The 57,010-nt window shown below is 57.3% G+C and carries 54 protein-coding genes and 4 pseudogenes (1 of these 58 cut by a window edge); 25 read left to right on the forward strand and 33 right to left on the reverse strand.

Translation table 11 applies throughout. The features are described 5' to 3' along the window. The 3 genes from C7450_RS31760 to C7450_RS31770 all read left to right on the forward strand — a co-directional run. The coding region (locus tag C7450_RS31760) for a Tn3 family transposase (protein WP_110378431.1) at window positions 1-1,634 on the forward strand (1,634 nt) is incomplete at its 5' end. A gap of 68 nt (window positions 1,635-1,702) precedes the next feature. After that, on the forward strand, window positions 1,703-2,317 hold the full coding sequence (locus C7450_RS31765; RefSeq protein WP_170147547.1) for a tyrosine-type recombinase/integrase: 615 nt from the start codon (window positions 1,703-1,705) through the stop codon (window positions 2,315-2,317). Continuing rightward, a complete protein-coding gene (locus C7450_RS31770) occupies window positions 2,317-3,756 on the forward strand; it encodes a DUF6880 family protein (RefSeq protein WP_110378433.1) in 1,440 nt (479 codons plus the stop codon). Before C7450_RS31765 ends, C7450_RS31770 begins: the two co-directional genes overlap by 1 nt. A 56-nt stretch (window positions 3,757-3,812) precedes the next feature. Here the strand turns inward: C7450_RS31770 and C7450_RS31775 are convergent, their stop codons facing one another. After that, window positions 3,813-5,246, reverse strand: coding sequence for an FAD-dependent monooxygenase (locus tag C7450_RS31775; RefSeq protein WP_110378487.1), 1,434 nt, complete (start codon window positions 5,244-5,246; stop codon window positions 3,813-3,815). A 73-nt stretch (window positions 5,247-5,319) separates the two neighbouring features. Here C7450_RS31775 and C7450_RS31780 point away from each other — a divergent pair, with 73 nt between their 5' ends. Then, window positions 5,320-5,979: a TetR/AcrR family transcriptional regulator C-terminal domain-containing protein gene (locus tag C7450_RS31780; RefSeq protein ID WP_110378434.1), complete on the forward strand. Its 660-nt coding sequence runs from the start codon at window positions 5,320-5,322 to the stop codon at window positions 5,977-5,979. A gap of 422 nt (window positions 5,980-6,401) precedes the next feature. On the opposite strand, the gene C7450_RS34370 is transcribed toward C7450_RS31780, so the two are convergent. The 5 genes from C7450_RS34370 to C7450_RS31795 all read right to left on the reverse strand — a co-directional run bounded on the left by C7450_RS34370 (window position 6,402) and on the right by C7450_RS31795 (window position 10,297). After that, the gene (locus tag C7450_RS34370) at window positions 6,402-6,872 is read right to left on the reverse strand and encodes a helix-turn-helix domain-containing protein (protein WP_146227608.1); all 471 of its coding nucleotides are present in this window, start codon (window positions 6,870-6,872) and stop codon (window positions 6,402-6,404) included. Between the two features lie 250 nt (window positions 6,873-7,122). Then, on the reverse strand, window positions 7,123-7,308 hold the full coding sequence (locus C7450_RS34230) for a response regulator (RefSeq protein ID WP_170147548.1): 186 nt from the start codon (window positions 7,306-7,308) through the stop codon (window positions 7,123-7,125). 10 nt (window positions 7,309-7,318) lie between these two features. Beyond that, window positions 7,319-8,323, reverse strand: a complete 1,005-nt coding sequence (locus tag C7450_RS31790) for a sensor histidine kinase (RefSeq protein ID WP_342588568.1) — start codon at window positions 8,321-8,323, stop codon at window positions 7,319-7,321. A gap of 240 nt (window positions 8,324-8,563) precedes the next feature. Next, window positions 8,564-9,211: a transposase gene (locus tag C7450_RS35265; protein ID WP_425351274.1), complete on the reverse strand. Its 648-nt coding sequence runs from the start codon at window positions 9,209-9,211 to the stop codon at window positions 8,564-8,566. Window positions 9,212-9,466: 255 nt separating this feature from the next. Then, complete coding sequence (locus tag C7450_RS31795; RefSeq protein WP_110378435.1) at window positions 9,467-10,297, reverse strand: enoyl-CoA hydratase-related protein; 831 nt, start codon at window positions 10,295-10,297, stop codon at window positions 9,467-9,469. A gap of 176 nt (window positions 10,298-10,473) precedes the next feature. Here C7450_RS31795 and C7450_RS31800 point away from each other — a divergent pair, with 176 nt between their 5' ends. From C7450_RS31800 to C7450_RS31825, 6 genes and pseudogenes are all read left to right on the forward strand, one after another. After that, window positions 10,474-12,015, forward strand: coding sequence for an acyl-CoA carboxylase subunit beta (locus C7450_RS31800; protein ID WP_110378436.1), 1,542 nt, complete (start codon window positions 10,474-10,476; stop codon window positions 12,013-12,015). A gap of 11 nt (window positions 12,016-12,026) precedes the next feature. Next, window positions 12,027-12,242: a biotin/lipoyl-binding carrier protein gene (locus C7450_RS31805; protein WP_110378437.1), complete on the forward strand. Its 216-nt coding sequence runs from the start codon at window positions 12,027-12,029 to the stop codon at window positions 12,240-12,242. An 18-nt stretch (window positions 12,243-12,260) separates the two neighbouring features. Further along, complete coding sequence (locus tag C7450_RS31810; protein WP_210206595.1) at window positions 12,261-13,787, forward strand: class I adenylate-forming enzyme family protein; 1,527 nt, start codon at window positions 12,261-12,263, stop codon at window positions 13,785-13,787. Continuing rightward, entirely contained in the window at window positions 13,787-14,551 is a 765-nt protein-coding gene (locus C7450_RS31815) for an SDR family NAD(P)-dependent oxidoreductase (RefSeq protein WP_110378438.1), read from the forward strand. The genes C7450_RS31810 and C7450_RS31815 overlap by 1 nt, the downstream gene beginning before the upstream one ends. Window positions 14,552-14,581: 30 nt before the next feature. Then, the gene (locus C7450_RS31820; RefSeq protein WP_110378439.1) at window positions 14,582-15,250 is read left to right on the forward strand and encodes a TetR/AcrR family transcriptional regulator; all 669 of its coding nucleotides are present in this window, start codon (window positions 14,582-14,584) and stop codon (window positions 15,248-15,250) included. A gap of 175 nt (window positions 15,251-15,425) precedes the next feature. Further along, a pseudogene (locus C7450_RS31825) lies at window positions 15,426-16,056 on the forward strand (IS66 family transposase); the annotation flags it as partial. A gap of 94 nt (window positions 16,057-16,150) precedes the next feature. On the opposite strand, the gene C7450_RS31830 reads toward C7450_RS31825, so the two are convergent. The 7 genes from C7450_RS31830 to C7450_RS31860 are packed head-to-tail and all read right to left on the reverse strand — an operon-like array spanning window position 16,151 to window position 22,709. After that, window positions 16,151-17,191 carry an ABC transporter substrate-binding protein gene (locus C7450_RS31830; RefSeq protein ID WP_110378440.1) on the reverse strand — a complete coding sequence of 347 codons (1,041 nt, stop codon included), beginning with the start codon at window positions 17,189-17,191 and terminating at the stop codon, window positions 16,151-16,153. Window positions 17,192-17,216: 25 nt separating this feature from the next. Beyond that, a complete protein-coding gene (locus C7450_RS31835; RefSeq protein WP_110378441.1) occupies window positions 17,217-18,578 on the reverse strand; it encodes an FAD/NAD(P)-dependent oxidoreductase in 1,362 nt (453 codons plus the stop codon). Continuing rightward, complete coding sequence (locus C7450_RS31840; protein ID WP_110378442.1) at window positions 18,571-18,894, reverse strand: (2Fe-2S)-binding protein; 324 nt, start codon at window positions 18,892-18,894, stop codon at window positions 18,571-18,573. The genes C7450_RS31835 and C7450_RS31840 overlap by 8 nt, the downstream gene beginning before the upstream one ends. After that, window positions 18,894-20,018 carry an NAD(P)/FAD-dependent oxidoreductase gene (locus C7450_RS31845; protein ID WP_210206596.1) on the reverse strand — a complete coding sequence of 375 codons (1,125 nt, stop codon included), beginning with the start codon at window positions 20,016-20,018 and terminating at the stop codon, window positions 18,894-18,896. The genes C7450_RS31840 and C7450_RS31845 overlap by 1 nt, the downstream gene beginning before the upstream one ends. Before the next feature lie 20 nt (window positions 20,019-20,038). After that, complete coding sequence (locus tag C7450_RS31850; RefSeq protein WP_110378444.1) at window positions 20,039-20,833, reverse strand: ABC transporter permease; 795 nt, start codon at window positions 20,831-20,833, stop codon at window positions 20,039-20,041. After that, window positions 20,830-21,639, reverse strand: coding sequence for an ABC transporter permease (locus tag C7450_RS31855; RefSeq protein WP_245450285.1), 810 nt, complete (start codon window positions 21,637-21,639; stop codon window positions 20,830-20,832). Before C7450_RS31855 ends, C7450_RS31850 begins: the two co-directional genes overlap by 4 nt. A gap of 32 nt (window positions 21,640-21,671) precedes the next feature. After that, window positions 21,672-22,709, reverse strand: a complete 1,038-nt coding sequence (locus C7450_RS31860) for an ABC transporter ATP-binding protein (protein ID WP_110378446.1) — start codon at window positions 22,707-22,709, stop codon at window positions 21,672-21,674. A gap of 118 nt (window positions 22,710-22,827) precedes the next feature. Here C7450_RS31860 and C7450_RS31865 point away from each other — a divergent pair, with 118 nt between their 5' ends. Continuing rightward, window positions 22,828-23,670, forward strand: coding sequence for an IclR family transcriptional regulator (locus C7450_RS31865; protein ID WP_110378447.1), 843 nt, complete (start codon window positions 22,828-22,830; stop codon window positions 23,668-23,670). A 212-nt stretch (window positions 23,671-23,882) separates the two neighbouring features. Here C7450_RS31865 and C7450_RS31870 read toward each other — a convergent pair whose 3' ends face one another. Then, entirely contained in the window at window positions 23,883-24,833 is a 951-nt protein-coding gene (locus tag C7450_RS31870; RefSeq protein WP_110378448.1) for a hydroxymethylglutaryl-CoA lyase, read from the reverse strand. A 114-nt stretch (window positions 24,834-24,947) separates the two neighbouring features. Between C7450_RS31870 and C7450_RS31875 the strand changes: the two genes are divergently transcribed. Beyond that, window positions 24,948-25,736, forward strand: coding sequence for an enoyl-CoA hydratase/isomerase family protein (locus C7450_RS31875; protein WP_110378490.1), 789 nt, complete (start codon window positions 24,948-24,950; stop codon window positions 25,734-25,736). Beyond that, complete coding sequence (locus tag C7450_RS31880; RefSeq protein WP_170147549.1) at window positions 25,729-26,289, forward strand: DUF2889 domain-containing protein; 561 nt, start codon at window positions 25,729-25,731, stop codon at window positions 26,287-26,289. Before C7450_RS31875 ends, C7450_RS31880 begins: the two co-directional genes overlap by 8 nt. Window positions 26,290-26,305: 16 nt before the next feature. Here C7450_RS31880 and C7450_RS31885 read toward each other — a convergent pair whose 3' ends face one another. From C7450_RS31885 to C7450_RS31895, 3 genes are read right to left on the reverse strand one after another with little or no spacing between them, the layout of a single operon-like run. Beyond that, entirely contained in the window at window positions 26,306-27,418 is a 1,113-nt protein-coding gene (locus tag C7450_RS31885) for a CaiB/BaiF CoA transferase family protein (protein WP_110378450.1), read from the reverse strand. Window positions 27,419-27,433: 15 nt separating this feature from the next. Next, the gene (locus C7450_RS31890) at window positions 27,434-28,795 is read right to left on the reverse strand and encodes an acetyl-CoA carboxylase biotin carboxylase subunit (protein WP_110378451.1); all 1,362 of its coding nucleotides are present in this window, start codon (window positions 28,793-28,795) and stop codon (window positions 27,434-27,436) included. A gap of 8 nt (window positions 28,796-28,803) precedes the next feature. Further along, window positions 28,804-29,964 carry an acyl-CoA dehydrogenase family protein gene (locus tag C7450_RS31895; protein WP_110378452.1) on the reverse strand — a complete coding sequence of 387 codons (1,161 nt, stop codon included), beginning with the start codon at window positions 29,962-29,964 and terminating at the stop codon, window positions 28,804-28,806. An 82-nt stretch (window positions 29,965-30,046) separates the two neighbouring features. On the opposite strand from C7450_RS31895, the gene C7450_RS31900 reads away from it, so the two are divergent. The 6 genes from C7450_RS31900 to C7450_RS31925 are packed head-to-tail and all read left to right on the forward strand — an operon-like array spanning window position 30,047 to window position 34,262. Further along, a complete protein-coding gene (locus C7450_RS31900; protein ID WP_110378453.1) occupies window positions 30,047-30,415 on the forward strand; it encodes an EthD domain-containing protein in 369 nt (122 codons plus the stop codon). A gap of 16 nt (window positions 30,416-30,431) precedes the next feature. Continuing rightward, window positions 30,432-31,544: an alkene reductase gene (locus tag C7450_RS31905; protein ID WP_110378454.1), complete on the forward strand. Its 1,113-nt coding sequence runs from the start codon at window positions 30,432-30,434 to the stop codon at window positions 31,542-31,544. A gap of 16 nt (window positions 31,545-31,560) precedes the next feature. Further along, window positions 31,561-31,983, forward strand: a complete 423-nt coding sequence (locus tag C7450_RS31910; RefSeq protein WP_210206597.1) for a cupin domain-containing protein — start codon at window positions 31,561-31,563, stop codon at window positions 31,981-31,983. Window positions 31,984-31,996: 13 nt separating this feature from the next. Beyond that, window positions 31,997-32,572, forward strand: a complete 576-nt coding sequence (locus C7450_RS31915; RefSeq protein ID WP_110378456.1) for a biotin transporter BioY — start codon at window positions 31,997-31,999, stop codon at window positions 32,570-32,572. After that, on the forward strand, window positions 32,563-33,444 hold the full coding sequence (locus tag C7450_RS31920; RefSeq protein WP_110378457.1) for a fumarylacetoacetate hydrolase family protein: 882 nt from the start codon (window positions 32,563-32,565) through the stop codon (window positions 33,442-33,444). Before C7450_RS31915 ends, C7450_RS31920 begins: the two co-directional genes overlap by 10 nt. 44 nt (window positions 33,445-33,488) lie before the next feature. Beyond that, on the forward strand, window positions 33,489-34,262 hold the full coding sequence (locus C7450_RS31925; RefSeq protein WP_210206598.1) for an SDR family NAD(P)-dependent oxidoreductase: 774 nt from the start codon (window positions 33,489-33,491) through the stop codon (window positions 34,260-34,262). A 211-nt stretch (window positions 34,263-34,473) separates the two neighbouring features. Here the strand turns inward: C7450_RS31925 and C7450_RS31930 are convergent, their stop codons facing one another. The 5 genes from C7450_RS31930 to C7450_RS31950 are packed head-to-tail and all read right to left on the reverse strand — an operon-like array spanning window position 34,474 to window position 39,000. Further along, a complete protein-coding gene (locus C7450_RS31930) occupies window positions 34,474-35,187 on the reverse strand; it encodes an ABC transporter ATP-binding protein (protein WP_110378458.1) in 714 nt (237 codons plus the stop codon). Next, window positions 35,180-35,944, reverse strand: a complete 765-nt coding sequence (locus C7450_RS31935; RefSeq protein WP_110378459.1) for an ABC transporter ATP-binding protein — start codon at window positions 35,942-35,944, stop codon at window positions 35,180-35,182. Before C7450_RS31935 ends, C7450_RS31930 begins: the two co-directional genes overlap by 8 nt. A gap of 3 nt (window positions 35,945-35,947) precedes the next feature. Then, on the reverse strand, window positions 35,948-36,916 hold the full coding sequence (locus C7450_RS31940) for a branched-chain amino acid ABC transporter permease (protein WP_170147550.1): 969 nt from the start codon (window positions 36,914-36,916) through the stop codon (window positions 35,948-35,950). Between the two features lie 2 nt (window positions 36,917-36,918). Continuing rightward, window positions 36,919-37,782 carry a branched-chain amino acid ABC transporter permease gene (locus tag C7450_RS31945; RefSeq protein ID WP_110378461.1) on the reverse strand — a complete coding sequence of 288 codons (864 nt, stop codon included), beginning with the start codon at window positions 37,780-37,782 and terminating at the stop codon, window positions 36,919-36,921. Between the two features lie 48 nt (window positions 37,783-37,830). Then, entirely contained in the window at window positions 37,831-39,000 is a 1,170-nt protein-coding gene (locus C7450_RS31950; RefSeq protein ID WP_146227609.1) for an ABC transporter substrate-binding protein, read from the reverse strand. Between the two features lie 886 nt (window positions 39,001-39,886). On the opposite strand from C7450_RS31950, the gene C7450_RS31960 reads away from it, so the two are divergent. Then, entirely contained in the window at window positions 39,887-40,621 is a 735-nt protein-coding gene (locus tag C7450_RS31960; RefSeq protein WP_245450287.1) for a nitroreductase, read from the forward strand. Between the two features lie 55 nt (window positions 40,622-40,676). Here C7450_RS31960 and C7450_RS31965 read toward each other — a convergent pair. Further along, window positions 40,677-40,880, reverse strand: a pseudogene (locus C7450_RS31965) (integrase core domain-containing protein); the annotation flags it as partial. Between the two features lie 242 nt (window positions 40,881-41,122). Between C7450_RS31965 and C7450_RS31970 the strand changes: the two are divergent. Beyond that, window positions 41,123-41,555 (forward strand): annotated as a pseudogene (locus C7450_RS31970) (IS110 family transposase); the annotation flags it as partial. Window positions 41,556-41,676: 121 nt separating this feature from the next. Here the strand turns inward: C7450_RS31970 and C7450_RS31975 are convergent. After that, window positions 41,677-41,940, reverse strand: a pseudogene (locus C7450_RS31975) (integrase catalytic domain-containing protein); the annotation flags it as partial. A gap of 527 nt (window positions 41,941-42,467) precedes the next feature. Here C7450_RS31975 and C7450_RS31980 point away from each other — a divergent pair. After that, window positions 42,468-42,734, forward strand: a complete 267-nt coding sequence (locus C7450_RS31980; RefSeq protein ID WP_110378463.1) for a WGR domain-containing protein — start codon at window positions 42,468-42,470, stop codon at window positions 42,732-42,734. A 123-nt stretch (window positions 42,735-42,857) separates the two neighbouring features. Here C7450_RS31980 and C7450_RS31985 read toward each other — a convergent pair whose 3' ends face one another. The 4 genes from C7450_RS31985 to C7450_RS33775 form a co-directional block, all read right to left on the reverse strand. Further along, entirely contained in the window at window positions 42,858-43,550 is a 693-nt protein-coding gene (locus C7450_RS31985) for a hypothetical protein (protein WP_146227610.1), read from the reverse strand. A 585-nt stretch (window positions 43,551-44,135) separates the two neighbouring features. Further along, complete coding sequence (locus C7450_RS31995; protein ID WP_110378466.1) at window positions 44,136-44,753, reverse strand: hypothetical protein; 618 nt, start codon at window positions 44,751-44,753, stop codon at window positions 44,136-44,138. Window positions 44,754-45,327: 574 nt separating this feature from the next. Then, window positions 45,328-45,633: a hypothetical protein gene (locus C7450_RS33770; protein WP_146227611.1), complete on the reverse strand. Its 306-nt coding sequence runs from the start codon at window positions 45,631-45,633 to the stop codon at window positions 45,328-45,330. A 10-nt stretch (window positions 45,634-45,643) separates the two neighbouring features. After that, a complete protein-coding gene (locus C7450_RS33775) occupies window positions 45,644-45,847 on the reverse strand; it encodes a hypothetical protein (protein ID WP_146227612.1) in 204 nt (67 codons plus the stop codon). A gap of 531 nt (window positions 45,848-46,378) precedes the next feature. On the opposite strand from C7450_RS33775, the gene C7450_RS33780 reads away from it, so the two are divergent. Further along, on the forward strand, window positions 46,379-46,705 hold the full coding sequence (locus C7450_RS33780) for a hypothetical protein (protein ID WP_146227613.1): 327 nt from the start codon (window positions 46,379-46,381) through the stop codon (window positions 46,703-46,705). A 325-nt stretch (window positions 46,706-47,030) separates the two neighbouring features. Here C7450_RS33780 and C7450_RS33785 read toward each other — a convergent pair whose 3' ends face one another. The 4 genes from C7450_RS33785 to C7450_RS32020 all read right to left on the reverse strand — a co-directional run bounded on the left by C7450_RS33785 (window position 47,031) and on the right by C7450_RS32020 (window position 51,030). Beyond that, on the reverse strand, window positions 47,031-47,762 hold the full coding sequence (locus C7450_RS33785; protein ID WP_146227614.1) for a hypothetical protein: 732 nt from the start codon (window positions 47,760-47,762) through the stop codon (window positions 47,031-47,033). A gap of 247 nt (window positions 47,763-48,009) precedes the next feature. Then, window positions 48,010-48,438 (reverse strand): hypothetical protein, encoded by a 429-nt coding sequence (locus C7450_RS32010; RefSeq protein ID WP_110378469.1) that lies wholly within the window; start codon window positions 48,436-48,438, stop codon window positions 48,010-48,012. Window positions 48,439-48,736: 298 nt separating this feature from the next. Then, window positions 48,737-49,315: a recombinase family protein gene (locus C7450_RS32015; RefSeq protein ID WP_110378470.1), complete on the reverse strand. Its 579-nt coding sequence runs from the start codon at window positions 49,313-49,315 to the stop codon at window positions 48,737-48,739. A gap of 494 nt (window positions 49,316-49,809) precedes the next feature. Beyond that, the gene (locus tag C7450_RS32020; RefSeq protein ID WP_110378471.1) at window positions 49,810-51,030 is read right to left on the reverse strand and encodes an ATP-binding protein; all 1,221 of its coding nucleotides are present in this window, start codon (window positions 51,028-51,030) and stop codon (window positions 49,810-49,812) included. Window positions 51,031-51,775: 745 nt separating this feature from the next. Between C7450_RS32020 and C7450_RS32030 the strand changes: the two genes are divergently transcribed. Both C7450_RS32030 and C7450_RS32035 read left to right on the forward strand, forming a co-directional pair. After that, window positions 51,776-54,463, forward strand: coding sequence for a hypothetical protein (locus C7450_RS32030; RefSeq protein ID WP_110378473.1), 2,688 nt, complete (start codon window positions 51,776-51,778; stop codon window positions 54,461-54,463). 403 nt (window positions 54,464-54,866) lie between these two features. Beyond that, on the forward strand, window positions 54,867-55,916 hold the full coding sequence (locus C7450_RS32035; RefSeq protein WP_110378493.1) for an IS110 family RNA-guided transposase: 1,050 nt from the start codon (window positions 54,867-54,869) through the stop codon (window positions 55,914-55,916). A gap of 536 nt (window positions 55,917-56,452) precedes the next feature. On the opposite strand, the gene C7450_RS33790 is transcribed toward C7450_RS32035, so the two are convergent. Then, window positions 56,453-57,010: the 3' portion of a GIY-YIG nuclease family protein gene (locus C7450_RS33790; protein ID WP_146227615.1), read on the reverse strand. The gene runs 27 nt beyond the window's last position; 558 of the gene's 585 nt are visible here — the last part of the coding sequence; its start codon lies beyond the right edge, outside the window — the gene reads right to left on this strand; the stop codon is at window positions 56,453-56,455.

Below are 57,010 nucleotides of genomic sequence, written 5' to 3' on the forward strand. Positions count from 1 at the left end.
GGCGCGATTTCTTGATCTCGGACGGGCGGATCAAACTCATCGACTACGAGCTTTGCGTGCTCAAGGCATTGCGCGAACGCATCCGGGCCAAGGAGATCTGGGTGGTTGGCGCCGATCGCCATCGCAATCCGGACGACGATCTGCCCAAGGATTTCGATCGGCGGCGCGTCGAATATTACGCCGATCTCAGCCTCTCAATGGATGCCCGCGCCTTCACCGGGGCGATCAAGGCGCAAATGGAAGAGGAGTTGCATCTTCTCAATGCCAATCTGCCGAACAACAACCGCGTGCGCATCCTGACGCGCGGCGCGAACCGGATTTCGATTTCGCCGACGCCGCCGCAGCCCGAGCCACCCGGGTTGGTAGCGCTGAAGACCGAAGTCGGCCGCCGCTGGCCGATGGTGGCGTTGCTCGATCTTCTCAAAGAAGCCGCGCTCGACACCGGGTTTCTGGAGGCGTTCAAGACCTCTGGCGAACGTGTGGCGCTCGATCCCGAGACGCTGCAACGCCGGCTGTTGCTGTGTCTTTACGGCCTCGGCACCAATGCGGGTCTGAAACGCGTGAGCAATGGCGCCGAGGATGTGAGTTACAAAGAGCTGCTTCATGTCCATCGCCGCTTCATCCACGCGGACGCCTTGCGCGAAGCCGCTTCGCGGGTCGCCAACGCGACAATGCAGATCCGGAACCCGGCCATCTGGGGCGAGGTTGGCACGGCCTGTGCGTCGGACTCGAAGAAATTTGGTGCCTGGGATCGCAACCTGATGACGGAATGGCATATCCGTTATGGCGGCCGCGGCGTGATGATCTACTGGCATGTCGAAAAGCGTTCGACCTGCATCTATTCGCAACTCAAACGCTGCTCCTCCTCGGAGGTGGCGGCGATGATCGAGGGGGTGCTGCGCCACTGCACCGACCTGGAGATCCGCCGCCAATATGTCGACAGTCATGGCCAGAGCGAGGTGGCATTTGCATTTTGCCATCTGCTCGGCTTCGAACTGGCGCCGCGCCTGAAGGCGATCGCCCGGCAGAAACTCACCCTGCCGCGTTCGGGCATGAAGGGCGAGCTGCCGAATCTGAGGCCCATCCTCTCTGAGGTGATCGACTGGGCCTCAATCGAGCGGCAATACGACGAGATGGTGAAGCACGCTATCGCCATGCATCGCGGCACCGCCGATGCGGAAGCGATCCTGCGCCGCTTCGCCCGGTCGGAGATCATGCATCCGACCTACAAGGCTCTCGCCGAGCTCGGCCGGGCGATCAAGACGATCTTCCTGTGCCGTTACCTGCGCCAAGAGGCGTTGCGGCAGGAAATCCACGAGAACCTGAACGTGGTCGAGAACTGGAACAGCGCTAACAGCTTTGTCTTTTTCGGCAAGGGCGGTGAGGTAGCGACAAACCGGCTGGAGGATCAGGAGATCTCGGTGCTGGCGCTGCATTTGCTGCAGAACTGCCTCGTCTATGTCAACACCCGGATGCTGCAGTCGGTGCTCGGCGATCCGGCCTGGGCGATGCGCATGACGCCGGAGGATCACCGCGGACTGACACCGCTCAATTACGCGCACGTCAATCCCTACGGGCGCTTCGAGATCGACCTGGATAGCCGCATCGATTTCGAACGGAGGGCAGCGGCATGACATACTCTTTACAGAAGACGCATTCTGTGAAGAGTGAGCCGATGCCGATCCGGAGGATTCAGCACGCTATGCCGCACGTCAGGGCCATCGCCAACCGGCGAAATGTAAAGAGTGTCGCTTCTCTGGCTGCCGATCAACACGAACGCCGCAAGGATTTCCTCGGCGAAGCCGAAATGGCGTCCTTGCTCAAGGCAGCCCGCAAATCCCGGCACGGCATCCGCGACCACCTGCTGATCCTGATGATGTACCGCCACGGTCTGCGGGTCAGCGAAGCCATTGCACTGCGGCGGGAGCATGTAAACCTGAAGGAAGCGCGGATCTGGATTCCGCGCCTCAAGAATGGGCTGTCTGTGGAACAGCCGATCGCCGGTGACGAATTGCGGACGATCAGACGGTGGCTGGCGATGCGCCAGGACCATCTGCCATGGCTCTTCATCTCCGAGCGCAAGCAGCCGTTCACCCGTCAGGCCGTCAACTACATTGTCGCCAGCGCCGCAACGCGGGGCGGCCTCGTGAATGTCCATCCCCACACGCTTCGGCACTCTTGCGGCTTCTCGCTCGCCAATCGCGGGCACGATCTACGCCTCATCCAGGACTATCTCGGCCATCGCGACCCGAAGCACACTGCCCATTACACTCGCGTCGCCGCCAGCCGCTTTGACGGTCTGTGGGGAGCGCACTAATGGCGGGGCGCAGAGGAATTACCGCCGAGAAGCTGACGGCGCTTGGGGTCGAGCGTTTGGCGGAAATTCTTGTCACGCTCGCCGAGGAAGATCGCGACATCAAGCGGCGTTTGCGACTGGAACTCGCCGAACAGGATGGCGGAGATGAACTTGCTGCCGAGATCGGCAAACGCCTGGCCTCGATAAAGAAGGCTTCTTCGTTCATCGATTGGCAGAAACGGCGGGAATTCGAAAAGGATCTTGATCTGCAGCGCGAGATGATCACCGAGCGCATCGCCAAAACCAGACCCGACCTGGCATTGGACCTGATGTGGCGCTTCATGGCTCTGGCGGAACCGGTCATCAATCGGGTCGACGACAGCAATGGCGTCGTTGGCCAGATCTTTCGGCAGGCTGGTCATGAGCTGGGAGAGATCGCGGCCAAGGCCAGGCCGGAACCGCTGCTGCTTGCCGAGCAGACATTCGATGCCGTCACCAGCAATCACTTCGGCGAATATGACCGATTGATCCCCGCCATCATGCCGGCGCTGGGTACGGAGGGCATCGATCATTTGAAAGCCAGGCTTCATGATGCCCTTGATCGGCGGCCGCGACGAAATGGCGAATATGATCATGGGGCGGCCGCCATTGCGCGGACGCTGCGAGAAATAGCCGATGGCAAAGACGATGTTGACGCCTTCATCGCTCTGACCCCGCTGAAGGCACAGCAGACGCCGAGGGGCGCCGCCGGCATTGCGCGACGGCTTCTCACGGCAGGACGCGCGCAAGAGGCGATGAACGCGCTACAGAAAGGCGCGCCGAACGAAGAGGCCGTCGCCACGCATGATCTCTGGATCGACGGATACCATGGTTATTTCGGCCACTCCGAATGGGAAGATGTCTATATTGATGTGCTCGACGCGACCGGCGAGCCTGAAAAGGCACAGCAGAAACGTTGGGACAGCTTCGAAAAGCACCTTCTGGTCGATCGCCTACGAGACTACCTGAAAAGGCTCCCCGACTTTGACGATGTCATCGCCGAGGAAAAGGCCATGGCCCATGCGCTGACCTTCGCCAACATGATGTCGGCATTGGATTTCTTCATCGAATGGCCGGCATATGATCACGCCGCCAAGCTTATCGTCCAACGGCACACGGAGATCGATGGCAATGGCTATTATATGCTCACTCCAGCCGCGCGGGCGCTCGAAGGGAACCACCCGCTCGCTGCCGTGCTGCTACGGCGCGCGATGATCAACGACACGCTGGACCGAGCGAAGTCGACCCGGTACCGCCATGCCGCCCGCCACCTTGCGGAGTGCCAGTCGCTCGACAGCGCAATTTCGGACTATGCAGATCTTGGCGATCATGCAGCGTTCCTCACATCGCTACAGGACAAGCATCGACGCAAGGAAGGCTTCTGGGGACGGGTCCGGGAATTCTCGGGCCGACGGAAATGATGTTCTTAATATGTTCTGTCCGCTGTCGTTTTTGAGCAGCTATGTGGTCATTGGGCCTATTCGGCGATGCTGGAAACATAGCCGTCGGGACGAACCAGCACGGCGCGCAGACCGCGAAAAGCCGCGTGATCGACGGGCCTTGCCGTGACGGAACGGATCCGTTCGCATCGCAGCCAATCCGGCGCACCCGCCTGAGCGCCTGCTTCGAATGCGATGTGCAGCCAGTTGCCTTCCGCCAGCAGGCTGTAGATCGCGGACATCGTCTCATTGACTATGACATCGATATCCGGGATGCGGACACCTTCGGCCAGTCGCCCGGCTGAAAGCGCCTCCGTGGCTTCGCGTCCATACGCGACATCGAAGCCGGAAAGCTCCCCCGCGAGCCGTCGGTTCACCGCAGGTATGCGCAGCAGGTCGTTGAGCGTGGCCCGCAGCGCGAGCGTGGCCGGGTCAAAGCGCGTGACAAGGCCGATCTGGGCGAGCGTATTGGCATAGAGCGCCTCTCCCACGGGTCGCCGCTCCGCAGTATAGGTGTCCAGCAACGAGGCCGGGGCCTCGCCCTTCACCACCGCGGCCAGTTTCCAGCCAAGGTTCATGGCATCCTGCAATCCGACATTCATGCCCTGTCCACCCATCGGCGCATGGATGTGGGCTGCGTCACCAGCAAGCAGGATCCGCCCCTTGTTGTAGGTCGATGCCAGTCGCGTCTCGTCAGTGAAACGCGACATCCAGATCGGGTCACGCGGTCCGAACTGTTGCCCTGCGATGCGCGCCGCCGGCGTCGCCAACTGGTCGAGCGTTACCGGCTCGGTCCTCGGAACGTGCATCTGTTCAGGATCGACCATCACGATCCTATGATGCTTGCCGTCGCCGAGCGGTGCCACCATGACGAGGCCGTGCTCGTTGGTGACGGAGACGACGGGCGCCGATGGTGGAGCGTCGAGCACGACGTCGCCCAGCATGAGTGTGTTGCGCGCGTCATGACCCTCATATGCGATACTGGCCTGCTCCCGGACGATGCTGCGTGCGCCGTCGGCGCCCACCACATAATCCGCGATCAACTCCCCGATATCCGTCGCGACGTGAATCCGGTCACCTTTGTCCGCGACAGCTTGGACCGAGACACTGCGACGGAGGTCCACTCCCAGTTCGAGAGCATGTTCCTCGAGCTTCGCTTCGGTGACGGCCTGTGGCATGAACAGCGTGTAGGGAAAACGGGTGTCGAACGGCGAAAAGTCCAGCCGCGTATCGAGAACAGCGTAGTGACCGGTCGGGATCTGCCTGCCTGTCGCGAGCAGCCGATCCGCAATTCCGCGCAACGCAAAAACTTCCAGCGAGCGGCCATGGATCGTCAAGGCACGAGATTGCGTGGTGGGTTCGCAACGCCGCTCGATGACCGCGACGTCGATCCCGGCCAGTTTCAGTTCACAGCCTATCCAAAGCCCGACGGGGCCGGCGCCGACCACAATGACATCAAGGCGATTTTTCACGTCCACATCTCCAACCTAACGTTGTTAGTTAAATCTAACGATGTTAGACTGTCAATGCCGCGGGAGACAGATTGTGAAAATTGTCAAAGAGGATGTGGTCACGAAGGCCCTGGAACTGCTGGATGAGGCCGGTCTGGAGGGCCTTACGATGCGCAAACTCGCCGATGCCCTGAAGATTCAGGCGCCGTCGCTCTATTGGCATTTCGCCAACAAGTCCGAGCTCCTGGATGGAATGGCTGACGCTCTTCTGGAGAACGTCGGGCGCGGTGTCTCGCAAGATCAACCGTGGGAAGGCCGTCTTTGCCAGATAGCAGGTGAGCTTCGCCAGGCACTCCTGTCACGTCGCGACGCGTCCCGTGTCTTTGCCGGAACCTATCCGATCAGCGGGAACATCCTCCGCGTCGGCTCGCTCATCCATGACTGCCTTCTCAATGCGGGCATGGATGAGCGCCGGACGAGTTGGAGCGTCTTCATCCTTTCCCACTACGTGATCGGTTTCTCAATCGAGGAACAGGCGTTGATGAATGTTCCGGAGGAGCTTCGTCAGGGCCGAGATAACGGAGCAAATGACCTTCTCGCAAGATTTCCGTCGGCCGCCATCTCGGTACGTGGGATTGGGCCTGACAATGCGGATGAGCGCTTCGCGTTTGGCTTGCAAATCCTGATCGGTGGATGGAAGTCTCTATCGAATTCCAACAGTGATCAGATCAAGTCATCTTCTCGAATACGGTAAAGGCTCACGCTATCTGATCTGCCCGGCTGCATGCCGCCAGGCATGGGACTGCGGCCCAATAAATTTCAGTCTTCATCCTGTGCTGATATTTCTCCTCAATCGTCTCTCTGACACCCACTGGCAGACTTACGCTATCCTCGATCATCTTCCCGCTCTGCCGAAAACTGCTGACTTCAGGTCATGCCTCGGGTATCCATACCCCGGACGATGAAACGCTGACCGATGAAGACTACGCGGGAGTTGCTGGCGCTGGCGCAACAGGCGCCGAGCGGTCTGACTTCGCCGCTTGGGGTGTAGGAGGCGACGATCGTCGTCGCTCGCGTGCTCGATCTGCCGAACCGCCAAAAGCCGTCCCATCGAAATGCAAGCGGCGGAACTATTCCAGCGGTCGCGGGTTAAGATGGGATGCGTACAACTGGACCTTAAACCCGCCCCGCTTGCCGGTGCGGCTTTTTTCTTTTGATCGGTGGTGCTAAAAACTCGCGGCGCTCGTTCACGGATGCGTTCGTCCGCGTTAGCCGTTGGCTGTTGGAGCTGGAGCATTTCCGATGAGGGGTTTTGCGTCGCCCGGTTCGCGGCCCTTCACGCACGTGGAGAACATCCGCACCAACGTCGAAATGCGCGGCTGAAACGCTTGCTTCCGAATATCCGAGCGCAGCCGATATCTCTCCCAGCAACATCTTGGTGTCTTCGAGCAACTGTCGAACAATTTCGAACCGTACTTCGTTCGATATCGTCCTATACGAAAAGCCAGAGTTAGCGAGTTTGCGAGATAATGTTCTGCGGTGCATAGCTGAAAATTTCGAAAAGCGATCGGCGTTGCAATCATGATCTGTTAATTTGACACGAAGCATCCGACGAATTTCATCAGGAAAATTACTATCGAGGCTCATTCTTGCGCGCGCGATTCGCTCCAGGAGAACGGAATGGATAACCGGATCTGAACCCTCGATAGGCTTTGTGAGATCGCGTTTAGGGAGCGATATGCTCGCTGTTTCTTGATTAAATCGGGTTGGCGCTCGAAAATGGTTGTAATACGGAGTGAGATCTTTCGGAGGCCTCCCGCTAACTCTTCCGGCTTTACGTATGCACTCGCGAGAGCGAAAGGCACGCCGCGTGCTTTGAGAGCCTCCGCGACCGGGGTCACGAGTTCGTTTCCAAGTTGACGTCGAGCAGCGCCACGGCGGGCAGCTCCTCTTGGAGGAGGCGAAGCGCCGCCTTCACCGAAGCGGCCGGTCCAATGACTAGCCACCCTTCCGCCTCAAGCATAAGCTGTAAATCCCCCGCGATAAAAAAGTCATCCTCCACGATCAGCACGGATTTTTGCACGGCGCAGCCTTCAGGATGGGGGAGATGTATCCCCCAATGGAATAGCAATCTCGACGTTCAAACCGTTATCACCATAATGATGTTCCACGCGCCCGCCGAGACCATGGGTAATCGCAGACTTGATCAGCTGAGTCCCGTAGCCTGATTTGACGGGTGGGCTTGTCAGCGGACCGCCGCTCTCGATCCATTTGAGCCGTAGAAGGGCGTTGTCTGCGAACTCCCAACTGATCTTGACTTGGCCACCCTGCCGAGACAAGGCGCCGTACTTGAGGGCATTGGTCGCGAGCTCGTGGATCACTAGACAAAGCGTGGTGGTCATCGCGGATGGGAGGTCCACGGCGACGCCCGGCTCGATCGCAACCCTCCCGGCCTCCGCCATATAGGGGGCCAGAAGGCGTTCGATCAGAGCCAACAGGCCATTTTCCGTGTCGGTGGAGAAGGCCAACTCCTCCGCCTGCACCAGCGCGCTGAAACGGCCCAAGAAGGCGTCGCGGTACTCCTCGGCCGAGCGCCCCTCAGTCTGGGTCTGTCGCGCGAGCGATTGGGTCACGGCGAGCAGATTTTTTATACGGTGTCGAGTTTCGCTAAAAAGCATCTCCTTTGCAGCATCGCGTTTCAAGCGGTCTGTCGCATCCACGATTGTCAGCAGCAATGTACGCCCGTCATGGTCCGGGTGACGCAGCGTACGGGCCGTAAGAAGCATCGTCCTCCGGCCAAGCTCGGGAAAATCGTGCTCCACCTCGTAGTTGATAATGGCCGCGCTCTTGGGGATCACGCGGACCAACAGCTCACGCAGCTCGGGAATATCCCACTGGCCGTCTCCCAACTCGTAGACGTACCGTCCGATCGTATCGTAACGATCAACCTTGAATGTCTCGTAGAAGGCCAGGCTGGCGGCCTGGACCCGCAGCGCCTCGTCCAGCACGAGCATAGGATCCGCCACGGTATCGACGATACCTTGAGCCTGAACGTGGCTGCTCCGCAAAAGGCGATAGAGGTCTTCCGTGCTCATCATCGTCGGGCCCCCGCTAAATCGAATACGCTACAAGCGAACCCGCAGTTGCACAAGAATAGGCTTATCCGCTCTAACAGTTCCTGTTGGAGTTACAGCTGACCAGACCGCCCATGGCAAAGCTTCCGGTAAGCGACAGCCCGCTTTCGACTACTCGATTGGAAAAAAACCCTCCGATTTTCTTGATTGACAGAGCTGCCGCTGGCCATTTGTCTCGATTGCCATAGACGAGTGGGGTGGGAACTACGAAGAGTCTGATTTGCTCGGTAGCGGAGATGCTGCCGCTAACCTTCGCAGTGCCATCGGCCGCACTGACGTCGGATCGATAAACTGGCGGCGAAACTCGCGAGATGTCCGGTGATAGCCGACAAGGACGCGCGCTTGACTTGCTACGATGAAGCGGCGGCATCGCCGCACTGGCTCGCCTCGGCTCCAGTTGAGGAGCCCGAAGTTGAGGAGCCCGACGAAAGCGCTTGGATTATTCCGGAGAGCAAGTCCCGATCGACGGCCGCCCATAGGTCTCTGCGACGAACCGACCAGGCGATGTAATGCTATCATCCGCTCCCGTAGAGCGCGATCGTCAAGGCGTCCAGATTGGTATCGCACGGTCATGCGACAGCAGCCGATGGCTTTACGCGCCAGCCGTTCGCTCATCGCGTGATGCGCAAAAGATGCGCGACGGCTTTCCGCTGCGGTGGGCGTCACCACTTCTTTCCCAGAAGCCCCTCCAGCGCAACATTGTCGAGCATCGCATCTGCCAGCCTCCGCTTCAGCTTGGCGTTCTCGTTCTCGAGAGTTGACGCGGGCCTCCGACACATCCATCCCGTCAAACTTCGCCTTCCACTTGTGGATGATGGCGTCGCTCACACCGTGCTTACGGCACGGAGCCATCAGCTCACGACGCCACCTCGAACGGTAGGCGTTCCCATGGGATCTACGAAGCCGACAGTAGGCCACTAAGGCCTAGCTCAGGCAGCTTTCCAGAATGAAGGTTGAAAACCCTAGGGACTCATGCAGCCCATATCGGCTAAGCGGTTCCGAGGCACATCGGTTACAAATCAAGCAATGCCGGAAGGAAACCGGATTCCCGGTTAACCTTCTCGGTGTCGTGGCGTGCCTTCACAGTCTCACAAGAGGCTCAAAAAATTAGGCAGGTTCGCCGTCACGGTTGCGGATTGTCTCGCGTGCGCTACGCCAATCCCAGCGCGGCAGGCGCCTCTCGAAGAAGCTTGCCATTCCCTCGGTTGCGTCGTCCCAGTCCCACATGTCCGCGACCCGATCGACCGTGTACCCGAAATTGTCATCGTAGCCGTGCCGGTCGACGAAGCGGATCAAGTCTTTGATTACGGCGACGGCTTTCGGCGAGCATCGTAAGCTGAGGTCAATCTCCTTTTCAACGGCGTCATCAAGCGCTTCATGATCGACGGCCATGCTTAGCATCCCGAACCTCACGGCTTCCTCGCCCTTGAAACTTTTTGCGTTCAGGAACAGCCGCCTCGCGTTCGCTTCGCCGATCCGCTTGACAACGTAAGGCGAAATCATACCCGGAACCATACCGATCCTTGCCTCGGTGACCGCGAAGCTCGAAGTCTTGGTGCCGATGGAGATATCGCAGGCGCAGACAAGGCCGATTCCGCCAGCGTAGGCGTCGCCGTTGATCCTGCCGATCAAGGGCTTATTCAAAGTGTCGAGTTCTCGAAGCCACAGAGCCAGCTTTTTTGCCTCAAAGATGCGTTCTTCCCGGGGCTTGCCGTTTTGGCTCTGCTGGTACTTGAAATCGCCGCCCGCGCAGAATACGTCGCCTTCGCCCGAGAGGACGACCAAGCGGACGTTATTGTCTTCAGAATACCGCTTCAGCACAGACCGAGCTTCGTCGTACATCGTGCCGTTCATAGCGTTTTTCACCTTGGGGCGCGCGAGCGTAAGGTACCCGACGCCTCTCTCGTCCACATGCGCATTAATTGTCTCGTAGCTCATCGAGATCGGCACCCTTTCAAATCCAAAACCATTCGTCAAACAAGGAGATAGGCGTCCAACTTGAGCCCGCCCGTGCCGTTCTCATTGATGACAGCGTAGACAATCAAATTTACAAACGGGCGACCGTTAGTTTATAGGAGTTCTCCTGAAGGTTCAACGAGATTGGGTGGAGACGCATGACCCACGAGGAAGGTCTGGCCAAGCTAGAGGCAAAACGCCAGTCAGCGCTGGCCGGCGGTCAGGGCAAGGTGCGCGACAAACATATTGAGGCCGGGAAGCTGTTGGTTCGCCAACGGTTGGAAATCCTCTTCGACGACGGTTTCGATTTCGAGGACGGGCTGCTCGCCGGCAGTGAACGTGATCTACCCGGCGACGGCATCGTTACGGTGATCGGCAAGGTCAACGGCAGAGACGTGGCCGTTGTCGCGAACGACATGACGGTCAAGGCGGGCACGTGGGGACCGCAGGCGCTGCTGAAATTCAACCGAATGCAGGAACTCGCGCTTGAGACCGGCATTCCGCTTCTTTATCTGGTCGACTCTGCCGGGGCGCGTATCGACCAGCAGAAGGAATTATTCCTTGGGCGCAACGGCTGGGGGAACATCTGGTACAATCAGGTCCAGATCTCGGGGCGCGTTCCCCAGGTTTGTGTGTTGTTCGGGCCATCTCCGGCTGGCGCCGCTTACGTCCCCGGACTCTGCGATCTCGTCATCATGGTCGACAAACAGGCGTCAGCTTACCTGGGCTCGCCGCGCATGGCGAAGATGACCATCTTCGAAGACGTAACCGAAGAACAGATGGGAGGAGCACGCCTCCACTGCATGTTCAGCGGTCTGGGCGACGTGCTTGTCAAGAACGACGCAGAGGGCATTGAAAAGGCGAAACAGTTTCTTTCTTATCTCCCGTTGAACTGGACGGAAAACGCACCTTCCGCCCAAGCTACGGAGCCGAACGCCGAAGCCGTCGGAAAGATCGATACGGTCGTACCCATCAATCAGAACGTCCCTTATGATGTCCACCAGCTGATCGATGGCCTTATCGACGAAGGAAGTTTCTTCGAAGTCAAGGAACTCTACGCGAAGGAGATGACGGTCGGTATGGCCCGACTTGGAGGGCAGCCTGTCGGCATCGTCGCGAACAATTCCAAGCACAAGGGCGGGGTCATCTTTAGCGACACGTCGGACAAGGCGGCGCGTTTCATTTGGTTGTGCAATGCCTACAACGTTCCGTTGCTGTTTCTGCAGGATGTCAGCGGCTACATGATCGGCAGCTCCGTTGAGAAGTCTGGCATCATCCGGCATGGAGCGAAACTGCTCTCGGCTGTCTGCGAATCCTCGGTTCCACGCATCTGCGTTCTCGTTCGCAAGGCCTATGGGGGAGGATATCTGGCGATGTCAGGCGCCCCCACGCATCCCGACGCAATGCTGGCTTTGCCGACCGCTCTGCCAGCGCTTGTCGGCCCGGAGGCCGCGGTCAACGCGATCCACTACAACAGGATCATGGAGCTTCCTGAGGAGGAGAGAGCGGACTTCGTCAAGCAAAAGCGTGACGAGTTCGCTAAGGACATCGATGTGTACCGGGCTGCAGCTGATTCGTTTGCGGCGGAGGACGTCCTTCCTGCCAGCCGGTTGCGTGACGACCTAATCAAGAGGTTCCGAATTTATAGCCGCCGCGATGCCAAAGTCATCAACCGCCGTTCCGCCGTACACCCAGTTTGAGGAAAAATCAGATGGCCAAGTTCATTAGCTCCACCATGGCAGGGACGATCTGGAAACTCGAGCTGAAGGAGGGGGACACCTTCGATCTCGGCGACAAGGTCGCGATCCTTGAATCGATGAAAATGGAAATCCCTGTCGAGGCAGACGATTCCGGCACAGTGCTCAAGGTTCTGGTCCAGGAAGGGGACGTCGTCGACGAGGGTACACATCTCATCAGCTTCTCGTAACGCAGGGGAGGGCGGTCCATGATGCAGATGGATGCTAGTTCTCATGTAACGCACAACGCGTCGCGCTTTCCCGCGAAGATTGCCCTTATTCAGGGGGAGCGGAAACTCACCTACCGGGATTTGGACGCGATGAGCAATCGCGTTGCGAATGCGCTTGTGTCGTGGGGCACAAACCCGGGGGACCGTGTCGCGATGGTCGTCTCGTCGAGTATTGAGTGGGTTGTCGCGTATATCGGCGTCCTGAAGGCCGGATGCACCGCTGTCCCTCTCAATTATCGCCTTACGGCCAAGGAAATTGGCATGATGCTGGAGGATTCAGGTAGCCGGCTTGTGTTTGTCAACTCCGAACTCATCCCGATTGTGCCCGAGCTTCCGACGCTTGAACGGAAGGTGGTGATAGACACTCAATCCTTCGACGAGTTCGTTGGCCCCAGTTCCGAAAACCATCCGGGCATCCGTATCGACCGCGATGAGACCCAATGCATCCTTTACACAGGAGGTACGACCGGTCGTTCGAAGGGAGTGATGCTCACGCATGAGAACATCTTCTGGAACACGATCCACGAGATCGTCGACACGCGCATGCATGAGGATGACAACACGCTGCTCATGACGCCACTGCATCACGCTGCTGCCTTGAATTGCTGGCTCCTGCCCCACCTCTATCTCGGAGCCACGGCGACGATCATGCCGAAGTACTCTCCGGAAGAGGCGATCAGAACGATCGAGAAACACCGTGTTACCAACGCTTTCACGCCGCCTTCGGTAGCCCGCGACATCTTCAACCATGAGCTCGCGATGGCGTCCGACCTCAGCTCTTTTAGACGTTGGTACGTGGGAGGGGCGAACCTCTCCAGAAACGACCGCGACAAGATGCATGCCCTCATTCCCGGGGTGCAAATCTTTTTCCAGTACGGGCTCACGGAAGCGGGGGTCATCGTCACAGTCTTGAAGGAAAAGGACTATGAGCAGGCTCCTCCCGGCTCGATCGGGCGTGCTTTTCTCAACTTCGAAGTTAAGATCCTGACGGAGGAGCTCATGGATGCGCCTCTCAACGAAGTCGGCGAGATCGCGGTCCGGGGACCGAGCGTGATGAAGGGGTATTTCAACAATCCGGAAGCGACGGCCGCGACCTTCCACGAGGGTTGGCTCAGGACGGGCGATATGGGAGCCATGGACGAGAATGGCTTCGTTCGCTTCCACGACAGGCTTAAGGACATGGTGAAGACGGGCGGGCTCAACGTCTACTCGCAAGAAGTCGAGCAAGTGCTGCTGCGACACCCCAGCGTGCGTGAAGCCGCTATCCTCGGTTTCCCAAGCGAAAAGTGGGGCGAGGAGGTGACAGCCGTCATCGTCTGTCAGGACGACGCTGAACACGACGAGCAATCTATTATTGCGCATGCCAAGGGAGAACTCGCAGGGTACAAAGTACCGAAGCGAATCATCTTTATCGATTATGCGGATATGCCCATCAACTACAGCGGCAAGATCGCCAAGCGTGAACTGAGAGACAAAATCTTGCCGAAGCAAGAGGTGAGCGCCTGATGGACAAATTATCATCAATCAGCGCACTCCTGCGCGGACAACGCGTGCTCGTCACAGGCGCAGCCCAAGGCAACGGGCGCGGCATCGCAGATGGCATGGCGGCGGCGGGAGCTAGTGTGATCTTTGCCGATCTGAACGGAGAAGGCGCGGTTGCGGCAGCGAGGGCATGTGGAAGCGGAGCATCGTCCCTGACCCTCAACATTGCCGACCGCGATGAATGCCAGCGTGCTGCTGAAGAGGTGGAAGCCACCTATGGTCCGATCGACTGTTTAGTCAACAATGCCGGCATTCTTGCCCGCGGCCCAATTGATTCCGAAAACGCGGACGCGCATTGGGACAGGACGCTGGCGGTAAACGTGACCGGGACCTACAATGTCGTCCGCGCGTTTCTCAGCCAATTGAAGGCGAGGAAGGGCAACATCATCAATATCGGTTCAATCCAGTCGTTCGTGGCAACGCCTAATTCGGCAGCATACACGGCTTCCAAGGGGGCCATCCTGATGTTCACGAAAGCCCTGGCCGCGGAACTGGCCACATCTGATGTACGAGTCAACGGTATCGCCCCCGGCTTTATCCGCACACCGATGACGGAAGCCACCTTCGAGAACGAGCGCGCATTGAAGGGACTGCTGCATCACATACCGCTGAAGCGCGTGGGCGAGCCAGAAGATCTCGCGGGTGCGGCTATATTTTTGGCATCGCCACTGGCAAGCTATGTCACGGGCGTGATGCTTCCGGTCGACGGTGGATACCTAACGGTGTAGACAGGGCGCCTTGTTGGAAGGAAAGATGCATTGAGGACCTTGGGTTCTAAAGGCGAGGAAACCGAGAAGCTGCTGCGTGAGGCGGGCGTCAAATTGATTGCCATGCACGGGTTCGAGGCGGTCAGCTTGCGGATGCTAGCCAAGGAGGTCGGCATCCAGGCGGGCTCCCTCTACAACTATATCACAAACAAGCAGGACTTCCTGTTCTCCCTCCTTTCGGAAATCATCAAGGACCTCAACGCCGAGATGGCGCAAGCCATGGACGGGATCGACGATCCGGTCGATAAACTCAGGCGTTTCATTGCCGTCCACATCGAGTTCCACACGCGCCGGAAGGACGAAGTGTTCATCGGCAACATGGAACTTCGGAGCCTAAACCGTACGCATCGCGCTACGATCGTGAAGATGCGAAACGCATATGAGGATCAGCTCAAGGACATCCTGAGTGCCGGGATCAAGAGCGGGGATTTCCAGATCCGGGATTCTAAGGTGGTCAGACTTGGCCTTTTCGCGATGATCACCGCTGTCAGTCACTGGTATCGCCCTGACGGCCCGAACACGATCGAAGAGCTTATCGAAGAGTATACCGCGTTGGCATTCGATCTGCTGCGTGTGCCAGCCGAAGGCGAAGTCGCGGTTTTAGCAAAGAAGGGACGCAAGGCCGCAACGGCGCAGGTCGCTTCCTCATGTTCGTCGTGAAACGCCCGCGATGCTGAATGGCTCAAGGCGACCGCATTCTGAGGCCGATACTGAAGTTTCGGTAAATCCGTATTTTGTGAGGTTGATCGACGCGCGGTGGTGAGCCATCGGGCGCCGATCAAGGATTTTCTAAGTCAACGCGAATTTCTTGTCACCTTTTGGAGGAGAGTGCTATGGCGAGGCCGTTACCGAGTAGCTTCATATCGAGGTGAAGGCAAAGTTCTTGCAGAATGTGCGGCTCAGATAGGCTTGGCGCCATTGCGAGGGCACGGGGATGAACACGCCCGTCGTGACCGCACCGACACCGACGCAGCCCCTGCCGGGTAGCATCGCTACCGCCTCGACGCTGGCCTTCGCGCTCGTTCATCGATACGTCGATGGCACACCGCTCTATCGTTTGGCGCAGACATTCGAGCGTGCCGGCGTTCCGATCAGCCGCGGCGCTCTCGCTCACTGGGTCATCGGTAGCGATAAGCATCTGCTCCGCATCTATGGTGCCTGAAACTGCGGTTGCGATCGCAGCCCTTCATTCATGGTGATGAGACAACGGTTCAGGTGCTGAAGGAAAAGAACAAAGAAGCTACCAGCACATCGTATATGCGGGCCTATCGCAGCGGCGGCGATGGGTGACCGGCTGATCGTGCTACTCGATTATCAGCCGGCCCGTGGGCCAGATGCACCCGCCGGGCTTGGTGACTACCACGGCATCCTGGTGACTAATGGCTATACGGCGTGGCGCACATTTGGATGGCGCGACCCATCTCGGATGCATGGCCCATTCCAGGCGACGCTTCGTCGAAGCCCTCTAAACGAGAAACCAAGCCGGATATTGCTACGCCAACCAAAGCGATCCATCGGTATCGCTGACGTCAATGTGCAGGGGAAATCGCGCTTACTTTTCTACCGCTCGATCTCACGATTCCATCGGGCATTCCAATCCGCACGGTTTTGATTGATTGCCGTCCAATCCAACCGAATTGCGTTGGCCGCGGCCTTACGAGTTTGGTCCAGAATAGGTGTTGTCGTCGCGTCTCCTGTAACGCCAGGGTTCGACGGGACAAGATTCGCGTGTTTCAGCGCGAGCGTCTGGGCAGGAACCGAAAGCATGTAGCGAGCCAACTTTTGCGCGAGTTCAGGCTCGCTGTTACCTGCGACTGGGCAGACGGCGGAGAAAAGGAGCGGCGTACCTTCCTTGGGCGCTGAAAACGCCACGGGAATGTTCTGCCTCTGGAATGCGGCCACTTGGCTCAAGGCAAAAGGAAAAATCGCCAGTTCGTCCGTCTGGACCATTTCCGAAAGTTTGGCCGAATTCGAAAAGTACTCCAGCACATTTTTGCCAATTGCCTTTGGCCATTCCTTAAAGCCTGGCTCCACGTTGGAATCTGTGCCGCCCTGGATGCGGTTGAACATCAGAAACGCATGGAGGCCATAGCTCGAGCTCGGCATGGAGGGTACCACGACAAGGTCTCGAAACTTTGGATCGGCCAGATCCATCCATGACGTGGGCGGAGCCCAGCCCTTCTTCTCGAAAACCCGTGTATTGTACGCAAGGCCGCTCATGGACATGCTAACGCCCGCAGCCATGTCATCCGGATATCGTGAGAGCTTTGGCAACTGATCCAGTTCAGCGGAGTATTCGAGTTTCGTGCATAAGCCGAGCCCGATCGCCCGCGCCATGACCAAATCATCCATCATAATGACATGAGTCTGGGGCTTCGCCTTGGACGCTTCCGTCTTGGCCAGGATGTCAGTCGAGGTCCCTGGCACGATGACGATTTTCACGCCATTCTCGGCTTCGAATGGCGGGAATACGCCTTGCGTGAAACCTTTTTCGATGGTTCCCCCATTCATCCCGACATAGAGAGTCTTGGTCTGCGCGATCGCCGCTGGCATTGTCGCCAGGCAGGAAATCGCGGCGCCAAGGAATAGCAGTGCACGCATGTTCCGCTCCTTGTTGTGATTGCCGCTAATTCTGTTCGGTTGAAACGGAGATAGGTTTCACCGGTGGTTGGCTGCGGAGCCGGCCGACCTCCTCGACCGGACAGTGGATCCTTCCGGCTAGGATCTCCGCTCCTGCAAGGCCGCACAGGCGTCCTTGGCAGCGCCCCATCCCAGATCGCACGAAAGCCTTCGCCCGGTTTACCTCTCGAACGCTTAATTCATCGACTGATCGGCGGAGTTCTCCGGCTTCGATCCGCTCGCAGCGGCAGACAATGGTGTCGTCCTTTACCCACTCAGCTACCGTGTCAGGGTAGGGGTAAGCTTTATCCAGAGCCTGCCGGAAGCGCCAAGACCGACGCAGAACACGGTCTATTAATCGCGCCCGATCCTCAAAATCCCGATGACCGAGGTCTTGCAGTACGGAGATCGCCGCGCGTTCCCCTGTCAGCTCGGCTACATCGGCTCCGCCAATACGGCTACCGTCCCCCGCAAGATACACATCGGGCCGCGACGAACGGCCGTGATCGTCGATCGTTGGCAACCATTGTCGCGCATCGTGGTCGAAATGAAATTCGCACCCTGCTAGGTCGGCCAGTTGGGTTTCGGCCTTAAGTCCGAAACCCATGGCCACAGCATCGCACTCCACAGACAGAGCTTCTCCCCCATTTAGATAGCGGAAATTACTGACCCGCGTTTCGCCGACGATCTCCGTTGGCGTGATACCAGTCAGGATCCGAGTGCCGGCTCTCAGAAGCCGTCCGATGTAACCTATGCCTCGCGCGGTAGTGGATAGGCCTGCCAACAACCCAAGGATCTTTCCAGCCACATGGCGCAGCGGCGTTGTGTCCAGCACCGCTGACACCTCAATGCCGGCATCCTGGTATTGGCTCGCCACCAGATAAAGGAGCGGTCCCGTGCCGACGAAGGCGACCTTCGTTCCAACCGCCACACCTTGCGACTTCAGGGCGATCTGGGCGCCGCCCAAGGTAAATACACCTGGAGTCGTCCATCCCGGAATAGGCGCGATACGGTCCATTGCGCCCGTGCAAAGGATAAGCTTGTCGAAGTGCAGGTGTCCTCGACGGCTCGCTGTGGACATGTCGATACGGTTGTTGAAGATGTTCCACGCAAGCGTCTCGGTCTGGAGATCGACCTGTGAACGGGCCCGGTCGAATTCCGAGAAGAGGCTGAGGGCCTTTTTCGCTTCGCTGCCGTACAGCTGATCCGGTGGACGTTTAAAATTCGTCGGGAGTTTCCTGTAGATCTGTCCACCAATATCGGCCGCCTCGGTTATGACCACAGGGCGATAGCCCGCCTTCGCGAGCGTGCAGGCGGCCCGGATCCCGGCAGGTCCGGCACCAATTACGGCGAGGATGGGGTTAGTCATTGCGGTTGTCCGGCACAAGAACAGGAACGCTCGTCCGCAACCTCATTCCATCAGACGCGGGAGTGCTGCATGCGCGTAAGCGCGTTCCGTCTTCTGTCCATATCCAGCAATCCTGGCAGGCAGACATCATGCAGAAGCCAGCCCGCGGGCCATCACCCCATTCGGACAAGCGGAGACGGGAACCTGAGAGAAGGATCGCCGTCATGACGGTATCGCCGACCATCGCAGTGACTTTAATGTCGTCAACGACCAGCGCGACGGTCTTTCTGTCGCGTTCTGCAACGCGCTGGAAGAGCGAGGGAGAAAGCGGGCGCATCAATGTGTGGTCTCCGCGACCGCCTTGCTTTCGGCATCTGAAAAGCGCCCGATGTCGAATGCTTCAATCGGTGTCGTTGTCTCCCCCGTCGTTATGATCTCGGCGAGGATCGCGCCGACGCCGGGCCCCAGCTGGAAGCCGTGGCCGCAAAACGCGAAGGCATGGAGCAGGTTACTTGTTTTAGGGCTCACGCCAATGACGGGGATGCTATCGGGCATGCGCCCCTCCAGTCCAGACCAGCTTCGGATGGCGAGCGCCTTTTTTGCAGCGGGTATCGTGTATCCCAATCGGGACAACGCAATTGCTATCGTGTCCGCCTGAGGGCGCGAGCGTTCGGCGACGAGATCCCCCCAGCCGGCGCCGCCTCCGCCCATCACGATATTGCCTCGCTCTACTTGGCGGGCGGCGATGAACGCATCGCAGGAACCGAGAACGACATCCATTATCAGCGGAAGTGGCTCGGTGACGAGCAGGTTCGGAAGCCGTAGGTCGATCGGAACCGGTTCGCCGAACATTCTCGCGATCTCCCCGCCCCACGCACCTGCAACGTTGACCAGATGTTTCGAACGGACGACCAGCCTGTCGCAAACAGTTTCGAAGCTGTTTCCATCGAGGGCGGCCGACGACACGCGGCATTGTTCGATAATCCGCGCGCCGGCCTTTTTGGCCGCCCGAGCGAAGGCGGGGGCGACGAGCCGCGGATTGGCATCCCCATCATTTGGGGCAAGCGATCCGGCTACGGGTTTGGTCGAGAGCCACGGATAGCGTTGGCGGAGCGCGTTCGCACTGATCATCTCGAGTTGGAGCCCGTGAGTCGCAGCCCTTGTCTGATACGTTTCCAGTTCGCGGACATGATCGTCGTTCCACGCCAGCTTGAGATGTCCCGTCACACGGAACTCACAATCCTCGCCGATGAGCTCCGGAAGGCGCCCCCAGAGCGCTCGAGAGCGTGCTGCGATAGGTAGCTCGGCCAGAGTGCGGCCCTGTTGGCGAACTCCACCCATGTTCACGCCGCTCGCCTGGCCACCGCAGAGCCCTTTCTCAATCACCACAACTGAAAGGCCCGTGCGTGCGAGGTGCAGTGCCGTGGCGCAACCCATTATTCCACCGCCGATAATCGCCACGTCAGTTTCGATCTTATCCATCAGCGTTCACCGACGAGGACGCGGTCGAGGCCGTACACGCGGTCGAGCAGAATCATTGCCAGGCCAGTGATAAGGATCATCAGGGCGGAAACAGCGGCCATCATTGGATCAAGCGTTTCGGACGCGTACATATACATTCTGACCGGCAAAGTGACCGTGGAAGGCGATGTCACAAAGATCGACATCGTCAGTTCATCGAAGCTCGTGATGAAGGCCAACAACCAGCCGCCGGTTATACCGGGAAGAATCATTGGGAAGGTGATCCGACGGAAGACGGTCCAGCGAGATGCACCAAGCGAATAAGCCGCCTGCTCCGCCGACTCATCCATTCCGGAAATGGCGGCGAGGATGAGGCGCAGAGCATAGGGGCTAACCACCACCGTGTGGGAGAGAAGGAGCCAAAAGAAGCTGCCAGTCTCGCCAATCACCGTAAGCAATCGTAGGATTGCGACGCCTAGAACGAGATGGGGAATCAACAGGGGAGACAGCAAAAGCCCGTTTATGGCATCCCGCCCAGGGAAAGAGCTCCTTGCGATCGCCAGCGCCGCGGGTATCGCCAGTAGAACCGATAAGGTTCCCGATGCCAACGCCAGCCAGAGGCTTGTCCAGAAAGAGGCAACGAAATCGGGATGGTGGAAGACGGCTTCGAGCCACCTCAGCGAGAAACTGTCCAATGGGATTTCTAGCGTCATCCCCGGCGTGAAGGCGACCATTATGACTACAACCAGCGGCGCCAGCAGGAACACCACGAGCAGAAGGTGGAAAGTGAGCGAGAGCGGGCCATTTCGCATCAGCCAATACTCCGGCGCTGTTCGCGCTCCAACATCGCGTTGTAAGCGAGCATGATCGCCAGGTTGGTCGCGAGCAGGACGAACGCGATCGCTGCGCCAAGCGGCCAGTTCAGTTGCGTCAGGTACTCGTCATAAACGACTGTAGCCACCGTCTTCACTCGCCGGCCGCCGAGAAGGCCAGGGATCGCGAATGAGCTCGCAGCAAGACCGAATACGATAAGGCTACCGGAAAGTATTCCCGGAATAATCTGCGGGAATACGATCCGTCGTAAGACGGTGGACTTGCTTGCGCCAAGCGACAGCCCAGCAGATTCCACCATAGGGTCGAGCTTCTGCAGGGAAGCCCAGACTGGAATGATCATGAATGGCAGCAGGACGTGCACGAGGGCAATGACGACTGCCGGCTCACGGTAGAGAAGGCGCAGCGTCGGAATGTCAAATGCCCTGAGAAGTTGATTGAATGGCCCACTGGGACCGAGCACCACGCTCCAGCCAAAGGTCCTAACAACCACGGAAATGAGGAGAGGAGCCAGAAGCACGATCAGGAAGATCGACTTCCATGGGCTCCGCATACGTGAAACAATGTATGCTTCAGGAACGCCGATTAGAAGGCAAACCACGGTAGTTATAACAGATATCCGCAGCGTTCTAACGAATATTTCGATGTAATATTCGTCCGTGACGACCCGGAGATAGTTTGAGACGGTAAAACCTTCCCCCATTCCCGCGCTGTGACTATAAGTTTGGAAAGATAGCACCACGGTCATCGCAAGCGGGAGACACAACACCACGAGGTAAAGCGCGAGCATCGGAACTGTGAGAAGAAAGGGGCCCCTGCGTGTCATGCGACCGACACCACACGAAGTGAGGTCGGATCCCAACTCAGCGAGACTGGCTGATCGATATCCCAGCTGGGTCCGGCGTTGTTTGCGGTCAGGACCATCAAAGGACCGAGCGGTCCGGTCACCTCATACATCCATTGGCTTCCGAGGAAGAAGCGCTGCGTTACGGTTCCTGGAACGGCTCCTTGGCGCGGATCGTTGATCCTCACCTTTTCCGGGCGAAGGCACATAAGATGACGGCCCATCCTGGTACCATGAGCACTCGGTACAGCAATGCCTTTCACATGGGCGCTGCCATCGCAAGCGAGTTCGACCTCGAGCAAGTTAGCTTTCCCGACGAAGCCGGAAATAAAGGCGTTCCGAGGATGTTCGTAAAGTGAGAATGGGGTATCGGCCTGAGTTATCTTGCCGCTCTCCATGACAATTACGCGATCGCTGATAGACAATGCTTCCGACTGGTCATGCGTCACCATGATCGTCGTCGTGCCGACTGTCTGCTGAATGCGTCTGAGTTCGAATTGCATCTCCTCACGGAGTTTTGCGTCCAGGTTCGATAGGGGTTCGTCGAGAAGCAGGACCGGCGGTGCGATGACGAGGGCGCGGGCCAGTGCAACACGCTGCTTCTGTCCGCCCGAAAGCTGGCGCGGATAGCGGTCTGCGTACTGGTTGAGCTTCACCAAACCCAAAGCATCCGACACGCGTCTATCTATTTCGGCTCGCGGAACCTTTCGCATCTCCAGGCCAAATGCGACGTTGCGGGCGACAGTCATATGCGGGAAGAGCGCATAGGCCTGAAAGACAATGCCGAGACCGCGCCGGTTCGGTGCAAGCCGAGTTACGTCGGTACCGTCAAGTTCGATTCGGCCTGCGGTAGCCTCCACGAGCCCCGCAATCATTTGTAATGTCGTTGTTTTGCCGCATCCGGACGGTCCGAGCAGCGAGACAAAGGCGCCGCGGTCGACCGACAGGTCGATCTCCGCAACCGCGGCAACATCACCGTAGCGCTTGGTCAGCCCAAACAGTTCCAATGCCGCCATTCAGTCGGCCCCTCTTTTGAATGATTGAAAGGAATCAACAACCGGGAGCGCTTGCGGTCAACAATTTGTCCTGCTATTTGAGAAAAAATGGTTATCTTTCCCATATAATGGAAAAAATGTGCGCAATAATCTTGAAATATCCCAAATTCAGGCTGCCGAGAAAGGAGGCTCCCAGACCTTGGCGCGGGCGGCGGATGTATTAAAAATCGTCGCGCGAGCCGGTCCCGACGGGGTAAGGCTGACGGATCTTCTACCCCAGCTCGATCTGACGCGCTCAACGCTTCACAGGATCATGCAGTCATTGGAAGCGATAGAGTATCTTGAACGTGTGCCTGGAACGCGACGCTACCGATTGGGGCTAGAACTATTCACCCTGGCGGTACAGGCGGCCAACCCGACCGGACTGCTCGATCTCTGCCGTCCGGGGCTTCTTCGCTTGGCTGCCGGCACGGGTGACACGGTGTTTTTGCTGGTGCCGCAAGGGTACGACGCGGTGTGCCTCGATAGGATCGACGGCCAGTTCCCAATCCGGGCTCTCACGGAAGGAATAGGCGGAAGGATTCCTCTGGGCTTAGGATCCGGACCGTTGATCCTCCTCGCGTACATGCCAAGGGAGGTGCAGGAGGAGATCCTTTCAAATAATCTCTCGCGGTTGGTCGGTCGCACCCTCTCCGACGAAATCGAGTTGCGGGCCGCTCTTGTGAAGGCGCGCGAGGAAGGGGCTATGGTCTTTCCGCGGGGGATTATGTTTCCCGCCATCGGCAACGTCGCGGTACCACTCGTCGATCGGCAAGGCAATGCGGTCGCGGCCATCTCAATCACAGGTATCAGTGAACGCTTCAGCGAGCAGCGTATCAAGGTCATGCTCGCGCTTCTACGACGAGAGAAGGCTGAGATTGAAGAAAGGCTCAACCCGATGGATGTCAGGCTGCTCAACCAGCAGCGTTCCCGGGCTTCTTAGCGTCGCTGTCGATAGTGATTTCCATTAGCCACTCAGTCTGCTGAATGAGACGATGCCGGCTCGGTCGGAAAGCTGGCAGGCCGTGGCACATGCGGTCCCTCAATATTCGCGTTCTGCTATCTTTGCCTTGGTAGATCTTGGCGAAGGGTCCCCGAAGCCTCCAAGCGTGATCCTCGATGCTTCCGGAAGCCGTTGAACCCGCGCCAGAAATGTCAGGCCGAGGTCCGGAACCGCGCAAGACTTCCTGCGTGCATGACCTTGCCCGGCAGCGCGTGGCCAAACAACCGCTCCGCGGATCTTGCGCATTCGATCAGCGCCTCAAGGTCGATTCCCGTTTCAATACCCATTTCCTGGCACATGAAGACGATGTCTTCGCTGCAGACGTTGCCTGCCGCTCCCTTATGCTCGGCGAATGGACAACCGCCGAGACCGGCGACCGAGCTATCAAACTGGTCTACCCCCATACGTAAGGCAGCATAGACGTTTGGCATGCCCGTTCCGCGTGTATCGTGCAAATGCAAACCTACCTTGAAGTTGGGCCAACGCTCGCGTACTGCGCCGATGCGGTACTCGATATCTCTAGGTGTCGCGAACCCTACCGTATCCGCCAGGTAGAGTCCCTTAAGGGGCTGGCCATACTCAGCAGCCAAATCAACTATGTGCTGCCCCATCTCCAATACGCGGGATGTTGGAACCTCACCTTCATAACTGCATCCAAAGGCGGTCATGATGTATCCCCACTCTAGCCTGATCGCGTTCTCGCGGTAGGTATTGAGCCAGAGACGCTGCTCCTGAAGCGTTTCCTCGATGCTGCGGTTCGTGTTCTTTTTCGAGAAGGTTTCCGAGGCCGTTACGCGGATGGACCCGACGACGTCGAGCGGCAGTTCGAGAGCACGCTCCAACCCTTGTTGGTTAAGCCACAAGCCGGTGTATCGAACGCCCGGCTTCTTCTTGATCGCCTTAGCGACTTCCGTCGCATCGGCCATGGAAGGGACACGTTTTGGATTGACGAACGACACACAGTCGATCTGCTTCAACCCTGTCTCAGCAAGGGATTCGATGAATTTGACCTTTTCCTGAACCGTGAGCTGCTTCACTTCGATCTGGATGCCTTCGCGAGGGCCTTCCTCGTGAATATGGACAAACTTCGGAAAATCGGACACGCTTCACCCCGCGAGTTAACATACGAATGTTTGTTTTTATAATTTATGCGGGGCGCGCGCACAATGTTGAAACCGCGACTGATACCATGCAGCGCGATGGAGGATACGCCTGCGATGACGATACGAACGGAGATTCAGGACGATGTGGCTTGGGTGATCATCGACCGGCCGGAGAAGCGCAATGCGATTGACGTCCAGGCTCACGAGCAATTAAGTGAACTTTGGCCACGCTTGGAAGACAGGAGGGATGTTCGGGTCATCGTCCTGACCGGGACTGGCGATCAGGCCTTCTGTTCCGGCGCGGACATCGGTACGTTTTTGCCATTTCTGTCATCGCGGATAGCCGACGGAGAAGATCCCGGCCATTTTTGCGGCCTGACGCATCGTAGGCTTCGAAAGCCCGTGATCGCAGCAATCAACGGTGCCGCACTTGGGGGCGGGCTCGAACTCGCACTGGCGGCCGACTTGCGAATCGCTGCCTCGACGGCGACGTTCGCGCTTCCGGAGGTGAAGATCGGTGCGATCGCGGGCGCCGGCGGAATAAGCCGCCTCGCCCGAATGATCCCGTCGGCCGTCGCGGCGCGGATGATCCTGACGGGAGATGCCATCGATGCGGCTCGAGCGCTCGAAATCGGTCTCGTTTCCGATGTCGTGCCTCCAGCCGAGTTGCAAGTTTTTGTTCAAAATGTGGCGGCTTCCATCGCCCGGTGTCCCGAAGAAGCAGTCACACTCAGCCTCGGGGTGTTTCGTAACGCAGGGGAACTCACGCTGGAAGCTCTTTTGGTCGAGGAGCGAAAAGCGTTCCGGGCGATCGCCGGGACAGAGGCATTTGCTTCGGCGCACGCCAAGTTCTGCGCGCGGCGCGCCAGCCCCATGTCGACGGAGGATCGGGCACGTGCTTGAAGCGCCCCGCAGAAGGCCCCTTAACCACCGGCGCACGGTGACATACGAAAGCTTTGAGCGTGAGGACGGCCTGTTCGACATTGAAGCGTCTGTTTACGACACCAAAGGCCACATTTATTCAGATCGGGAGCGTGGGCAGCTCAAACCTGGCGAGCCTGTTCATGACATCCGTGCGAGGCTCACCATAAACGACTGCTACGTGGTCATCGACTTCGCCACGGAAATGGCGGCAGTGCCGTTCGCCTATTGTCGGGGGGCTGTGGACCCGCAGCGATTGGTGGGATGCTGCATAGTCAGGGGATGGCGGAAGGCAGTGGACCAAGCCTTCGGCCCTCGTCGCGGATGTACGCATCTGCGCGATCTCGTCCTCGGCATGGGTACGGTCGCTTTCCAGACATTGTCGGCCAACACCGATGAGAAGCGGTTCACCGCGGGTCTGACCGACTCCGACGTGGTCGAGAAGCCCAGCTTTCTTGGCGGGTGCCATTCCTGGGCTATCTCAAGTCCCGTGGTCAAATCCTTCTTTCCCCAGTTTTACGAGCCCGAGGACTGAAGACGGAACTGGAGCCTTACGACTTTAGTAGATGATTGTGCTCGCCAACCCTTGGTGCGCGAAGTTGGGCAGGGGAGGTGGCAAGGGCATCTACCACTGGCACAGTTGTGCCAATGATTGTGCGGCCGTCCCAGGTCTCGATGGTCCTTTCGAACGCGCCGGTCGTCCTGAAATGTTCGTCCGCCATAGCCTCATCAACATCCCGAACCTTCGCGCAGCAGCAGTCTGATCCCAGCAGACTGTCCCAGTGATCGGCGGTATTCCGAGCGATGATCGCAGCAACGGCGCGTCTTGTCCGCTCGGGATCCAGCTGATCGTCACGATATTCTTCGGGCAATTCCAGCAGTTCACAGAACCGCTCCCAGAAGCGGTCCTCGATCGGCGCCGCAGCTACGAAGGCGCCGTCGCCAGCCCGATAGATGGCATAGCGCGGTGAACCGCCCGTCAGAAGTGATTCCGATGGCGTCGGCGCTTTTCCCGATACCGACTTCTCCCCGACCGCCCAGTACTGCAGGGCAAACAAGTTGCGGCTCATGGCGATGTCGAGATGACCTCCTATCCCAGTCCTGTCCTTGCGTCTTAGGGCCAAAAGTATATTCATTACAGCTGGATAACTGCCACCAGCGATATCGGCGATCGTCACCTGCGGCACGCTCGGTTCCCCGGCGGAACCTTTCGTGAGTGAGAGCAGACCGGCTTCCGCACAGTAGTTGAGATCGTGTCCGGCTTTCATGTTGTTCGGCCCCGTCTGGCCGTAACCGGTTATCGAACAGTAGATGATGCCAGGATTGATCGCACGGACTGCGTCGTATCCGAACCCAAGTCTCTGCATCACTCCGGGGCGAAATTGTTCGACAAGCACGTCCGCTGCTCGGAGAAGCGGCTCGAGCGTCTCGAAGGCACTGGCGGCCTTCAAGTCAATGCTCACCGACTTCTTGCCGCGGTTGAGCATTGCAAACGCGATACTTTCGTCGGTAGCAAAAGGTGGAATTTGGCGCAGTTCGTCTCCGGTATGCAGCCTTTCGACCTTGATTACCTCAGCGCCGGCCTCGGCGAGGATGAGGCTCGCCATCGGTCCTGGCAGATGAAAGCTGAAGTCAAGTACCTTGACGTCTTCAAGAGGAAGCATCGTCCCATCGCTCCTTCAGATCAGGACCGACAGGTTGTCTTCCACGAACTTCGTGTGAAGTCTGTCAGTAACGAACTCTTGGTGACGAACAAGATTGCGCAGGAACGCCAAGTTTGTCTCGATGCCCTCAATGATCGTACCTTGCAAGGCGGCGTCCAGACGTGAAATCGCCTGTGACCGATCGCTTCCATGGGCCACAATCTTCATCATCAGGCTGTCGTAGAATGGCGTGATGCGATCGCCCTGCTCGAAGCCCGTGTCGATGCGGATGCCTTCGCCTTCTGGGAGTACCATTCGGTCGATGTTACCTGGGCTTGGGACGAAATGCTTCGCCGGGCGCTCAGCGCACACGCGGACTTCAATAGCATGCCCGTTGTCCTGAATAGACTCCTGCGAGATCGTGCTGGATATATCTTCGCCCAATGCAAGCAGGATCTGCATCGATACCAGGTCGGTTCCGGTGATCATTTCGGTAACAGGATGCTCAACCTGGAGACGGGTGTTCATTTCCATGAAGAAGAAGGAACCTGTTTCGTCGTCGTAAAGATACTCGACCGTTCCCGCACCTTGATAGTTCACAGAATTGGCTAAATTGATTGCCGATGAAAGCATGCCTTCTGCCGCCTTCGGGTCCAACCGACGCGGTCGTGCTTCTTCCAGGATTTTCTGGTAGCGCCGCTGAGCGGAACAGTCACGGTGGTGGAGATGGATGGCTCCCTTCGTCCCCAAGCCGAAGAGTTGCACTTCGATGTGGCGGGCGCGCCGGATCAGTTTCTCGATATAAACGGAAGGATCGGAGAATGCCCTTTCCGCCTGCGACGAGGTTGACTGGACGGCTGACACCAACTTCAAGGGGTCCTCGACTGGGCGCAGGCCAATACCTCCGCCGCCTCCGGCCGCTTTCACCAAGACCGGAAATCCGATGCTCTCCCCGGCTGCCAAGATGGACGGCTCGTTTGTTGGATCGAGCTTGCCACTGCCAGTGAGCACGGGCACGCTCGCGGCGATGGCCATTTCACGTGCCCGGTGCTTGTCGCCCATCGACAGTATGGTCTCTTCAGACGGCCCGACAAAGGCGATACCTGCCTCGCGGCATTTGCGAGCGAACGCCGCGTTCTCCGCAAGGAACCCATAGCCGGGATGAATAGCGTCCGCGCCGGCGGCCCGGGCAGCTGCAACCACCTTGTCGGCATCGAGATAGCTTTCGCTTGCCCGTGCTTGCCCGATAGCAATGCTTTCATCAGCGAGGCGGACGTGACGGGCGTGGGCGTCAGCTTCTGAGTAGACGGCGACCGCCGTAAAGCCGAGCTTCTTGACGCTCTGGATGATACGGCAAGCGATTTCGCCGCGATTGGCGACAAGAATTTTTTTTGGCATCGGAGTTCTCAGAAAGAGCGGGGGAAACCAAACCAGCGCTCGGCAATCATGTTGAGCGCCATGTTCTGATTGAGCGGAGCGAAGGAATACAGGCGTGCATCACGATAATACCGCTGGATGGGCAGATCGGTGTCGAAACCCGCGCCCGCGAAGATTTCCATTCCGGTGTCCGTGCATTGCACCGCCGCACGCGCTGATGCCCATTTCGCCATTGAACTCAGCACATCGGTCGCTTCACCCGCTTCGTCGCGGCGTGCGGCTTCAAGCGTCGCGAGCCATGCCGTCTCGACAGCAATACCCGCAATGGAAAGTTGGTGTTGCACAGCCTGAAACTGACCGATTGGCCTGCCAAAGGCCGCACGTTCAAGCGCGTATTCCTGCGTAACCTCGAGAGCGCCTCGGCCGATGCCGACCGCGACAGCGGCAGCGTTCATGCGTTCGCCGTTGAGCGTGGCGATGACCTGGGGAAAGCCATCGTCCAAAACGCCCATCAATGCGTCTTCGGGAATGCGTACGTCGTCGAAGGCTACGGCGTTTGTGTCGTAGCCGTTGATAGCCATCGTCGAAACCTCGCTGGCGGTGATACCCCGTGCCTTCGTCGGAACGAGGAACATCGATAGACCGCGACTGCGATGCTCGGAGGTCCGCGCCAGGACAACCATGAGATCACTGGTGCTGGCGCCGCTGATCCACATTTTATTGCCGTTGATAATCCATCCGTCCGCTTCGCGAATGGCCTTGGTCTTCATGGCTGCCAGAATATCGGTGCCACCGCCCGCCTCCGTCAGGCAGAAGGATGCCTTGATCTCGCCCTTCATCAGAGGCGTCAGATAGTCGCGCTTTTGCGCCTCGCTACCGTTCTCTTTGAGCAGGCGCGTAATCATGAAGTGCACGACCATGAACACGGCCATCGAGGTCGCTTTCCTGCCGAGTGCTTCGAGAATCACGACCTGTTCGATGGCACCGCCGCCACCGCCGCCCAATTCTTCTGAAACGCCGACGCCTAAGATACCCAATTCGCTCAGTGCGGCATGCAGTTCGTTATCGAACTGCTTGGAGTTGTCCAGCTTCTGTGCACGCGAGACTGGCGAAACCCGGTCGATGGTCCCTTCGAGCGCCTGCCTGAGCATTTCCTGCTCTTCGGTCAGCTTGGCCAGCTGTGGCAGCATGTGTCGTCCTCCAAAGATGCCTACCGCGTTAACGCGATTGACAAAATAACAGTCGTTTGTTTTTATAGTTTGCGAGGAAACGATGATCAAGATCACCTACAGCATATTTGCTCGGCCTGATGTGCCGGAGGGCCAGATTCGCACACTGTGGATGGACGAGCACCGCGCTCTTCTTCAACGCCGCGCCCGGGCGCGGGGTATCGTCCGCTACGTGCAGACCCTTCGCAGTCCTAGCCCGATCGAGCTGAAAATAGCGCGTGCCCGAGGTGTCGCCTTCGAAGCACCATCCGGAATGGCCGAGCTCTACTGGGAATCTATTGAAGCGCTCGAGACCTCGTTCGAGCGTCCAGAGGCTATCGCAGCCTACCGCGAGCTTCTCGAAGACGAAAAAGGGTTCACGGCACGATCGGTGGCCTCGCCATGGATCGGCACGCAGCGGCAAGTGATTTGAAGCGGGAGCTCTGCTGATGGGGCTGTTCAAAGAATTCGTTGTTGGTGGGAAGACACTATCGAATCGCATTGTCATGGCCCCTATGACGCGGAGCCGCGCAGATTTCCAAGGCAACGTAAGTTCCTTGGCGCTGGAATACTACTCGCAGCGCGCGACTGCGGGGCTCCTAATCACCGAAGCAATTGGCATCAGTCCTCAGGCGCACGGATATCCCTTCACTCCCGGGATTTGGACGAAGACGCAGGTCGACGGATGGCGCGCGGTGACAGATGCGGTTCACGCGCGAGGAGGTCTCATCTGTGCGCAACTCTGGCATGTCGGTCGGGTATTCGCGTCGGCTAACAATCCTTTGGGGCTGGCGCCGGTTGGACCGGCTGCGGTAGCCGCCGAGGGACAGATATTCACCAAAGGTGGTCCTGTGCCCCTTCCCGTTCCTCGAGCGCTGTCCACCCAGGAAGTCAGATCGACTGCTGCGGACTACGGTACAGCCGCCTCTCGGGCTTTCGACGCGGGATTCGACTTCGTGGAGTTGCATGGGGCGAATGGCTATCTCATTGAACAGTTCCTCTCGGACGAGGCAAACATCAGGGCCGATGAATTCGGAGGCTCGGCAAACAATCGCCTGAACTTCCTGCGCGCCGTGCTCGATGAAGTCGAGAGTGCCGCCGGGGGATTATCCCAAGTCGGCGTGAGGCTGTCGCCTTACGGAGATTTCAATGGCATCAATCATAGCAATCACGCCGACCTTTTCGACCGAGTTCTGGGCCTCCTGGCGGCTCGGAAGCCGGGTTATCTCCACCTCATCGAGCCGTCGGTCTCCGGAGACGGCAGTCGCCGGACGGCAAAAGGCGACCAAGCCCCGGATGTGTTAAAGATCGCTCACGCCGCGTTTTCAGGCCCGATCATTGCCTGCGCTGACTACGATCGTGCGAGAGCTGATGCGACGTTGAAGAACGGCTGTGCCGATCTCATCGCTTTTGGACGCCCCTTCATCTCAAATCCCGATCTCGTCGAGCGGATGCGCGACGGCATACCCGCCGCTCCCTGGGATCGATCGACTTTCTACACGCGCGGAGAAAAAGGCTACACGGATTATCCGACTCTGGCCTCCGCACCTCACCATGTCTGAAGCAGGAGATCGAGAAATGACCGAAGTGAAGCCAGTGGTCACGCGCGCTGGCGCCGAAGATAACGATACTGCGCAATCCGGGGATTGTGTGCGTGTTTCCGGCGTAAGCCCGCAGCACACTCCCGCGACGAAGATTTGGTTTGGTCGCGTCAGCAACGAACCTGGTCACCGGTCGCCTCCACACCATCACGGCGAAGCGGAGACCGGGGGTTATGTGCTCAAGGGCAATGGCCGAATTTACTTCGGAAAGGACTACAAGGAGTTCGTTGATCTTGGGGAAGGGGACTTCGTCTTTGTGCCGCCCTTTATGCCGCACGTCGAGGTTAACATGTCTACGACGGAAGAACTCGTGTGGCTTACTGCAAGAACACCCGAAAACCTAGTTGTTAATCTTGAAGATGTCGATGACGCTTCGCTCGAAGGCTACCGCCGGGCGTAGGGAGTAACGGGGTATGACCTATCGGATCGCTCACGCGGGATCCTCGGTTTCGACGCGCTTGGCGACCATCATTCTCGGCTCGCTCCTGATGACCGCGGCTGCCAAAATTCAGGTGCCGTTTTACCCCGTGCCGATGTCGATGCAGAGCGCCGTCGCGGTTGGGCTCGGTCTAACGTTGGGAAGCCGGTTAGGCGCCGCGGCGGTGTTTACTTACCTTCTACAGGGCGTGGCCGGCTTTCCAGTTTTTGCTAGTCCACATGCTGCCGGCATTTCGTACCTCATGGGACCCACGGGTGGCTATATCCTTGGTTTCGTCTGCGCGGCGGCAGTAGCTGGCGCCCTGCGAGATTGGTCCAGAGGCAAGCTGCCCAGGATCGTCATCGCCACCACCGCCGCATCGCTGTCCGTCTACGGCCCCGGGTTATTCTGGCTCGGAGCGTATACGGGCTACGGCGAGGGGCTTCTCGCGGCTGGCGTCGTGCCGTTCCTGCTGGGTGATGCACTTAAGATCGTCCTCGTCGCTTGCGCGACGCAGACCTCGACGAAGCTCCTTCGAAAGCCAGGAGGAAACTCATCATCATGCGCGTGATCAGCTTTTCCGACCTGAGCGGACGCCAGACCTATGGCTTGGTCGATGGCGACACGGTCCTCGATATGGCCGGGCTTGACGGACTGCCGAATGATGTCCGTGGCTTAGTCGCGACCGATGGCTGGGCCCGAACGCTGGCAGCGGCCGTGGCCTCGGCCCCGCGGCTGAACCTCAAGGACGTGACTTTCCTCCCGGTCGTGACCAATCCGTCAAAGATTCTCTGCGTGGGTATCAACTACGCTTCGCATGTCATCGAGACGGGACGCGAAATGCCCGCCAAGCCGATGATCTTCACGCGCTTCGCGTCCTCGCAGATCGGGCATGCGCAGCCGCTACTCAAGCCGGCCGTCTCTTCGAGGTTCGATTTCGAAGGAGAGCTTGCGGTGATCGTCGGCAAGGGTGGCCGCTACCTCTCCAAGACGGAAAGCCTTGAGGCGGTTGCCGGGTACAGCATCTACAATGATGGTTCGGTCCGGGATTGGCAGAGGCACACTCTGCAATGGACACCCGGGAAGAATTTCCCGGCTACAGGAGCCTTCGGCCCCTGGCTTGTTACCCCCGACGAAATGGGGCCAATCGGTACCCAACGAATCGTTACGCGGGTCAATGGTAAGGTCATGCAAGACGGCAGGTTGGACGATCTCATCTTCGATGTGAGATGTTTGGTCTCCTATTGCTCGCACTTCACCCCACTGGAGCCCGGCGACGTAATTATCACAGGCACGACCGGTGGAGTGGGGGCATTCCGTGAGCCTCCCGTCTGGTTGGAGGCTGGCGACGTCGTGGATGTGGAGATCGATGGGATCGGCGTCCTGTCGAACGCCGTTGCCGATGATACGCTCAGACCGCGGGAACGCGGCGAATGGCTATGATCAGCGCGTATGGCCTGATCAGGAGGCTAACGGCGTGAGAGGAGATGGCGATGAAGGACATATTCGGGGTTGAGGGAAAAGTTCTTCTCGTCACAGGGGGCGCCTCGGGAATAGGTGCCGCGGCGGTCAAGATCGCCGCGGCATCAGGAGCCAAGGTGTGTGTCGCCGATGTCGACCTCCAGGCGGCCGAAGAACTTGCCCGACAGGTCGATCCAGAGGGCCGGAACATCTTGTCCTGTCAGGTGGACGTTTCCGATGATCGAAGCGTGACGGCTATGATGGCGGCCTTGGTCGAAAGGTTCGGCCGTCTTGACGGTGCCTTCAACAATGCGGGCATCGGTCTGGGCGCGGTAGAGTCAGCCGGCCGCAAGGCCGCAGAGGTGCGGGAGGAGGCTTGGCGGCGGATGCTCGATGTCAATCTGACGGGTGTCTGGCTCTGCATGAAGGCCGAACTGCGGACAATGAGGTCGGGTGCCGCCATCGTCAACGCTTCGTCCATCGCAGGGCTCTCCGCCATGCCTATGTCTGCCCCTTACGTGGCAGCCAAACATGGTGTCGTCGGTCTGACCAAGGCCGCGGCTATCGACTATGGTCCAGCCGGAATCCGAATCAACGCGATCTGCCCCGGATATACGGATACACCGCTGATCGGGCACGTCGGCAAAGAGCGGCGCAGCGATCTCGCCGCGAGGAAACCGTTGGGACGCTTTGGCCAACCCGACGAAATTGCCCGGCAGGCTATATGGCTGCTGTCCGATAACAGCTCGTACGTGACCGGGGCCGCATTCACGGTGGACGGCGGATATTCTGCCACATGACAGCGGGAAGTGGTGGGAGTTAATCATCGCTTCCAATAGGCCCCTTACCGCGGCTTATGGGCATCCAAGCTTTTGTGAGAATTCGGTTCCCGCTATCCTATCATTCTGACAGAGCCTGTTGAGATCAGCCAGGCGTGATGAGGAGCAACGATCTCGCCGCCTCTGCCGAACGCAATGTTTTCGAGTGAGACCGCCGATGGCGGCCTGCCCGTTAATGTCCAAAGATCAGGCTTTGAGCGCTGCGGTCGCGGCGCACGACTTCCGCAGGTCCTGCAAAACGCGTCCGTCCGGCGGAAATGATGAGCGCATGGTCCGCGACATCCAGCGCGAGCTTTGCGTTCTGTTCGACCAGCAGGATCGTGATCCCGGTCTCCTTCAGCCTCCGGATTTCCTTGTAGATTTCTTTGATGATGACGGGGGCCAATCCCATTGATGGCTCGTCCAGCATCAGCACTTTCGGCCTCCCCATCAGGGCGCGGCCAATTGCCAGCATCTGCTGTTCACCTCCCGAAAGCGAGATCGCCATCTGGGAACGTCTTTCGCGCAGTCGCGGAAAAAGGTTGAAAACCGTCTCAAGATCGGAACCGAGATCCTGGTCTCTTCTGGCATAGCCACCGACCCGAAGATTTTCCTCGACTGACATCATCGCGAAAACCTGGCGTCCTTCAGGAACGTGTATCAGGCCTTTGGAGACGAGCTGCTGAGCGCTGGCCCGGTTGGTCGGTTGACCCAAGAATGTCACGGTGCCTGACACGGTCGTCAACGTCCGAGAAATAGCTTTGAGAAGACTCGTTTTTCCAGCGCCGTTGGGGCCGATCACGCACATCAACTCACCGGGACGGATTGCCAGATCAACCTCGTCCACCGCTTTGAGGTTCCCGTAGAAGGCCGAAACCTTATCGAGCTTCAAAAGCGCCTCATTCATCCGAATCCGCCCCAATATATGCTGCAATAACTTTGGGATCCTCGCGGATCTGCGCCGGTCCGCCCCGCGCGATGACGCTACCTGCATCCATGACGTAGACCTCATCGGAAATTTCCAAGACGAGATCAAGATCGTGCTCGATGAGCACGAGCGACACGCCGGTCGACGAAATCTTCTTCAGCAGCTTACCGAGCGCCGCGGTCTCGGCTGTGTTCAAACCCGCAGCCGGCTCGTCCAGGAGGAGCCATTTAGGCGAAGTTGCGAGCGCTCGCGAGATTTCCAGCTTGCGTTGGAGGCCATAAGGCAAGTCTCCCGCCCTCCGCTCTCGCCACGCCTGCTCGAACGCGACGAAGTCCAGCAGTTCGTGCGCGCGTTCTTCAGAGCGGCGCATTTCGGCGCGGCTGGAGGGTAGCCCGAGGAGATCGCTGATCCGGCTTGCCGACTGCAAGCGGAAGCAACCGCTTGCTGCGACCTCCCACGCCGGCATGTGCGAGAACATTTGCAGGTTCTGGAATGTTCGGGCGATGCCAAGTCCGCACATCTCGTGAGGGGGCAACCCTAGGAGAGTGCGTGCATCAAGGAGAACGTCACCCGCGGTGGGCTTGGTAAACCCGGAGATAACGTTCATCAGGCTGCTTTTTCCAGCGCCGTTTGGTCCTATGACGGAGGTCAATTTGCCCGGGATGAGTTCCATGTCCACCGAACGCAACGCGTGCACGCCGCCGAAGGACTTCTTGACGTTTATGATCTGGAGCATCGATCAGCTGACCTTCTGAGCTGACGGAGGCCTTCGAAACAGCCGGACAGCCAATTTCACTGCGGTATCGATCAGACCCTCCGGAGCAAACCGAATAATCACGATTATCAGGATGCCAAAGAACAGAGTCTTGCCGTGTTCGAAGTTGTCGAGCACCATAGGCAATAGCGTGATAATCAAGGCGCCGAGGATCGCGCCAGAGACCCGGCTGAGCGATCCGATGATTACCATCATGAGCAGATCAATCGAGTAGTTGAAGTTAAACGACGCGGCGTTGAAAGATCGCGAGACGTTTGCGAAAAGCCCTCCAGACAGCCCAGCGAAGAAAGCCCCCATCGCGAATACGAACGCTTTTTCCTTAACGACGGCAATACCTACGCTTGCTGCTGCCGCTTCTGACATCTTGAGTGCGCGAAGCGCACGTCCGGTCTTGGAACTGGCCAGATTTGACGCGATGAAAGCAGACAGCACCAGCGCACCCCAGCAGACCCAGAAGAAGTCATTGGACCTAGGGAGGCGGTAGCCGAATATTGAGAAGCGAGAAATGGTGATTCCAGGATCGAGCCCTCCCGTGATCACGCTCACATTAGCGAAAACGATGTAGGTAACTATCCCGAACGCGAGTGTCGCCATAGCAAGATAGAGCTCGCTCAAACGGGAAAGTGGGCGGCTCAGCAACCAACCGACCGTCATCGCCAAAAGGCCACCGAGAAGAATAGAAAAGGTGTGGTCCAGATGTAACCGGTCTGTCGCCAACGCGGCTGTGTACGCCCCGATGCCGACAAACGCCGCCTGAGCCAATGAGATTTGGCCTCCGAGTCCAAATACAAGGCATAGCCCGATAGCTGCTATCGCATTGATGGAACCGTAGATCAGTAGGGATTCGTAGAATGAATTTCCTGTCGACAGGAATGCGATCGGAAAGAGAGCAACAAGAACGGCCGTTGCGGAACCTTCACTGAAAATTCGCACGATTAAAGCTTTCTGATTGCTTTGCCGCCGAAAATCCCCTGCGGAAAGAACATGAGGACAACGAAGAGCATCGATAGAGTGATCGCGTCTTTGTAGGCGGAACTGATGTAGCCTGCGGAGAACGCCTCGCAGAGGCCAAGCAATAGCCCGCCAATGACAGCACCGAGCGGACTGCCCATCCCGCCGAGTATGGCCGCGGCGAAGCCCTTCAAGCCCAAGAAAAGACCATTATCATAAGCAGTCGATGCGATCGGTGTCAGCAATGCTCCCGCTAACGCTCCCAGTATGCCCGCCAGAACGAATGATGCGGCTCCGACCACGCGGGGGCTCATGCCCATCAGGATCGAGGCATAGTTGTTTTCTGCCACAGCGCGCATCGAGATTCCAAGCCACGTCCAGCGAAGAAGCGCAGCGAGGCCGAGGGATGCGACAACAAGAGCTAACAAGAGCCAAACCGCTTGGGGATTAATAAACAGGTTCCCGACGTTCCAGGTAGCGGCCGATGAAAGAGCCGGGAGAAACATCGGAGACTTCCCAGCCGTCAATTCGACCGCACCCTTGATTGCGATCGCAAGGCCGAGCGTGATCATGACCTGCGAGAGCGTATCTTCGGTCTTAATGTCCACAATGATCAGATAAATTGCCGCGGCCGCCACTCCGACGGCCAGCACGGCGAGCACCATCGCAAGGGTAAGCGGCAACCCGGCCTGATAGAACACCACTGCCAGGATGCCGCCTAACATGACAAACTCGCCATGGGCAAAGTTCACGAGCCGCTTGGTCGCGAACACGATCGTGAAACCAACCGCGATCAGGGCATAGACCGCCCCGAGCGCGACGGCCGAAATGAGAATCTGATTAAACATCACGCCTTCCTGAGCGGCCGTTCCTAGCGTCCTAAGCCGTCCCGCCCGTCATTCAGCCAAGACCCATTTTCCGTCTTTCGCGACCAGCAAGACCATGGAAAGGGAATTCTTGTTCAGACCGCCGTGATTTTCCGGAGAGAAGCTGTAAATACCGTTTCCTCCCTTCACGGAGACCTTCTCGATGGCATCGCGCAGCGACTTGCGGGTGATCTCGCCGTCTATCGACTCTATGGCCGCCTTCGTAATTAGCATCGCGTCGTAGCTATGAGCGGCGTATGTGGCGGGCGCATCGCCCCAACGAGCCTTGTAGTCATCGTAGAGCTTCTGGACAACAGGACGAACCGGGTCGTCCTCCTTGAGCGTCTGCGGTGCGAGAAGGCGCATGGACGTAACGAATGACCCTTCCGCAGCAGGCCCGGCTTGGGTCAGCAACTCTCCTGTCGCCGCCGCATAGCTGTTGTAGATCGGCTTATCGAATCCGATCGCCCTTGCATTCTTGAGGATGATCGATGGTCCAGGAAGCGCACCCCAAATGATCAATGCTTCCGCCTTGCCGCCCTTGATCCGCAGCAACTGCGGAGTCATGTCGGTATCCTGACGGTTAAACTCCTCATGGCTGACGACAGCCACGCCCTCACTCGCGGCCAGTTCCTTCACGACGTTGGCTCCGGACTGACCGAAACCATCTGCGGATGAAAAAACGGCGACATTGTTGATACCCTTGGCCTTTAACTTGGCCAATAGGTCAGTCGCAACGATTCGATCCGAAGGCGGTGTGTTGAACGCCCAAGGCGTCGGAGGCGTGAAGACCTTCTCGGTGCCCGCATGCATTATAATCGGCACCTCTTCCTCGTTGGCGATCGGCAGGACCAGGAGGCTTTCGCCCGAACTGGACGGCCCGAAGACGATGTCCACCTTGTCGGAGCCCACAAGGCGGCGGAATTGCTGGGCCGCCTTGGTGCCATTCCCTTCGGTATCGTAGACCGTGAGCTCGATCTTGCGGCCCTTGATACCGCCGGCCGCGTTGAGTTGCTCCACGAGTAGGCGGAGACCTCTCTCCTCCGGAATACCGAGAAAATTCGCCGACCCGCTGGTGGCGTAAATCGCGCCGATTTTCAAAGGCGCAGGGTCCTTGGCCTCTACCGGCCCGACCAAGCCCGTCACCATCGCAGCAAGCGAAAGCGCAGTGAATACACGGCGGTTCAAAATAGCACGCACCGAGACCTCCCTAAAAAAACGTTTGTTTGTTTTTATAACTCAGACACGTTCGGAGTCAACTCGTTCGGGTCGGCTGACGGGATGAGGTCCCCTTTGCTGCCCCTTGTAGCAGCGATCCGATCGTGGACCCCGCAGCAATATTTCATCCAGGACCAATACAAGTAGATAGAGCAATATTGCTTCGCCTTATGCGAGTATCCGGACCAGGGCCAGCGCTCTGATCCGTCTCCTATTGGGGAACCGTATCGCCCAATCGAACTGGTGCCCGTAGCTCTGCATCCCCTACAACAGTTATAAACGTCCATGCACTGCTGGGCGAGAAGCTAAAAGTGAGGATTGACGGTGACGAAGAGAACACCCTGTCTGATCTATCCCGCATCGAAAGCGCCAGCTTGATCGGAGAATTTTATCCTTGCTTTTCAGCCGGTCCATAGTGACCATGCTCACTGGCCGAGTGTGAAGAGTTCGAGCTTGGACCTGACGTGAGGTCAAGTGGAAATGTCTAATGATCGGGGGCGGACGGCAGCTCGCCATGTATAAGTCCTGGACGGTTGCCATACGAAGTCTCGCTCCTACTGCCGCCGCTCCATTCGTTCACGGAAAATTGATTTCTGGCGAATGACGGCAGCTTTCGCGACTGGCAGCGACATACGCCGCAGTTCGCACCAGGCAAGAATTTCAAGGGGCGGGCGCGTTCGAGCCCTGGCTCCGCGAACCGCCAGTGTGGATGAAAGCGAGCGATGTGGTAGAGGTTGGAAGTCTGCTCAATTGGAACGTTTCTTAACACCATAGCCGACGAAGGCTGATCTCAGGCAGGAGGCTCGGCAGGTTGGTCTTGGCAGGCCGGATCGTAGCCGACACAGGATTGCCAAGCCAGGAGGAGAGAATGAGCCGATTAAATTCGATCGCGGAAACCGACGACCGTCAGCTGACAATGGCAAGAATGGATGTCGCCAAAGTGGAAGCGTTGCTGCGGAGCCGTTTCAGCTGTCGCTCGTTTCTCTCCTCGCCAGTACCGAAGGAGGTTATCCGCGACATTCTGCGCACTGCTTCCCGAACTGCATCCTGGTGCAATTGCCAGCCATGGGACGTGATCGTCACGCGCGGTGACGCAACGGAGGCATTTCGCAACGCGCTTTACGCTCATGCGGCGACTGCTGCCGAGACTACCCCGGATATCCCCTTTCCCTCGCGATATGTCGGCCGCTATGACGAACGGCGCCGTGTCGTCGGCGCCAAACTTTACGACAGTATGGCGATAGCACGGGAAGACAAAGAGGCGCGTAATAGGCAGAGACTGGAAAATTTCCGGTTCTTCGGTGCCCCGCACGTGTGTATCATCAGCACAGATAAGGCTTTGGGCCCCTATGGGGCCATCGATTGCGGCGGGTTCGTCGCCATGTTCCTGCTCGCGGCTGAAGCCGCAGGCGTGGCCGCCATCCCGCAAGCTGCGATCGCCTCCTATTCGGGCTTCGTCAGGGACTATTTTCAGATTTCTGCTGATCGCGACATACTATGCGGCATATCGTTCGGCTACGCGAACCGTACGAGCCCGATTAACGAATTTCGGTCGGATCGGGCGGGTGTAGATGACTTTACCACCTGGTACGGAGATGCCTGACGGTGATCCGAGACCGTTTGCTGGATCGCCGGAGCTTGGAGTTTCCGGCCTTCGATCACGGCGGTGGGCTGGGCGCTCCGCCAGGATTTTGCAGCAGGATCGGGGGCTTGTTCCCGATCGCACTATGCGGTCGTAGCTCGTTGTACTCTCGACGCCAAGCCTCCACTTTCTCCCGGGCATCGGGCAGGCTCATGAACCAGTGGGCATTGAGGCATTCGGTCCGGAACTTGCCGTTGAACGACTCGATGAAGGCATTATCCGGCATGATGTCGTCGGTGCCGCTGTTCCTGTGATCGGTCGAAGCCGCTGGCTTCGGTCGATCCGGGCCTCGGGGCACCGGGAGCACACAACTGCGGGCAGGCCGTAGCACTGACATGAACCGCGAGTTCGAGGTCGTTATCTGGCCGCCCCTGCGACTAGCCCGGATGCGCTGCGAGCGCGGATCCGTAATTGTCGTGTCGCCCGCAAGCTCCCCGTCTTTGACCGAACAGGGAGAGGAGCATGCGGATCATCGGCTTGGACGTCCACCGCGTGGCAGCGGAGGCTGCCGAACTCCACGATGGGGCTTTCCGAAAGCTCGGGCGGATTCCGATGCTGCGGGACGCGCTCGAGGATTTTGCTAGGAAGAACCTGACCACGACGATCACGTGGTCATCGAGGCAACAGGCAATGCGGCTTCTGTGGCTGAGTTGCTTGCCCCTCACGTCGACCGTGTCGTGATCACCAATCCCAAGCAGGTGCGGATGATCGCACATGCCAAGATCAAGACCGATGCGATCGATGCCGCGGTGCTGGCGAAGCTGTATGCGAGCGGCTTCCTGCCGGAGGTCTGGATGCCTGATGAGTGACCTTGGCCATGCGGCGACAAGTTGCCCGCAGGACGCAGCTCGTGCGGCAGCGCGTATGGTTCAAGAACTTGATCCAGTCGATCCTGCAGAGGGACGTCAGCGGGTCGAAGCGGCTGAGGTGGCCTAAGCGGACTTCACCGGGCACTGGCGAAAGCGGCTCAAGCCTAAGCCTGTAGAAAATCCCACCTGATCTGCACGCAGGGGCTATTCGATAACATCCGTATCCGTCGGCGTGCCCGGGCGCGAGAAGGGCGACGCCGCGCTGATAGGCCCACAGGTCGAGGTCGCGGCTGAAGAACTCGGTACCTTGGTCGACCCGGATGCTGGCCGGAAGCCATGGGCCGCACCGACCTGTTCTAGCACCTCGACGACGTCGGCGCCGCGGAAGTTGAGCGCGGATCGACAGCCGGCGAGAAGCGCGAGAAGGTATCTAATCACCGTCAGAACCCGGATCTTGCGGCCCGCTATTATTCCATAATATCCCTTATCGGATTCTCTCCCGCAGCTGAATGAGATTAGAGGATGAAGTGCGGCTTGACCTACGCAATGTCGCGGGTGGAACCATGAGCGCTAAGACGATCTGCCTCGGCCCCTGCAATCCGGCGCCCGTGGTGCAGGTCTATCCCCGCAGGAACGTTATTACGGTGTCTATGAACAGACGCTTGATCGCATCATCAACGCGCACTTGATCCAAGGTCACGCGGTCGCTGATCCGGCATACAAGCCTTCTCCGAAGAAACAAACGCTGCACGGCCAACGGCCGAGTTCCGGATAGCCGCTATAGCCTAGTTTACATTCCAGCATCCGCGGCAAGATCGTCGGAATTTCGTCACAACACCGGACTGTCTTTGAGTTACCGCACATATGCGTCACCCCACCAGCGGAGTTCGCGCTGATCACGACTATGAATCGATGCGCGGTCTTTGATTCCGGATTTGAATTGGACGATGGAGATCTGCGGTGGGAGATTGGGACCGTCTTCAGCCGTGGATTTTGCCATGCCGGAACCGTCTATCCAATATCTTGTCCTGGAGAGGACGGACGCGGCGCACAACATCGCCCGTTACTATGTCCTGTCTCTTGAGCCGACGCTCTTCGCCGAGATGGCCCTTGTGCGCCGATGGGGCCGGATCGGGCGAGCGGGCGGACATCGCGTGGAATTTCACGAAACGCAAGCCGGCGCGACAGAGGCCTTGCAGACATGGCTCAAGCGGAAGCTGCGGCGTTCTTATAGGCTAACCGGAGCCTCGAAGAGGCCAGCTTGACGCTCCCGTCCCGCTAGGCCGAAGACCGGAAAGCTGCTCAAGCCCGATCTAATCATCGGGTTCGCCCGTGCAGCACCGGGTGTTGCGGCAGCGACATCCTATTCGACACCACCAGGACCTTCTTCAGTCCGCCGATTCCTGCGTCCTCCGTCTCGCCCTCTCCAGGCGCTGTTTGAACGCCCCGGGCTGAATCACGAAGCAATCCTCAACCCTCGCCACCTGCCGCGCATATGAGGCTTGCTTCGCGGCATATTCCCCGAGAGGCGGTGTGTTTGAGCCGGACACGACAGTCCGGCAATTGATCGAGCCTGTGCGCATCTTTCCGCGATGCTTGACCTCGATATAACGGGGCAGCACCGACGGCAACATGGACGCCTGATCCTTCCCGACCAACCAGAAGGACGAAATGAACAGGCGTGTGCCGTGGACCTTTCGTTTCTCGGGAAAAGGGGTGGCAAAGTCGATGAAGGCTGCCACCTTCGGCAGGCGCGAGGCTGGAACTGGATCGTTACCAAAGAGCCTGGTGCAGACCTCGCGGTAGAACGCGCTGAATGCTCTCATGCGTGAACGCGCAATCGGTTTGGTCCAGCAGATATCTTCGAATGACATAATCACGCACAAGAGTTCCTTCTCATCTTCCGCTTGCGCAGGGCTCTCCAAAAGCCTCAGCAGATTGTCGATGCCGCATCGGAGCAACAGATGCGCATCTGGATCGGCTTGGCCTGTGCTACGACGACGACCTCCAAGAGTTGCACGGGACGGAGGAGCGGCCGACCGCCGCACCACTGGAACCCCGCCGACGAACTCAACTGTCATATTGCAATGTCCTTCTCCTGTTCTCTGATCTAGTGGTTCTTCCCATGCGAGTCTCTCTTCTGCAGGAAGCGAGCGTTCTGACCCGCCCACTCTTCGCGTTCCTCGGCTGTAAAGATTCGGACGACACCATGATCACTGCTATCAAGGCTGGTGACCCCCACCCATTTGTTAGCGGAAACCCCGAGTTTCTTGATCCACGTTTTCTTCATGTATCTGTGTTGTTCTGGTCTTGCGTGTTTATGAACGATCATACGTCTTCCTTTGCTGATGATCTACAAATTTATTTACTGCTACTTTCGTCGTTAGACTAGAACATATCGATATTATTTTTATTATCATCACTTACTCTCTCTTTTTGCCGCGGGATGGACATAACGACCATCTCGCACTGCAAATACCAAAGGTATATTGCCTTCTTCCCACTCAGGCATTTTTTAGGGGCCCGATCGCTACCGACTTTATAGTCCCGCCATATCCGGCCCCCTCCCCCAAGGGCGAGCGGGGCTCGTCTGTAGCAAAGGCTAGCGTCTTTTGAGAAGGTGTGCCGGCAGAAACGGCTGCTGCACAGGGACGATACATCGCGGCTCAGGACAGCCGGTCTCCCATAAGATCGCCTTCCAGCGACCGGTAGAGCTGCGACCAGGCGCATTCTCCAGACATTCTGGCGGCGGCACCGGTTATATCCGCGACCTCCCGATCAACATCATCAAGGTCCAGGATGAAGGCAAACTCCGCAAGCGGGTTCTCGGACCAAAGAACGTGCCATGCCGATGTCCTACCCCACTCGTCGTCGATCGCATCCCAATGGGAGGGTAGCCAAAAGATACCTTCCATCCTGATGCCCCACCCTTCATCCGTCCTGTCCACGATAAAAACGTCCATGACAGGTCGTGCAGCCCCAGGGGTTGCTCCTGAAGCCATGAGCCATCGCTTCACAAGCTCCAAATGAAACCACAATGCGACATTGTCGAGCAAAGCTGGACCCTCAGCCCTGACGATCGCGGCCCTTTCTCCCGGTGAATTGCAGGGACCGATAAAATAGCGCAGCTCCTGCGCACCAACTCCAAAGATCATCTGTTTGGTGATCGACTCCGGGTACTCTGCAGCCAGGCTGTGATATTTGCAAATCAGCCTCTCCTGCAGAGTTTCTACGGATGAATGTGAGGTGTTAAAACTAATTTTCTTATTTACATCTAGCTTCATTTTTTTCTCCAATGATTAAATCTAAAATTTGTGAATCGAATTATTCATTCATATACATTTGTTTTACAAATGCATCGACGCAAATCGAGAATGGATAATTCGGGATAGTGCTGTCGCAGTATGGGCTGCGTCCCTGAACGGCTATGTCATGTTACCCTCTCCCTACCCTATACATCTACGCGCGGTGATATGCCTCGCACTACATTACCAAGGACAAGCTCAATGGTCGGAAAATCGCGTATGAGCAAAAACACATACTTTATTTCCGGCAATTTCCTGGGTATTTCCGCCAACCAGATTTTATTTCTTTGGTCCGGATGGACAGATTGGCTCAAATCCAGTGATCTCCGGGCAATCTTCCACGACAATCCGCCGCACGTCTCCAAAAATAATTTTCGCTTCTCATAAGGCGGAGGATTTTCCTTGGAAATAAACCCGATTTTCCGGAAATACAGCTGCTTCTTCCGGTGCGTCACGGATTTTGACGCTGGCACGGTCCCCGATGATCGTTCTGGCAATCAAAACACGACGAGCAATTTCGCCGCGCTGAGATTTTGCCGTTAGAAACTGCCATTCAAGGAGTTATCTGCACCAAAATCGGGCCGATTTTCAGACCCCGATTCCGACGGAAAAACGACGTGTTGCACATCGTCGTCCATATCGACATTTCCAGGCGCCGCAGGAGGACAAGCCCTCCAGCACGGCGAACCTGCACACTCAATGCCTGGATCTCGCCCGAGCGGTTGCATTCTTCAGTCAGGCGATGGTAGTAGCCTTGCAGCTTCAATGAGAAGCGACGCTGGGCCTCTTGAGCCGAAGGCGGATCGGATGGGGTGCCTCGATCCGTAGAATTTGAATTTTTAACGATTTCTGTAGCCATGTTTATCCTCTTACTGCTGGCCATTGTAATAATTAAGGTATTTTCGGCGCGTGAACGCCTGTTGTTCGACCGCTTCCCACGACAAGGAGGCAGGCTCAAGCAGATGCTTGGGATAATAATCGATCGATTTCTTGCGTTCTTTGTGTATTTTTCGACGTTTCTCTATTACTTTTTTCATAAAAAACTCTCTCAGCATTTTTGATATTTCAATCATCAGATTCTCCATCGGTTTGGTTTCGGCGTGATCGCTTGGCGGTGGATTGCCAGCCCACCTCCGTCAAAAACATGTGGTGATATCTCGTCAGCTCATCTGATCCTCCTGTTTCCTTGTTCTCATCGCAGAGCCGCCCGCGACCTAAGATGGGTGAGGCCACGTCGGCAGAGCCCCAAACGGAGGCTCATCGACGATGATAATCAAGCAACGCGCCATTTACGGCGTGTTCGCAGCCTGCATCTGATAGGTGACGGAGCGGCCCAGCTTCCTCTTGCTCTTCCTTTTGCCTTGAGACTTGGGCCGGGGGTAGATTACGCAGGTTCGTGCGAAGTCGCATGTCGTGCGCGTGTGGTACAGGTCTTCCAGGATTGACTGAGCCACGTCTGCAATGGCGTTGTCGGCGATGGGAAACACCTCGACTTGGCGAATTCCCCGTTTCCTACAGCCCACAGATCCGGCTAATTTATTCACGATGCGGGAAAATCGATCGACATACCCCGCACTCACGACCCACAACGAGCGGATGTGGACATGCTGGGCACCAACATCTCTTCTGGCGAGCCAATCGGACCTGCCAGCGTCGATCACAAAGCATGCCCGAGGCCTCATATGATCAAGGGCGACAGACGACTTTCGGCCCAGAATCGCCCTGCATACGCGATCGAAAAATGCCCCTCCGGCATCCATACGAGCGACGGACGCATCCCCGGAGCGTGGCCCTCCTTCAAAGAAGATCCTGACCTCAACGAATCGGCTGTCTTTATGGGATCCGGCATCGAAATGCGGGCCGGCGAAGAACTCTATAATATCATCTTGCGACTGATACTTATCAGAAAATTTTGTTACTGTATCCATTAATAACCTCTAATATGCAATTATACATCGCGCCTTCCAATATTGTCAAGCCCAATTGAACTGAAATACAAATAATCGGAATTCTTTCTGAAATATGCCTCCAACAACACTCTATGGCCGATCCGCCCGAGCCCCTAGCTGATTGGCCTATACTAACTCACGAACAACCTTATTATGCTTCTTGATTCGGCATTCGGCAAATTGTAAATTGATATATTATTGTTGTTTTCTATCACTAACCTAGTCGATCGAGGAAGAATGACATCTATCGGAAGTAAATGCCCGTTCTATACCTACGAATTGCCTTCTACCATCCGATGCAACCGCCTTAATCAGGGTGTCTGTTCTCGGCAGATGCTACGGTCCAGATTGTATGATGGCGACGCCTCCCCCTCGGATAGACCTCCAAGTCCTGCTCATAGCCAGGCGATTCGTTGTTATAGAAGCCAAGCTTCCTCGCGTAGGCTATGACCTTATAGAGTTCTTTTCTTTCAACAGACCGGATGTCGATGGTCTCAACACCTCTTTCAAGGCAGTATCTGCATCTCGCAGCCTCGGGTATGTGCTTCTCAATGAGCGCCCGTTGGTCATCCCTCACTGCCCATACAGAGTGAATGTGAATGTTCACGGGAGATACCAGACGATCGGCATATCTTGATCCCTCAGCATCAATCAAGGCCACAACCCTGGGAATAGCTTCAGATTGGCGATGGTGGTTCTTGCCTAAAGCCAATCGGCAAGTTTGGTTGTAGAGAACGCCAAATGTGTTCAGACGGTTGCGCGACAGATCTTTTACAAGGTTACGGACTGAGAACGTCACTGTCACAAAAAGGAAGCATGCGGCTGTCTCGTCTCCGTATGAAGCTGTGAGAAGATCCACAAAATGCGCGGTGAGAGCCTCATGACAGGCAGTTGATGGGTGGCGCTGTCGGAGATGTGTGATCCGTGATTTTTGTTTGCTAGGCTTGGAAAAGGATTGAAAGACGACGCCAGGGACGGCCTTAGTTCCAACGTTAGCTTGTGTTAGTGATTCACATGAATCTATAATTGATTTGTCCATAAATAAACTCTCCATCTTCAAATATTTTTCGTTGTCAAAATGACATAGGTATAAATTCGCCCGCCCGACGTTACGCCGAACATGCGTGAATAAGGATGAGGTTCAAGGATCCAAATCGGAGGCTCGCCGTCGCGATGGGTACCAACAACTGGTTATTTAGGCCGGCGATCATGTCCCATGGCGCTCAGCGGCAATTTTTTTGATATTATTTTCGGGATAACGTTTAATCCCCGAACATGAACAGTGATCATCCGCGAATGATGATCTCAATCGCATCCTCGGTCACACCGAACGAAACAGCCAGCAGCTCCTTGGCTCGTCCAATCGTCAGGCAGCCTGGCCCCGGGACAATCGTGACAGCCCCCGTCGGCGATTGCTCTGGCTTCACCGAGCCGCCCCCCTCCTGACCAGTCCTCGCCAGCCCGCCCACCTTGCTCAGATCACCATGCCCGATGAACCGAGAATGGTGGCCACGGCGGCCCAGCATAAGGCGCCCATATCCCAGCTGGTCGAGAATCCGGAAGCATCTGAAGACTTCGGTTTGGGTCAGGCCCGCTCCCGCTATCGCCTGGTCGACTGAGATTTCGCGTTCCTTTTTCCCAAGGCCAGCCAACCAATCGATCATACTGCGAAACGCCAGATCGTTGTCATAATGGGCCTGGATCTCCCCGTTCATTGTTGGCTCCGCTGATGCACCCTGCATACCCCTCCCCTCGCATGCAGCACACATAGGTTAGTAAGTTTTAATTGTCAATAGCACTAGCGACTACTAGGGGGTCTTTTTCCGAAATGTCTTAGGCGATTAAGGCGCCCTTGTAGCTAACGGCGATCAGGTAGCGGATAACGGTATGTCGTCGATCTCACCTCAGCCAATTCTGATGACCAGGTTACCGCTTGGTGATACAAGAGCTCGGCGCCCCACTCGCAAGCCGTCGAATGGCGAGCGGCAGGCCAACCACATTTTTGTGTAGCCCTTACAAGGCGCGATCGCGCACCCGCATGAGGGTTTGCCGGCTCACCCCATATTTCCGCGCAGCCATCGCAATGCTCATGCCTGCGTTCAGATCGGAACGAGCCGCTTCTCTCTGTTGCAAGGTCAGAAGCGATGGCCGGCCGAGGGTCTTACCCTGCGATCTCGCGCGCTTGAGACCGGATTGGGTCCGCTCAATCAGAAGGTCGCGTTCGAATTGCGCCACGGCATTGAGAACATTCATGGTCATGGTGCCCGCGGAGCTCGTCAGATCGACACCGCCTAGCGCCAGGCAATGGACTTTCACCCCCATGGTGCTCAACTTCGATACCGTGGAACTGACGTCAATGGCATCGCGTCCCAGCCGATCCAGTTTCGTGACGATCAACACGTCCCCCTTCTCCATGCGATCAAGGAGCCGGCTGAAGCCATCCCGTCTTGCGATAGCGACACTTCCTGAAACGGTCTCGGCAACGACCCGGTGGGCTTCTATTCGGAAACCCGCCGCTTCGATCTCAAGGATCTGGTTCTCCGTCGTCTGTCCTGTCGTTGAAACGCGTGCGTAGGCAAAAATCCGTGTCATGAATGTCCTTATAGGCCGTCCGAAATATCGCGCCTGTTCAATATTGAGTCAATCTATTTTACGGACATTCACAAACGCGCCGTCCAAAAACCTTCCTTTTCGGACGGGGCTATTCTCATGCAATTGGTAACAGTTGAAGTTTTGTAAATGAGGATGGATTGAACCGCTGATTGAAGCGGTTCAATGCCTGCGGCAATTAAAATTATCCGAGAATGAGTCGTCACCTCAGGTGACATGAAAAAATTTGGGTTTGGACGATGAATTTTCTCGATAATTTGGATTGGCGTTGGTACCTTAATCCATGTAACATAAAGAATATTACCAGATAAATCCTTATTATCCTTCTCCCGTACAATATATTGCCACAGACACCCATACCGATATTCTGCGGGAGATTACTCCGACCTAACGATAACGATAAAAATTACCTCTTGTAGCATTTGCCCGTCCAGCATTGAAGCTGACAAATCAATGGGATATCTGATCGTCACCCGTCAGTCCCATAAACTCGATAGCGGTGTCGCGATAAGCTTCTCCCCAAAGGAAATCACGTCTGTGCCGTCGTAGAGCAAGGCTCCGACCGCGAAGCGGTCACCGCATGCGTTGGCCAGTGCGCGCAACCCCCCGAAATCGCCCGGTTTCACAGTTGCGCTCGCCTTGACCTCAATGCCCACGATCATCCCGTCGTCTTTCTCCAGCACGATGTCCACCTCTCGCCCTTCCCTGTCGCGGAAATGATAGGGCGCCAGCCTCAGGTCACTCGAGGTCATCAGCTTCAGAATCTCTGAGAAAACGAAGGTCTCTAACAGCGCTCCGAAAAGCGTCCGATCCGCCCTCACCCGATCAAAGGTCAATCCGCGGGTACTCGCCAGCAGGCCGGAATCCAGGAAGTGCACCTTGGGTGTCTTCACGATTCGCTTCAGCGCATTCGTGTACCAGGGTTGCAACATCGCAACCAGGAACACCTGTTCGAGCAGGCCAACATACCGTTGTCCCGTCTTGTGGCTGACATTGATGCAGCCACCTAGCTGTGAGTAATTGACCAACTGGCCGGAATGCTCCGCCAGCAACCGGACGAACCGTGGCAGTTCGGTCATTTTTCCCACATTGGCGATGTCTCGCAGATCGCGCGTCAGGATCGAGGTCAGATAGGATCGTAACCAGTCTTGCCGACGACGCTCACTCGCACGACTGATAACTTCGGGAAAGCCACCAAGCAGGACGATTTGCACCAGGTCCTCGCCCACGACGGTGTCGGATGGCCTTTGCGACCGGCCCGCAAAAAGCCGATCGAGAAACTCTGGCTTCCGACCTAAGATCTCCGCTCTGGCCAGCGGCAACATCTGGATTGTTTCCACTCGCCCCGCCAAGCTGTCGGCCACCCTTGGCAGGGTCAATACGTTTGCCGAGCCGGTGAGAAGGAACCGTCCTGGTCGGTAGTCCTCGTCGACCGACCTCTTGATCGCCAGCAGCAGATCGGGGGCACGCTGAACTTCGTCGATGATCGCCTGATCCAATCCCCTGATGAATCCCACAGGGTCAGATTGGGCGGCTTCAAGTGCAGTTTGATCATCGAGGGTGATATATGTTCGATTGGCATCACCCATCTCTCTTACCAGGGTGGTTTTGCCGGCCCGGCGCGGCCCCACAATTAAGACAACTGGTGTATCCGCCAGAGCCTCCTCGGTCCGACGTTTTACAACTCGCTCAAACATGCCATTCCCTGACAATCCTCGGCAGATTGGAATTATCATGTCCGCCAATTGGAAGTCAATGATCCGCCTATTGGAACATCAAATCCCGCCGGATCGCAGGATCAAGGATGACATGGGTCAGCAAAGCCGAGAACAATGACGCCGCTGGCTCCTGCGCAAGCACATATCCTACTCAAATCCAGCGCAAGCGCGAAGGCTTGGCCTCTAAGCATCTCAATTCCAATGTGGTCGCTTAAACCAGGATCCCGCCGCTCGAGGGCTCAGTAGAATGAAGCCTAAGATGCCTCGTTGAGACGATGCCTACCGCTACGGAGTCTTGGAACGACGGTCTTGTCTGCGAGAAAAGTGAGCCAGCATCGCGCACAACCGGCGCAGGTCCATTTGGCGGATATTATGTCGGACTTTAGCCTGCGCAAGAAGTTGCCGTGCGTGTATTGCCGCCTCTCCGCTTCTCTCGAGACTCTCAATAAAGGCCTCGTGGAGCAAAAGGCGCCTCTCACCCTTTTGCACCTGCCTCTGAGCCTCGCAGAGATGGCATTCAAGGGCACGAATTATGAGAATCTGTAACATCCTCCGTTACCTCTCATCGAAAGATGGCATAGTTTGGGTAACCGGTTCAGGCTTGCCTGTGGCTTACCACAGCTGCACGATCGAGCGGCTTCCCTGCGTCTGATGGCAATGGCACTTGCCGACAAGGAACCCAAGCTCCATCTTGGCCATATGAAGGCTTTGGGGGCCGGAGCAGATGGGCAACGGGCTGGAAACGAATACGACGGTCACGTTCAGGATCACACCTGAAGGTGCCAGACATTCCGTGGTAGTCGCGACAGAGCGGATCACAGAGCGTGAGCAAGGGACAAGGCCGAAGCGCGGGCTTCCTCCCCCGCCCAAACAATATCTTCTGATTGGATTCGATGCCGAATACGTCCCGCCCGCACCGCCACACTCTGGCGACGACATGGGGCCAAGCGAACCACTAAACAATGACATCCTTTCGTACCAGTTTTCCGTAAGAAAGGCCGTCGAGGGGGAAGAGCCGGGCTCTCCTATCGCGGGGATCGTCCTTCCCGACGACGGCGGGCGCGTTGCTCTCGCTCCGTTTCTTGCCTTTGCGATCGGAACCTGGCTCGAGAGGTTTCCCGGTGAGACCGCGCCTTCGACCATCTACCTCGTGGGGCATTTCACGAGGGAGAGCATTTCGGCCTTTGCGGATTTTAGGGATTTTCAGAGATGCCTCAGCATCATCCACAATACGTTTGTGACGGTGAACCGGACTCTTGCTATCAAGCTCACCCCAATAGATGCGCGGCAGGTCTCCTTGACCATCAACCTCCGGGATGTCCGCCTTCTGGCACCGGAAGATCATTCATCTCTTGATCAGATCGCCAATATCCTTGGCTTGCCAAGGCCGGAGACGACATACAGACGGCCCCTGTCATCGCATCCCAACCTGAAGGACCTGATCGCTCAGGATTGGCCTCGCTATCGAGCCTGGGCTACGCAGAATGCCGACATCTGTGTGGCTTATTCCGAAAGACTGCTAAGTCGGAATAGCACGCTGGCGGGTAAGTTCACCCTGCCCGTCACCCTGACTTCCATCGGTCAGCAAATGGTTCTTGATCGTTGGAAGACGGCGGGTTTCCAACCGCTTGAACCGCTTGGCAAGGAGGAAATCCAGGAGACCAGGTTCGACAGGAGATCGGCAAGGTTCGTCACCAAAAAGACGAACGTGTACATTGACCGGGTTCATTGGGAGGTCGACTTCGTCACTGATTCCTATCATGGGGGGCGCAACGAACAGTTCATGTTTGGACCAGCGCCTGAAGGCGAATGGCGGGATTTCGATTTGGCCTCTGCCTACACCACTGCCATGTCATTGATCTGCCTTCCCCAGTGGCAGGATCTCCAGCCGCTCTCCAATCTTGAAGACGTCGAGCCAACAGATCTCGCCTTTGCCTGCGTCGCGTTCGAATTTCCCGAGACTGTGCGGTTTCCAACCCTGCCGGTGAGAACCGGAAACGGGCTTATCTTCCCGCGCAAGGGGCGCTCCGTCTGCTCCGCCCCCGAAATTGCCCTTGCGCGAGAGCTTCAGGCGGAGCTCACCCTGATCAAGGGGGTAACGGTCCCAGTGGATATGGAAAAGCCCCTGTTCAAGGGCTTCATCACCGACTGCCTCGAACACCGAAATGCCTTTGAAAAGGGGTCGCTGGACAACCTCTTCTGGAAAGAGCTCGGCAACAGCACCTATGGCAAACTTGCACAGGGGCTGAGGGAGAAGCGCGTATACGATTCCCGTTCAAACAAGATGGAGTTCATCCCCGAGGCGAAGATCACGCAACCTTTTTATGCCTCCTTCATTACCTCCTACACCCGGGCCGTGATCGGAGAGATTCTCAACCGCCTGCCCCAAGAGGTAACCGTCTTCAGCGTGACGACCGATGGGTTTCTATGCACAGCCTCCCTCGAGGATATGTCCATGGCGCTCTCAGGTCCCTTGGCCGGATCATTCACGCAAGCCAGGCGAGATCTGGTTGGGAATGATGATGCCCTTGAAGTCAAACATATTATCCGGCAGCCAATCGGATGGAGAACGCGGGGCTCAGCCACCTTGAAACCCGGACACGAGCCAGAAGATATTGTACTCCAGAAGGGTGGCATCAAAGTGCCTGAGCGGTATGGCAAGCTCGAGCAGAACCTTTACATGGTCGATCTGTTTCTGAACAGGACAGCAGATCAAACGATAACGCAAAGCACGAACATTACCATCCGTCAGATGATCGCCGAAAACGTTGATTTTGGCAGGGAGGACAGTGAGAGACGTCTCGCCATGGAGTTCGACTGGAAACGCGTTCCCACCAACCATCGTGACGAGACTATCGAGTTCGAAGGGACACCTTTCAATCATCTTGCATTTGATTCCATACCACTTCAATCCAAGGACCAGTTTGAAGAACTTAGGTCTCTCTGGGCAGCATATACCAAGAATGATCCCAAAATACTGAAGACGGAAGCCGATTACTCCCGGTTTATGGACTACGTGGATGCGAAGCGTAACAACGGCCGCTATGCCTTCACAGAGGATGGGGATCTCAAAAGAATCAAGCTCGAACTATGCGCGGCCTTTGTCCGGCGGGACGGCAGTTTCGCGGAAATCAGAACGAGATCCACATATACGCACAAGGAATTTGCCAGAATCCTCACTAATTTTGGAATTCCCTGCAAAGATAGCGATGTTGAAAATGCAGCCAGGAACAAGAAGAAAGGAAGGCTGATGGCTTATGGTCAATCCGGAGATTCAGAACGTGTCAAAGAGGTATTGATCAAGCTGAAAAACGAATGTTTTCCGGATCTGGATATTGCTTTATTTCTCAAGGGGGATATTGGCAATATTTCTCACAACGAAAATACGGTTTCTGATAATGGGATGGTCTGATAGAGTCTGGTATCTTTTTTGCACCCCCATCATAATCGATAATTGACCTTGCAATGCACATCAGAAAGGGGAGCGATCAGAACGAAGAAAAAAGTATCTAGTAAGACTAGTTAGGATCACATGTATAGCATAACAATATACGCCCCCCTCCCGTACAATATATTGCCAAAGACACCCATACGGCTATTGTACGGGTAGTGTGTCTATGAATACGTTCTTCACCTCGTCAGCCTCAACCTTATGCCCAACTGGCAGGGGTGCCCACTCTCTCGCAGACTTTTAGCACAAGGGGTTTCGCCACTCCCAAGCTGAAGATCCGGCGGCTCTCTGAGCCACTTTTATGGAATGGCCCGCCCCTCACCGTCCTGCCTTATCCTGGGGAGGCAAACGAGGGAGAGCGATGATGACGAAGCCTACCGTTGCGGTTCTGGGTATCGATCTGGGCAAGAACAGTTGCAGTGTCGCCGGTCTCGATGACACGGGTCGTGTCGTTCTGCGACGTCGTCTGAGCCGGGAAGGCGTTGTTCGGCTCACGGCCAGCATGCCGACCTGCGTCATGGCGATGGAAGCGTGCTGCGGCGCTCATCATCTTGGGCGCGTGTTGCGCGAGCAGGGGCACGAGATCAGGTTGATGTCGCCGGAATATATCCAGCCCTACGTCAAGGCACAGAAGAACGACGAGCGGGATGCCGAAGCGATCGCCGAAGCCGCAACCCGTCCGACGATGCGTTTTGTAGAGCTGAAGAGCGAGGCCCAGCTCGAGATGCAGATCCTGCATCGGGCACGGACACGTCTGGTGACGGAGAGGACGGCGTTGATCAATCAATTACGCGCGTTGTTGCTGGAGCGCGGCATCATCGTCGCCAAGGGGCGCTCTCGCCTGGAGCAGCATCTTGCCTCAATGCTGGACGAGGGGGCGCCGGCGCCGATGGCCCTGAGTCCGCGCACCCTGCTGCTGATCGAGGACATGCGCCTGGAATGGCGCGACCTCGATCGTCGCATTGCCGCGCTCTCGGCAGAGTTCCAGGTGCGGGCACGTGAAGATCAGCTGGCAAGCCGACTTGCGACGATTCCCGGCTTCGGAGCGCTCAACGCCACGGCCCTCGTCGCGGCGATCGGCTCTGCCGAGACGTTCCATCGCGGCAGAGACCTCGCGGCCTGGCTCGGTCTCGTGCCGCGACAGGTGACGACTGGCGGCAAGCCCCGCCTTCTCGGCATCACCAAGCGGGGGAATGTCTATCTTCGTACCTTGCTGATCCACGGCGCGCGAGCTGCCTTGCCGTCGCTTGTAGATAGCCCCACCACGATGGGAGAGTGGCTACGCGGGCTGTCAGCACGGGCGCATAAAAACAAGGTCATCGTCGCCCTGGCCGGCAAGCTGGCACGGATCGCCTGGGCGGTTCTGCGGTCGGGGCAAGGCTACCGGAAGGGCGACATGCCCGTAATAGCCTAATGTGATCGACCGGCCGCGCAACGCCCCCGCGCCCCGGTCAAGCATGTCTGCTGGTGGTGGATGCGAGATGGCCTGACGGTTGATCCGGCGCTTTGAAATCCTGGTTCAAAAAATGGCGCATCAACGCCGGGACTTTTATGAGGACCAGAGCGCGCGGAACTCCATCTTGGCCGAGGCCCGACCTCGAGACCGGATACGTTGGCGCAGACCGGTCAGATTGCCTAGCAAAAACCGCTTGCCGACGGGGCGGGCCATACGTTTTTGAACGATGCGAGGACATGAAAAACCACACAATTGAGGCCACGGATTGGTAATGCTATCAAGCGGGAGGGCCTACCGGAACTCGTTAGGTTTTTTGACGTTAAAAAGGGCTTGCTGGCTCTGGCTGCAAAACATTTGAAGAATAACAAGCGCGATGATTCGAAAGTTGGCTAACACGGGCAATGCGAAGCACGGGAACGGGTAAGCTCAAGGCGGCCTTGGCCGCGGTAGTTCCCCAAATCGTAGCGCAATAGGCAGCGACCTGAGCGAGACGATCATGCATCGGACGAAGCGTCTGCGCACCACAAAGGTCGCAAGGCTCGCTCCAGGTGAGCATTAACTACGATTTGATCAGCTTCTTCCACCCGACCGCACCTGATAGCATCCACGCACAGGATCCCATGAACGCCCTGTGCCCAGGTATCGAGATGCAGAGCTTCCCTCTGCGCATGTGAATGGGTCAGATGCTCGAACAACCGCTCCTCAAGGTTGGCTGTGTGGCCAACATACAAGGTGCTTCCTTCGACAGGCAATGGCGCGAGCTGCGGATAGCGATAGCCAGGATGGCGATGGCTCACATAATGATCGAGGATGTGGGCCAGCGACGCGCGCCTGACCGAAATCCAGAATACGCCCGGTCCGGCCCCAAAGATACGAGAGAGTCGATCCTTGATCTGCCAATCTGCAACACCGACCGTGGCGAAGCCAATGGACCAGGCCCGATGGTCAAGGTTCCTCCATGCCCCAAGGATCGGCAGGATGGTTGAATCAACGGTTCCTGTGTTCAAATTCGTTCCTGATTGTCCTTCGATGATGACTTCTTGCTGATCACG

It is taken from the genome of Chelatococcus asaccharovorans, assembly GCF_003201475.1.
Taxonomy (GTDB): domain Bacteria; phylum Pseudomonadota; class Alphaproteobacteria; order Rhizobiales; family Beijerinckiaceae; genus Chelatococcus; species Chelatococcus asaccharovorans.

Bases quoted from the DNA above. Each gene is read 5' to 3' on its own strand.
- C7450_RS31830 (WP_110378440.1), bottom strand. From the start codon at position 17,191: ATGCGTGCACTGCTATTCCTTGGCGCCGCGATTTCCTGCCTGGCGACA.
- C7450_RS32030 (WP_110378473.1), top strand. From the start codon at position 51,776: ATGGGCAACGGGCTGGAAACGAATACGACGGTCACGTTCAGGATCACA.
- C7450_RS31765 (WP_170147547.1), top strand. From the start codon at position 1,703: ATGCCGCACGTCAGGGCCATCGCCAACCGGCGAAATGTAAAGAGTGTC.
- C7450_RS31915 (WP_110378456.1), top strand. From the start codon at position 31,997: ATGACCTATCGGATCGCTCACGCGGGATCCTCGGTTTCGACGCGCTTG.
- C7450_RS31925 (WP_210206598.1), top strand. From the start codon at position 33,489: ATGGCGATGAAGGACATATTCGGGGTTGAGGGAAAAGTTCTTCTCGTC.
- C7450_RS33780 (WP_146227613.1), top strand. From the start codon at position 46,379: ATGCTGGGCACCAACATCTCTTCTGGCGAGCCAATCGGACCTGCCAGC.
- C7450_RS31935 (WP_110378459.1), bottom strand. From the start codon at position 35,944: ATGCTCCAGATCATAAACGTCAAGAAGTCCTTCGGCGGCGTGCACGCG.
- C7450_RS31795 (WP_110378435.1), bottom strand. From the start codon at position 10,297: ATGAGCTACGAGACAATTAATGCGCATGTGGACGAGAGAGGCGTCGGG.
- C7450_RS31805 (WP_110378437.1), top strand. From the start codon at position 12,027: ATGGCCAAGTTCATTAGCTCCACCATGGCAGGGACGATCTGGAAACTC.
- C7450_RS33770 (WP_146227611.1), bottom strand. From the start codon at position 45,633: ATGGCTACAGAAATCGTTAAAAATTCAAATTCTACGGATCGAGGCACC.
- C7450_RS31890 (WP_110378451.1), bottom strand. From the start codon at position 28,795: ATGCCAAAAAAAATTCTTGTCGCCAATCGCGGCGAAATCGCTTGCCGT.
- C7450_RS32020 (WP_110378471.1), bottom strand. From the start codon at position 51,030: ATGTTTGAGCGAGTTGTAAAACGTCGGACCGAGGAGGCTCTGGCGGAT.
- C7450_RS31790 (WP_342588568.1), bottom strand. From the start codon at position 8,323: ATGATGAGCACGGAAGACCTCTATCGCCTTTTGCGGAGCAGCCACGTT.
- C7450_RS31875 (WP_110378490.1), top strand. From the start codon at position 24,948: ATGACGATACGAACGGAGATTCAGGACGATGTGGCTTGGGTGATCATC.
- C7450_RS31885 (WP_110378450.1), bottom strand. From the start codon at position 27,418: ATGCTTCCTCTTGAAGACGTCAAGGTACTTGACTTCAGCTTTCATCTG.
- C7450_RS31910 (WP_210206597.1), top strand. From the start codon at position 31,561: ATGACCGAAGTGAAGCCAGTGGTCACGCGCGCTGGCGCCGAAGATAAC.
- C7450_RS32010 (WP_110378469.1), bottom strand. From the start codon at position 48,438: ATGAACGGGGAGATCCAGGCCCATTATGACAACGATCTGGCGTTTCGC.
- C7450_RS35265 (WP_425351274.1), bottom strand. From the start codon at position 9,211: ATGGCTCCGTGCCGTAAGCACGGTGTGAGCGACGCCATCATCCACAAG.
- C7450_RS31815 (WP_110378438.1), top strand. From the start codon at position 13,787: ATGGACAAATTATCATCAATCAGCGCACTCCTGCGCGGACAACGCGTG.
- C7450_RS31810 (WP_210206595.1), top strand. From the start codon at position 12,261: ATGATGCAGATGGATGCTAGTTCTCATGTAACGCACAACGCGTCGCGC.
- C7450_RS31835 (WP_110378441.1), bottom strand. From the start codon at position 18,578: ATGACTAACCCCATCCTCGCCGTAATTGGTGCCGGACCTGCCGGGATC.
- C7450_RS31995 (WP_110378466.1), bottom strand. From the start codon at position 44,753: ATGAAGCTAGATGTAAATAAGAAAATTAGTTTTAACACCTCACATTCA.
- C7450_RS31800 (WP_110378436.1), top strand. From the start codon at position 10,474: ATGACCCACGAGGAAGGTCTGGCCAAGCTAGAGGCAAAACGCCAGTCA.
- C7450_RS33775 (WP_146227612.1), bottom strand. From the start codon at position 45,847: ATGATTGAAATATCAAAAATGCTGAGAGAGTTTTTTATGAAAAAAGTA.
- C7450_RS34370 (WP_146227608.1), bottom strand. From the start codon at position 6,872: ATGAGCCTCGATAGTAATTTTCCTGATGAAATTCGTCGGATGCTTCGT.
- C7450_RS31770 (WP_110378433.1), top strand. From the start codon at position 2,317: ATGGCGGGGCGCAGAGGAATTACCGCCGAGAAGCTGACGGCGCTTGGG.
- C7450_RS31960 (WP_245450287.1), top strand. From the start codon at position 39,887: ATGAGCCGATTAAATTCGATCGCGGAAACCGACGACCGTCAGCTGACA.
- C7450_RS31945 (WP_110378461.1), bottom strand. From the start codon at position 37,782: ATGTTTAATCAGATTCTCATTTCGGCCGTCGCGCTCGGGGCGGTCTAT.
- C7450_RS31855 (WP_245450285.1), bottom strand. From the start codon at position 21,639: ATGCTCGCGCTTTACCTCGTGGTGTTGTGTCTCCCGCTTGCGATGACC.
- C7450_RS31900 (WP_110378453.1), top strand. From the start codon at position 30,047: ATGATCAAGATCACCTACAGCATATTTGCTCGGCCTGATGTGCCGGAG.
- C7450_RS31895 (WP_110378452.1), bottom strand. From the start codon at position 29,964: ATGCTGCCACAGCTGGCCAAGCTGACCGAAGAGCAGGAAATGCTCAGG.
- C7450_RS31980 (WP_110378463.1), top strand. From the start codon at position 42,468: ATGCCGGAACCGTCTATCCAATATCTTGTCCTGGAGAGGACGGACGCG.
- C7450_RS33785 (WP_146227614.1), bottom strand. From the start codon at position 47,762: ATGGACAAATCAATTATAGATTCATGTGAATCACTAACACAAGCTAAC.
- C7450_RS32035 (WP_110378493.1), top strand. From the start codon at position 54,867: ATGACGAAGCCTACCGTTGCGGTTCTGGGTATCGATCTGGGCAAGAAC.
- C7450_RS31985 (WP_146227610.1), bottom strand. From the start codon at position 43,550: ATGACAGTTGAGTTCGTCGGCGGGGTTCCAGTGGTGCGGCGGTCGGCC.
- C7450_RS31920 (WP_110378457.1), top strand. From the start codon at position 32,563: ATGCGCGTGATCAGCTTTTCCGACCTGAGCGGACGCCAGACCTATGGC.
- C7450_RS31905 (WP_110378454.1), top strand. From the start codon at position 30,432: ATGGGGCTGTTCAAAGAATTCGTTGTTGGTGGGAAGACACTATCGAAT.
- C7450_RS31930 (WP_110378458.1), bottom strand. From the start codon at position 35,187: ATGAATGAGGCGCTTTTGAAGCTCGATAAGGTTTCGGCCTTCTACGGG.
- C7450_RS31840 (WP_110378442.1), bottom strand. From the start codon at position 18,894: ATGCGCCCGCTTTCTCCCTCGCTCTTCCAGCGCGTTGCAGAACGCGAC.
- C7450_RS31860 (WP_110378446.1), bottom strand. From the start codon at position 22,709: ATGGCGGCATTGGAACTGTTTGGGCTGACCAAGCGCTACGGTGATGTT.
- C7450_RS32015 (WP_110378470.1), bottom strand. From the start codon at position 49,315: ATGACACGGATTTTTGCCTACGCACGCGTTTCAACGACAGGACAGACG.